This is a genomic window from Deltaproteobacteria bacterium (assembly GCA_030690165.1).
Lineage (GTDB): Bacteria > Desulfobacterota > GWC2-55-46 > UBA9637 > UBA9637 > JACRNJ01.
The window spans coordinates 1-41,614 of the sequence record JAUYHF010000019.1; the positions used below are offsets into that span (position 1 = coordinate 1).

40 protein-coding genes and 1 pseudogene are annotated in these 41,614 nt (G+C 44.1%); 30 read left to right on the forward strand and 11 right to left on the reverse strand.

The genetic code is table 11. The features are described from left to right. Positions 1-288: 288 nt before the first annotated feature. Genes Q8P28_04395 through hemW form a run of 14 tightly spaced genes read left to right on the forward strand, consistent with a single transcriptional unit; the run spans position 289 to position 10,941 of the window. Complete coding sequence (locus tag Q8P28_04395) at positions 289-1,710, forward strand: phosphoglucomutase/phosphomannomutase family protein (protein ID MDP2682036.1); 1,422 nt, start codon at positions 289-291, stop codon at positions 1,708-1,710. Then, on the forward strand, positions 1,707-2,333 hold the full coding sequence (locus tag Q8P28_04400) for an MBL fold metallo-hydrolase (GenBank protein MDP2682037.1): 627 nt from the start codon (positions 1,707-1,709) through the stop codon (positions 2,331-2,333). Before Q8P28_04395 ends, Q8P28_04400 begins: the two co-directional genes overlap by 4 nt. Positions 2,334-2,353: 20 nt before the next feature. After that, positions 2,354-2,833: a Na+/H+ antiporter subunit E gene (locus Q8P28_04405; GenBank protein ID MDP2682038.1), complete on the forward strand. Its 480-nt coding sequence runs from the start codon at positions 2,354-2,356 to the stop codon at positions 2,831-2,833. After that, complete coding sequence (locus Q8P28_04410; GenBank protein MDP2682039.1) at positions 2,834-3,139, forward strand: monovalent cation/H+ antiporter complex subunit F; 306 nt, start codon at positions 2,834-2,836, stop codon at positions 3,137-3,139. Next, positions 3,140-3,469 carry a monovalent cation/H(+) antiporter subunit G gene (gene mnhG, locus Q8P28_04415; protein ID MDP2682040.1) on the forward strand — a complete coding sequence of 110 codons (330 nt, stop codon included), beginning with the start codon at positions 3,140-3,142 and terminating at the stop codon, positions 3,467-3,469. Next, positions 3,466-3,711, forward strand: coding sequence for a DUF4040 domain-containing protein (locus tag Q8P28_04420; GenBank protein MDP2682041.1), 246 nt, complete (start codon positions 3,466-3,468; stop codon positions 3,709-3,711). Before mnhG ends, Q8P28_04420 begins: the two co-directional genes overlap by 4 nt. After that, the gene (locus Q8P28_04425) at positions 3,708-3,977 is read left to right on the forward strand and encodes a hypothetical protein (protein ID MDP2682042.1); all 270 of its coding nucleotides are present in this window, start codon (positions 3,708-3,710) and stop codon (positions 3,975-3,977) included. Before Q8P28_04420 ends, Q8P28_04425 begins: the two co-directional genes overlap by 4 nt. Continuing rightward, a complete protein-coding gene (locus tag Q8P28_04430) occupies positions 3,974-4,429 on the forward strand; it encodes a Na(+)/H(+) antiporter subunit B (protein MDP2682043.1) in 456 nt (151 codons plus the stop codon). The genes Q8P28_04425 and Q8P28_04430 overlap by 4 nt, the downstream gene beginning before the upstream one ends. Further along, positions 4,429-4,824 (forward strand): cation:proton antiporter subunit C, encoded by a 396-nt coding sequence (locus Q8P28_04435; protein MDP2682044.1) that lies wholly within the window; start codon positions 4,429-4,431, stop codon positions 4,822-4,824. The genes Q8P28_04430 and Q8P28_04435 overlap by 1 nt, the downstream gene beginning before the upstream one ends. Continuing rightward, positions 4,821-6,335 (forward strand): monovalent cation/H+ antiporter subunit D family protein, encoded by a 1,515-nt coding sequence (locus Q8P28_04440; protein MDP2682045.1) that lies wholly within the window; start codon positions 4,821-4,823, stop codon positions 6,333-6,335. The genes Q8P28_04435 and Q8P28_04440 overlap by 4 nt, the downstream gene beginning before the upstream one ends. A 2-nt stretch (positions 6,336-6,337) precedes the next feature. Beyond that, on the forward strand, positions 6,338-7,807 hold the full coding sequence (locus tag Q8P28_04445) for a monovalent cation/H+ antiporter subunit D family protein (protein MDP2682046.1): 1,470 nt from the start codon (positions 6,338-6,340) through the stop codon (positions 7,805-7,807). Next, positions 7,807-8,058, forward strand: a complete 252-nt coding sequence (locus Q8P28_04450) for a hypothetical protein (protein ID MDP2682047.1) — start codon at positions 7,807-7,809, stop codon at positions 8,056-8,058. Before Q8P28_04445 ends, Q8P28_04450 begins: the two co-directional genes overlap by 1 nt. Further along, on the forward strand, positions 8,051-9,736 hold the full coding sequence (locus Q8P28_04455) for a Na(+)/H(+) antiporter subunit D (protein ID MDP2682048.1): 1,686 nt from the start codon (positions 8,051-8,053) through the stop codon (positions 9,734-9,736). The genes Q8P28_04450 and Q8P28_04455 overlap by 8 nt, the downstream gene beginning before the upstream one ends. A gap of 35 nt (positions 9,737-9,771) precedes the next feature. Then, positions 9,772-10,941, forward strand: a complete 1,170-nt coding sequence (hemW, locus tag Q8P28_04460) for a radical SAM family heme chaperone HemW (GenBank protein MDP2682049.1) — start codon at positions 9,772-9,774, stop codon at positions 10,939-10,941. 6 nt (positions 10,942-10,947) lie between these two features. On the opposite strand, the gene Q8P28_04465 is transcribed toward hemW, so the two are convergent. Continuing rightward, positions 10,948-11,982 carry a cytochrome c biogenesis protein ResB gene (locus Q8P28_04465; GenBank protein ID MDP2682050.1) on the reverse strand — a complete coding sequence of 345 codons (1,035 nt, stop codon included), beginning with the start codon at positions 11,980-11,982 and terminating at the stop codon, positions 10,948-10,950. A 159-nt stretch (positions 11,983-12,141) separates the two neighbouring features. On the opposite strand from Q8P28_04465, the gene Q8P28_04470 reads away from it, so the two are divergent. Next, positions 12,142-13,029, forward strand: coding sequence for an MBL fold metallo-hydrolase (locus Q8P28_04470; protein MDP2682051.1), 888 nt, complete (start codon positions 12,142-12,144; stop codon positions 13,027-13,029). 8 nt (positions 13,030-13,037) lie between these two features. Beyond that, entirely contained in the window at positions 13,038-13,463 is a 426-nt protein-coding gene (locus tag Q8P28_04475) for an archease (GenBank protein MDP2682052.1), read from the forward strand. Positions 13,464-13,594: 131 nt separating this feature from the next. Here the strand turns inward: Q8P28_04475 and Q8P28_04480 are convergent, their stop codons facing one another. After that, positions 13,595-14,149 (reverse strand): hypothetical protein, encoded by a 555-nt coding sequence (locus tag Q8P28_04480; protein MDP2682053.1) that lies wholly within the window; start codon positions 14,147-14,149, stop codon positions 13,595-13,597. A 372-nt stretch (positions 14,150-14,521) separates the two neighbouring features. Here Q8P28_04480 and Q8P28_04485 point away from each other — a divergent pair, with 372 nt between their 5' ends. Continuing rightward, complete coding sequence (locus tag Q8P28_04485) at positions 14,522-15,703, forward strand: AAA family ATPase (protein ID MDP2682054.1); 1,182 nt, start codon at positions 14,522-14,524, stop codon at positions 15,701-15,703. Between the two features lie 79 nt (positions 15,704-15,782). Then, a complete protein-coding gene (locus tag Q8P28_04490) occupies positions 15,783-17,261 on the forward strand; it encodes an RtcB family protein (protein ID MDP2682055.1) in 1,479 nt (492 codons plus the stop codon). Here the strand turns inward: Q8P28_04490 and Q8P28_04495 are convergent. Continuing rightward, the gene (locus Q8P28_04495) at positions 17,258-17,434 is read right to left on the reverse strand and encodes a hypothetical protein (protein ID MDP2682056.1); all 177 of its coding nucleotides are present in this window, start codon (positions 17,432-17,434) and stop codon (positions 17,258-17,260) included. The genes Q8P28_04490 and Q8P28_04495 overlap by 4 nt on opposite strands. Before the next feature lie 274 nt (positions 17,435-17,708). On the opposite strand from Q8P28_04495, the gene Q8P28_04500 reads away from it, so the two are divergent. The 3 genes from Q8P28_04500 to Q8P28_04510 all read left to right on the forward strand — a co-directional run bounded on the left by Q8P28_04500 (position 17,709) and on the right by Q8P28_04510 (position 21,794). Next, positions 17,709-19,007 carry an ISNCY family transposase gene (locus Q8P28_04500; protein MDP2682057.1) on the forward strand — a complete coding sequence of 433 codons (1,299 nt, stop codon included), beginning with the start codon at positions 17,709-17,711 and terminating at the stop codon, positions 19,005-19,007. A gap of 132 nt (positions 19,008-19,139) precedes the next feature. Continuing rightward, complete coding sequence (locus Q8P28_04505; GenBank protein ID MDP2682058.1) at positions 19,140-20,180, forward strand: efflux RND transporter periplasmic adaptor subunit; 1,041 nt, start codon at positions 19,140-19,142, stop codon at positions 20,178-20,180. Positions 20,181-20,195: 15 nt separating this feature from the next. Continuing rightward, the gene (locus Q8P28_04510) at positions 20,196-21,794 is read left to right on the forward strand and encodes a DEAD/DEAH box helicase (GenBank protein MDP2682059.1); all 1,599 of its coding nucleotides are present in this window, start codon (positions 20,196-20,198) and stop codon (positions 21,792-21,794) included. A 240-nt stretch (positions 21,795-22,034) separates the two neighbouring features. Here Q8P28_04510 and Q8P28_04515 read toward each other — a convergent pair whose 3' ends face one another. Continuing rightward, positions 22,035-24,365 (reverse strand): hypothetical protein, encoded by a 2,331-nt coding sequence (locus tag Q8P28_04515; GenBank protein MDP2682060.1) that lies wholly within the window; start codon positions 24,363-24,365, stop codon positions 22,035-22,037. 402 nt (positions 24,366-24,767) lie between these two features. Between Q8P28_04515 and Q8P28_04520 the strand changes: the two genes are divergently transcribed. Next, positions 24,768-25,127, forward strand: a complete 360-nt coding sequence (locus Q8P28_04520; GenBank protein ID MDP2682061.1) for a helix-turn-helix transcriptional regulator — start codon at positions 24,768-24,770, stop codon at positions 25,125-25,127. Between the two features lie 170 nt (positions 25,128-25,297). Here Q8P28_04520 and Q8P28_04525 read toward each other — a convergent pair whose 3' ends face one another. Beyond that, the gene (locus tag Q8P28_04525; protein ID MDP2682062.1) at positions 25,298-25,672 is read right to left on the reverse strand and encodes a DUF86 domain-containing protein; all 375 of its coding nucleotides are present in this window, start codon (positions 25,670-25,672) and stop codon (positions 25,298-25,300) included. Beyond that, positions 25,665-25,955 carry a nucleotidyltransferase domain-containing protein gene (locus Q8P28_04530; protein MDP2682063.1) on the reverse strand — a complete coding sequence of 97 codons (291 nt, stop codon included), beginning with the start codon at positions 25,953-25,955 and terminating at the stop codon, positions 25,665-25,667. The genes Q8P28_04525 and Q8P28_04530 overlap by 8 nt, the downstream gene beginning before the upstream one ends. 257 nt (positions 25,956-26,212) lie before the next feature. Here Q8P28_04530 and mfd point away from each other — a divergent pair, with 257 nt between their 5' ends. The 4 genes from mfd (at position 26,213) to pdxA (ending at position 32,872) form a co-directional block, all read left to right on the forward strand. Next, complete coding sequence (gene mfd, locus Q8P28_04535) at positions 26,213-29,782, forward strand: transcription-repair coupling factor (protein MDP2682064.1); 3,570 nt, start codon at positions 26,213-26,215, stop codon at positions 29,780-29,782. An 18-nt stretch (positions 29,783-29,800) separates the two neighbouring features. Continuing rightward, positions 29,801-30,838, forward strand: a complete 1,038-nt coding sequence (locus Q8P28_04540; protein MDP2682065.1) for a peptidylprolyl isomerase — start codon at positions 29,801-29,803, stop codon at positions 30,836-30,838. Beyond that, on the forward strand, positions 30,835-31,818 hold the full coding sequence (locus Q8P28_04545) for a peptidylprolyl isomerase (protein MDP2682066.1): 984 nt from the start codon (positions 30,835-30,837) through the stop codon (positions 31,816-31,818). The genes Q8P28_04540 and Q8P28_04545 overlap by 4 nt, the downstream gene beginning before the upstream one ends. Before the next feature lie 100 nt (positions 31,819-31,918). Next, a complete protein-coding gene (gene pdxA, locus Q8P28_04550) occupies positions 31,919-32,872 on the forward strand; it encodes a 4-hydroxythreonine-4-phosphate dehydrogenase PdxA (GenBank protein MDP2682067.1) in 954 nt (317 codons plus the stop codon). On the opposite strand, the gene Q8P28_04555 is transcribed toward pdxA, so the two are convergent. Next, positions 32,855-34,459: a formate--tetrahydrofolate ligase gene (locus Q8P28_04555; protein MDP2682068.1), complete on the reverse strand. Its 1,605-nt coding sequence runs from the start codon at positions 34,457-34,459 to the stop codon at positions 32,855-32,857. The two genes, pdxA and Q8P28_04555, sit on opposite strands and share 18 nt — an antisense overlap. A gap of 131 nt (positions 34,460-34,590) precedes the next feature. On the opposite strand from Q8P28_04555, the gene Q8P28_04560 reads away from it, so the two are divergent. From Q8P28_04560 to uvrB, 4 genes are read left to right on the forward strand one after another with little or no spacing between them, the layout of a single operon-like run. Further along, positions 34,591-35,067 carry a universal stress protein gene (locus Q8P28_04560; protein ID MDP2682069.1) on the forward strand — a complete coding sequence of 159 codons (477 nt, stop codon included), beginning with the start codon at positions 34,591-34,593 and terminating at the stop codon, positions 35,065-35,067. Next, positions 35,067-35,333: a Sec-independent protein translocase protein TatB gene (gene tatB, locus Q8P28_04565; GenBank protein ID MDP2682070.1), complete on the forward strand. Its 267-nt coding sequence runs from the start codon at positions 35,067-35,069 to the stop codon at positions 35,331-35,333. The genes Q8P28_04560 and tatB overlap by 1 nt, the downstream gene beginning before the upstream one ends. 2 nt (positions 35,334-35,335) lie before the next feature. Next, complete coding sequence (tatC, locus tag Q8P28_04570) at positions 35,336-36,058, forward strand: twin-arginine translocase subunit TatC (GenBank protein MDP2682071.1); 723 nt, start codon at positions 35,336-35,338, stop codon at positions 36,056-36,058. 3 nt (positions 36,059-36,061) lie between these two features. Next, on the forward strand, positions 36,062-38,056 hold the full coding sequence (uvrB, locus tag Q8P28_04575; protein MDP2682072.1) for an excinuclease ABC subunit UvrB: 1,995 nt from the start codon (positions 36,062-36,064) through the stop codon (positions 38,054-38,056). 165 nt (positions 38,057-38,221) lie between these two features. On the opposite strand, the gene Q8P28_04580 is transcribed toward uvrB, so the two are convergent. The 4 genes and pseudogenes from Q8P28_04580 to Q8P28_04595 form a co-directional block, all read right to left on the reverse strand. After that, positions 38,222-38,473 carry a type II toxin-antitoxin system MqsA family antitoxin gene (locus tag Q8P28_04580; GenBank protein ID MDP2682073.1) on the reverse strand — a complete coding sequence of 84 codons (252 nt, stop codon included), beginning with the start codon at positions 38,471-38,473 and terminating at the stop codon, positions 38,222-38,224. Positions 38,474-38,648: 175 nt separating this feature from the next. Beyond that, a complete protein-coding gene (gene gatA / locus Q8P28_04585; GenBank protein MDP2682074.1) occupies positions 38,649-40,130 on the reverse strand; it encodes an Asp-tRNA(Asn)/Glu-tRNA(Gln) amidotransferase subunit GatA in 1,482 nt (493 codons plus the stop codon). Between the two features lie 12 nt (positions 40,131-40,142). Further along, on the reverse strand, positions 40,143-40,430 hold the full coding sequence (gene gatC / locus Q8P28_04590; GenBank protein MDP2682075.1) for an Asp-tRNA(Asn)/Glu-tRNA(Gln) amidotransferase subunit GatC: 288 nt from the start codon (positions 40,428-40,430) through the stop codon (positions 40,143-40,145). 211 nt (positions 40,431-40,641) lie between these two features. Then, positions 40,642-41,481: pseudogene (locus Q8P28_04595) on the reverse strand (hypothetical protein). Positions 41,482-41,614: the final 133 nt, after the last annotated feature.

Consider the following 41,614-nt stretch of genomic DNA (forward strand, 5'->3'; position numbering starts at 1 on the left):
ACTGATAGACGGGATAAAGGTATTTATCAACAAAGGTTGGGTCATAACATACCCCAGTCAGGATCAATCATATTTCCATATTGTAGCTGAAGCAACAACAATGGAGAAGGCCAAAGACCTTGTAAGAGAATACAGGGAAAAGATAATGGGATGGCAGAAGTAGAGCGACATTCTGCGAATGTCGAATTGCAAATTGAAGATTGTAAATTGTAAAATGCAAAATTGAATGGAACTTTAAATTTACAATTTGCACTTTCCAATCTTCATTTTACAATGGAGCAAAGCGACATGAGCAGCATAAAATTCGGCACGTCAGGCTGGCGCGGCATTATCGCAGAGGATTTTACTTATGAGGCCGTAAGGATCGTAACCCAGTCCATTGCAGATTACCTCAAAGCGTATCATGAGGACAAAAAAGGGATAGTGGTCGGCTATGACGCCCGCTTTATGGGCGATAGGTTTGCATCAGAGGTTGTAAGAATTCTTGCAGGAAACAACATCAAATCTTTCCTGGCAATAGGGCCGACGCCCACGCCTGCTATCTCATTTGAGATAATACGGAGAAAGGCCGGCGGCGGCATAAATATTACAGCCAGCCACAATCCGCCAGAGTATAACGGCCTGAAATTTTCCTCTCCTTCCGGCGGGCCGGCGCTCCCTGCTGTAACAAGGGAGATAGAACAGAAAGCAAATGAGATGCTTTTGGAGGTTGCCTATTCAGAACTTTCCATGGCTGATGCAAGGCAAAAAAACATTTTGGAAGAGATAGCGCCGTTCTATTTTTACGCAGAAGGGCTCAGGCAAAAGATAGATATGGCTGTTATAAAGAAGGCGCAGCTTGAGATCGGGGTTGACCTTATGTATGGCGCAGGCCGTGGTTATTTAGACAGGATTCTGGAAGACGCAGGCTGCAACATCACAGCATTTCACAACCACACCGACCCTTCATTTGGAGGCAGGCCGCCTGATCCGAGCGAGGGAAATCTTGCAACACTGATAAAAGCGGTTAAAGAAAATGGCTGCGACCTCGGTCTTGCGCTTGACGGCGATGCAGACAGGTTTGGAATAATAGACAGGGACGGCGCATTCATTGAGCCGAATTATATCCTTGCCATGCTTTTTGATTATATGATAAGGATAAAAGGCTTAAGCGGCGGTGTTGCAAGAAGCGTTGCCACAAGCCATCTGTCAGACGCTGTTGCAAGACATTACAATATGCCGGTCTATGAGACGCCGGTTGGTTTCAAATATATCGGCGAGCTTATCACAACAGGGAAGATTTTAATCGGAGGGGAAGAGAGCGCCGGAATTTCCATAAGGGGGCATGTCCCGGAAAAGGACGGGATACTAACCTGTCTCCTTGTAACAGAAATGGTTGCAAGGGAGGGTAAAAGCCTGAAGGAGCTGTTGAATGATTTGTATAAAAGGGTAGGCAGGCTTGTTAGCAAAAGGGAGAATGTCAGGCTTGACAATGTTTCAAGAAAAGGCATGTCTCATATGTTAAATACATCCCCAAAGACGATTGCAGGCCTTTCTGTCAAGGATGCAAAGGATATTGGAGGGGTTAAATTCCTGCTGGAGCATGGATGCTGGCTCCTTATAAGAGAATCAGGGACAGAGCCTGTTGTGCGTCTGTATGGCGAGGCAAGGGATGAGGATGAATTGGAAAGGATTATGAAGGCCGGAAGGGAAATGGCGCTGGGAAAATGATATTAAAAACCCTTGTAGCAGGCACGTTAGAGACAAATTGCTATATCCTTGGGGATAAAAAGAGTAGAGAGGCAATATGCATAGACCCCGGCGGCAATGTGGATGAAATAATGGGAGAGGTTCGGAAGGAAAAACTTTCCCTTAAGTATATAATCAATACCCACGGCCACTTTGATCATGTTGGAGGAAATGGCCTTTTAAAAAAGGCCACAGGCGCAAAACTTGCCATCCATAAAAAAGATGCTTCTCTTCTTAAAAACGCAGCATCGCAAGCCGCTGCCTTTGGCATGGATCTTGTTTCTTCGCCTCCCCCGGATATGTTTCTAAAAGACGGCGATAAGATTATAGCAGGCGCTCTGACGGTTGCCGTTATACACACCCCCGGCCACACAGAAGGGGGCATATCTTTATTTTTAAATCAAGAGAAAATATTATTCACTGGCGATACAATCTTCGCCGGTTCAATCGGCAGGACAGACCTTCCAGGCGGCTCTTATAAAGGATTAATGGCCTCTATAAAAGACAAAATCCTTCCTCTTGGGGATGATGTCCAGCTCTTTCCCGGTCATGGCCCTGAGACAACTATTGGCAGGGAAAAGAGGTTTAATCAGTTTTTGGCATAAGAGTTAACGTATAGCGGAAGATGAAATACATTATCGCCTTTTTTATACTTTTTTTGAACTGGGTTATATGGTCAGGCATGTTTGATGCCTTTCACCTTTCCCTTGGTGTTATTTCCTGCCTTCTCGTAATCTATATGTCCCATGACATCCTGTTTACCCATGACGAGTTATCTTACAGGCATATAAGAGAGGTTATCAGGTTTATTAAATATATCCCCTGGCTTTTATACCAGATTGTCTTGTCCAATATCTATGTGGCCCGCTTGGTTATGAACCCTAATATGCCCATAGACCCTCAAGTCATAAGATTCAAGACTAAATTAAAAAAGAATATCTCTGTGGCAACCTTTGCCAACTCTATCACCCTTACACCCGGCACCATTACAGCCGATATTAAAGAGGGGGAATTTTGTGTTCATTGTATAAGCAGAAAGGTTGCAGATGACCTTCTTACAGGTGAGATGGAAAATAAGGTGGCATATATCTTTATGGAGGATTAGATGGGAAATTTCTTTCTGGCGATAGCGCTGATATTAGGCTTTTTGACCCTGCTGTGTCTTTATCGCGGGGTATTCGGCCCAACGGTACTGGATAGAATAATCAGCATCAGTGTTATCGGCACAAAGACAACGATTATTCTTGCCCTTATAGGTTTAATCTATGGAAGGATGGATATGTTTGTGGATATTTCGATTGCATACGCATTATTAAATTTCATCGCTACACTGGCTTCTGCAAAATTCTTACTCACAAGAAAGAGTATTGTGCCAGGCGCAAAATTCTTTAAGGAGAGGGGGGTTAAATAGATGCTGACTATCCTTGCCGTAATTTTTATTGCAACAGGAGTTTTCTTCTTTACTATTGCAAGCATCGGTCTTCTCCGATTCCCTGATTTTTACTGCAGGATGCATGCAACAGGAAAGGGCGATACACTGGGCGCTTTTCTATCACTTACAGGTCTTGCGATTTATAATCTGAACAATGGATTTTCACTGACGGTGATACTGTTGAGCATAAAGATAATGTTTATTGCGTTATTTATTTTTATAGCCAACCCTACTGCAACCCATGCCATAACCAAGGCAGGGTTTGAGTGTAACATTGAGCCATGGACAAGGAAAGGAGCAGATAAATGATCTGGCAATTGGACATCATATTACTCCTTCTGGTTATTATATGTGCTATAGGCGCTATAAATGTGAAGGACCTTTTGAGTTCAGCTATCCTTTTGGGCGCATATAGCTTTCTCATGTGCCTTATCTGGGCAGAGATGGGTGCGGTGGATGTTGCCTTTACAGAGGCTGCTGTCGGCGCAGGCATCAGCGCTGCGTTCTTTATCGGTGCAATATATCAGACTACGAGGAGGACAAAGGATTGAGGATTTTCGCCTTTATTGCGGTCATTATAACAGGCGCATTGTTGATTTACGCTACGGTGGACATGCCCAACTGGGGCGACCCAAATTCACCGGCAAATATCCATGTATCGCCACGGTATATCAAAAAGACTATTGAAGAGACAGCAACGCCAAACGCAGTAACCTCCGTGCTTGGTGATTACAGGGGCTATGATACCCTCGGTGAGACTACAGTTATATTTACTGCAGGGATTATCTGCATACTTCTCCTGAGGAGGCATAAATGATAGGCAGACTTGAGAATGTTATCATTCAGACCGTTTGCAGGCTTTTTATTCCGCCGATTCAACTCTTTGCCCTTTATGTTATTGCCCATGGACATTACAGCCCTGGCGGAGGTTTCCAGGGAGGCTGCATCCTGGGGGCAAGTTTTATCCTGATGGTAATAGCTTACGACATAAAAGAGGCAAAGCGGATGATGTCTGAAAAGGTCAATACTATATTAAGCAGTCTCGGTGTGATCATATATTCAGGGATTGGCGTCGTATGTCTGATACTCAGTGCAAACTATCTTGATTATGGAATCCTTAATAAAATTATGCCTGTAACTATTGCAGAGGCAAGGGCATTGGGGATATTTGGAGTTGAGGTCGGAGTAGGGATAACGGTAATGGCTGTCATGGTCTCAATCTTCCTCAACCTCGCCTCTGGCGGTGAACATGAGGAGGCAGAGGAATAATGGAATTTATTATCGGCAAGTTTAATTACTGGGTTTATATAATCCTTATGATGATAGGCTTTTATGCCATGATAGCAAAGAACAATCTGGTGAAAAAACTTGTGGGTATGAATATCTTTCAGACGGCGATTATACTCTTTTTCATCTCTATCGGCTCGAAAAAAGGAGTCACAATACCGATTATTCAAGAGGGCGCTGGGGATGCCGTGAACCAGGCGGTGAACAGCGCCCGGTATATGAATCCCCTGCCCCATGTGCTTATGCTTACCGCCATAGTCGTTATGGTGAGCACCTTCGGAGTAGCGATGGCGCTGATAATAATGATATTCAGAAGATATAAGACACTGGAAGAGGATGAGATACTGGAATCCCTGAGGTCCGGAGAGGAGAAATGACCGCGCAGGCCCCGATCTTAATCATAATAATTCCCCTTATAGCCTCGTTTTTAAATGTCATAATCGGGTTATGGAGGAAAAGGCTCTGCTACCCGCTCGTTATTATAACCCTGAGTCTCTCTGTTATTTTATCTATTTCGATATTGAATACAGTCATTACTCAAGGCGTCATCCATTACAGGCTCGGAGGCTGGGAGCCGCCCTGGGGGATAGAATATGTGATAGACCATCTTAACGCCTTTATACTGATTATCGTATCATTTATCAGCTTCACTATAGCTATATATTCAAAGAGAAACGTTGAACAGGAATTCCCTGAAAAGGCTGTCTACTTTTATACAATATACCTCCTCCTTGTAACAGGACTTTTAGGGATAACGATAACAGGCGATGTATTCAATCTCTATGTTTTTCTGGAAATCACATCCCTTGCTGGCTATGCCCTCATCGCAATAGGAAGGGATAAGGCTCCGCTTGCGAGTTTTAATTACCTGATAATGGGGACTATCGGCGCTTGCTTCTATCTGCTGGGGGTAGGCTACCTTTACATAGCCACAGGTTCACTTAACATGGCTGACCTCGGAAGGCTGCTACCCGACCTTTACCACTCCAAGGTGGTGCTGGTAGCCTTTGCCTTCTTTGCAGTGGGGGTTGCTATAAAGATGGCGCTATTCCCGCTCCATGTATGGCTTCCGGATGCTTATACCTATGCGCCATCAACAGTGAGCGCCTTTGCTGCATCCACGATGACCAAGGTAGGTGTTTATGTGATGATAAGGATTATGTTCACTGTATTTGAGCCGCGATTCTCCATAGTGATGCTTCCATCAACTGAGATATTAGGCTGGGCAGCCTCCGGCGCCATGATATTCGGCTGTATATTAGCCATAGCACAAACGGATGTGAAGAGGATGCTCTCCTATATCCTTATCGCCGAGGTGGGCTATATAGTGATCGGTGTGAGCGTAGCAAATCGCATGGGTTTTACAGGGGCGCTCCTCCATATCCTTTTTGATGCCTTTACGATGGCCTGCCTCTTTATGGCGGCAGGGGCAGTGATGCACAAGACAGGGGAAACCAGCATCCACGGCTTCAGGCACCTGCACAGAAGAATGCCCCTTACCATGGCGGCCTTCAGCATTGCTGCCCTATCAGCCGTGGGGGTGCCGCCCTTCGCAGGGTTCTTCAGCAAATGGTATCTGGTCCTGGGTGCGATAGATGCCGGGAAATGGATATTTGCCGGGTTCCTTCTGCTCAGCAGTTTGCTGATTGCAATAGCATTTTTCAGGATTATACAGAATGTATATTTCCCACCGTATGAAATCCTCATTGCGGGGAGCGAGATTGCTTTGCCTTCGGCTCGCAATGATAATATCACACTCAGGGATGAAGCCCCTGTAAGTATGCTTCTTCCCATATTCATAATGGCCGCCGGGATACTTATATTGGGATTCTTTAGCGGGAAGATTGTCTCGGCTGTAATTCAGTTTACTGTCCCGGGGGGCTTTTAAGTATGGAGGCCATAAGTTCCATAAAACCCCTGCTGGTCGTCATAGTCTCTTTGATTGCAGCCTTTCTTATCCTCCTTACAGGGGAAAGGGCAAGAAACCTCAGAGAATCATGGACAATCCTTGCCTCAGTGGTTAAATTCGCCATTGTTTTCTCCATGGTTTCACCCATCCTTGAAGGTAAGGTAATAGAGTATACCGTCATTTCCATCTTGCCGGGTCTCTCACTGCAATTCAGGGTGGATGCCCTGGGAATATTATTCGCCCTGACAGCGTCATTCCTCTGGATAATTACATCCTTTTATTCCATCGGATATATGAGGTCATTGAATGAGCATGCACAGACGAGATATTTCGCATGTTTTGCCATAGCGCTGTCTGCAACAATGGGTGTTGCCTTTTCCGCGAACCTCTTTACCACATTCATCTTCTATGAGATTATCACACTCTCCACATATCCCCTTGTTGCCCACAAAGAGACATCCGAGGCCATTAAGGGGGCGAGGAGATACCTTGCCTATTTACTCGGCACATCCATAGCATTTCTGTTATTAGCCATATTTCTTACATATAATGCTGCTGGAACGTTAGATTTTTCCAATCAGGGGATACTTGCAGGGAAGGGTTCTAATGCCCTGTTGACTGTTATATTTATCCTGTTCATGGCCGGGATTGCAAAGGCAGCGATGATGCCCCTTCACTCGTGGCTGCCTGCGGCAATGGTGGCGCCAACGCCAGTGAGCGCACTGCTGCATGCAGTGGCAGTGGTAAAAGTAGGGGTCTTTACAGTCATAAGGGTAGCGCTCTATATATTTGGAATTGATCTTCTTAGCCGGCTCGGTCTCGGTACAGCCCTCGCATATTTCGCCTCTTTCACAATTATAGCGGCCTCAATTATTGCCCTCAGACAGGATAACCTTAAGCTCAGGCTCGCGTACTCCACTATCAGCCAGCTCTCTTATATTATTCTCGGTGTTGCCTTATTAACGCCGAGCAGCATGGTCGGCGGCATTATCCATATAACCAATCATGCCTTTTCAAAGATTACGCTCTTTTTCTGCGCAGGGTCCATCTACTGCGCCGCGCATAAGACAAAAATCAGCGAACTTTCCGGACTTGGTAAAAAAATGCCGTGGACAATGACCGCGTTTTTTATAGCATCCCTCAGTATGATAGCCGTGCCGCCTGCGGGTGGTTTTATAAGCAAGTGGTATCTTGCCCTTGGGTCAATTGAGGCCAAAGAAATACCTATCCTTGCTGTGATAATCGTAAGTTCAATACTCAACGCCGCATACTTTTTGCCGATTACATACAAGGCATTCTTTGAGAAACAGGATGATGCCCATCATGAAGAGATAAAAGAAATACCAATGGTGGCAATACCTCTTATGATAACAGCAATTATCTCTATTCTCATAGGCATCTATCCTGATTATTTCCTGACCTTGGCAAAGGAGGTTGTAAGATTAAGATGATGATAAAGAGGATTGTGGATTATCTCGGTAATCCTGACAATGCAGGAAGGCTGAAGAAACTTCTTTATATCACACTTGCGGTGATTGTGGCGGCGGATTTTCTGGTTCCGCGGGAGCATGCGGCTTTTTTCTGGGACGATATACCCGGCTGGAGCGCTGTTTACGGTTTTATCTCCTGCGTGCTTATCATCGTTGTTTCGAAGTTTCTTGGCCATCGCGGTCTTATGAAGAAAGAGGATTACTATGACTAACTGGTTTCATCCGTCCGTATTATTTATCTTCGGCGCATTTTTAATACCGCTCTTTAAGGGGAAAGCGCGGCAGACATATCTTATTTTGATTCCGGCGCTGGCCCTTATCGATATTGCCTCCATGTCCCAAGGCACATACTGGACTTATAACTTCCTTGGCAATGAAATCATATTCGGCAAGGTTGACAAGCTCAGCCTCATATTTGCCTATGTCTTTACCATCGCAGCCTTTATCAGCATTGTCTATGCGCTCCATATTGACGACTACGGCCAGCATATAGCCGCCTTCCTCTATGTCGGCAGCTCCATCGGCGTAACCTTTGCCGGTGATTACCTCACCCTTTTTATATTCTGGGAGATTATGGCCTTTGCCTCTGTTTATCTGGTCTTTGCCCAGAGAGGCAAGGCGAGTGTTGACGCAGGTTTCAGATACATTCTTGTCCATATTGCAGGCGGCGCATTTCTGCTTGGCGGGATAGTCCTCCATTCTATAGCTACAGGCTCCATACTTTTCGGGCCGCTTGAGAAAGACGGCAGCCTGGCATTTTATCTAATACTTATCGGGTTTATATTAAACGCCGCTGTGCCGCCGCTTAATGCATGGCTGACAGACGCCTATCCCGAAGCCACAGTAACAGGCGCAGTGTTCATGTCCGCGTTTACCACCAAAACTGCGGTGTATGTTCTGGTGCGGGCATTTCCGGGGACAGAGCTTTTAGTTGTGCTGGGCGTTGTTATGGCGCTCTACGGTGTTGTGTATGCGGTTTTGGAGAATGATTGCAGAAGACTTCTGGCTTATCATATTGTCAGTCAGGTCGGCTACATGGTTGCGGGTGTTGGGATGGGCACAGAGATGGCCCTGAACGGTTCGGTATCCCACGCATTTGCCCATATCATCTACAAAGGGCTTCTTTTCATGGGTGCGGGCGCTGTTCTATACATGACAGGCATACGCAAACTCACGGAGCTCGGCGGGCTATATAAGACCATGCCCATAACATTTGTCCTCTATATGGTGGGCGGATTTGCCATCTCTGCCTTTCCTCTTTTCAGCGGTTTTGTGAGCAAGTCCATGATAGTTGCAGCTGCGCAGCACGACCACAGGGCTGCTGTAACCCTGCTCCTGACGCTGGCGTCTTCAGGGACATTCATATCTCTTGGTTTGAAACTTCCGTATTATATGTTCTTTGGAAAGGATTCAGGCATAAGGGTCAAGGAGCCGCCGCTTAATATGCTCATTGCAATGGGGATTGCGGCATTCCTTTGTATAGCAATAGGCGTATTTCCAGGACAGCTTTATTCCATTCTCCCGCATCCGGTCCACTTTGAGCCATATACGCCGGATCATATAACCGGCGCCCTCAGTATACTTATGTTCACGGCGCTGGGCTTTTTTATGTTACTTAAAAAACTTAAACCCGAACCTGCCATCAGTATTGATACAGACTGGTTCTATAGAAAGGGTGCAAAGGCCTTTATGTGGTTTATAAACAATCCGGCAGCAAAGATAGGGGCAGAGATCAACAGGGCAGCCTTTGATATTATTCCATCATCCCTGAATGAGATCAGCAGGGGCGTTTATGATGAGGACATTCAGAGGAGGCCCATAGGCATCTGGGTACTCCTCTCATTTATTTTAATATTCTTCTATGCCTTAATCTATATGATATTTATATGAGCCTTGCCCTGTAGTCAACCTGCAACCTTGTTTTTATGGATAATACCATCAGCATATATATTCACATCCCCTTCTGTGTAAAGAAGTGTCCGTATTGTGATTTTAATTCTGTTGCAACCGCTGATATTCCTGATGATGCCTATATAAATGCCTTAAACAGGGAATTATTCTTTCACATTAAAGAGAGACCGGTTTTATCAAAGAAAACCCTTGAGACTATTTATATCGGCGGTGGCACACCTTCCCTTATTTCTCCCCATAATATAAAGAGGCTTTTAAGCAGTATAAAACAGGCCTTTGCAGAATCAAATCCGGAGGAGATTACTATTGAGATAAACCCAGGGACTATTGCAAAGAACAGTCTTGCTGCCTTCAGGGATGCAGGCATAAACCGGTTGAGTATCGGCATTCAATCATTTAATGATAAGACGCTCAAAACCCTTGGCAGGATTCATTCTGCCGATAACTCGCTTAAGTGTTATGAATATGCAAGAGCAGCAGGTTTTGATAATATCGGGATAGATCTCATATTTGGCGCGCCTGGGCAATCTACAGAAGAGTGGGAAGGAGATTTAAAAACAGCCATTGCTTTAAGGCCGGAGCATATATCCGCCTATAACCTTACAGTTGAAAAAGGCACACTGTTTTTTGAACTTCAGAAAAACGGGGGGCTTGTCCTGCCGTCTGAAGAAGGACAGGTTTTAATGTATGAACTTGCCATAGATAGTTTAAAAGAGGCAGGCTATAATCATTATGAGATTTCCAATTTTTCATTAACGGGTTTTGAATCCAGACACAACATGAGATACTGGTCGTGTATGGATTATATCGGGCTGGGGGCAGGCGCTCATTCATATATTTCATCTCCTGATTGGGGTGTCAGATGGTGGAATGAATCAGATCCTGATGCATACATGCAGCAGATAAAAAAGGCGACTGCCGAGCAGGGGCAGGCAATTGCAGGAAAAGAAAGATTAACAAAGAAAGAGGCGCTGGAGGAAGGGATATTCTTAGGGCTGCGGAAGACATCAGGGATAAATATGAACTGGTTTGCGGCGCGATTTAATACGCCGCTAAAGAACCTGTGCCATCAAAAAATAGCCGAACTCAAAACCTGTGGGTTGATTTATGAAGATGGAAGCATCATAAGGCTGACCCGTAAAGGTCTTACCCTGTCCAACGAGGTGTTTGCAGAATTGATTTGAAAATTTCTAATTTTCTATCCGCCGCACAAGCTCTGCCCTCTCTCCCCGTAAGAATAGCAAAAGCGCCATGCCTATTACAAGCACAGCAGAGCCTGCTATTATAAATCCAATCCCCGGGTCTTTATTTATATTAAGAGCTACATACGGCGTGTTTATATAGTTAGCAAGCTCTATGGTATGACCATCAAGTTTTATACTGCTGCCAACACCGGATAATGGAAGCCATGCGGTCTTGCCGCTTATGGATATAATCTCCTGATATGGATTTCTATATTCTTCAGAATGGGAATATGGATTCCCCTTTTCATCCATCGCAAAATCAGGGAGAATATTGCCGAGTTTGAACATCGCCCCTTCTTTTGTCCTAAATGCCCCGCCAAATTTCATTCTAAAATCTTCACCGTCCACTTTAAGGATAAGCCCCGTAGGCGCCTCGCCCTGGTCAGCATGGTAAAAGGCAATGCCTCTATAGATTAACGGGCCATTTATCCGGATATTGTACTTCAGAATTTCTTTTCCATCTTTAAGCAAGGCAACCTTTGTTTTTAAATCTTCCAAACCGGCCCTCCGCGATGTCTTCATCTCTATGTCGTCAAAACGGAGAAAAAGCTCCGGCCGGGAAGGAACCTCTATGGTTTGCCCCTGAAATACGAAATTCCCAGGGCTTCTGAAACCGTATATGCTTCCAACAAGATGTCCAAGGAGCGCTATCAGAAAACCGATATGCACAATCTGCGGGAAGAATGACTGCCACGGTCTTTTATCTTTTAATATGGAATAGAGCTTATCCAAAGTGCAGACTGTGGTATTTATGGCAAATATGGTTGTAAGGAAAACTAGTATAAAAATCCACAAACTTATATTGAGGCGCGCTATTCCTATGGAAAAGAGCCACGGAAATAGTATTGCCTGATCCAGCGCCTGAAAGATTGCGGGATTTTTCATGGATACAATAGAACCCCATGCAGCATCAATAACAATAATGCCTGCCAGGATTATGGTAAGTTCAGTGGATGCAAAAAAACGCCAGATAGATTTCATTGTCCCCTCGTCATACACTTGTCCCTGCGAGCTCCAAGCAAGGATATAACCTTTTTGTAGCATATAGCACATTTGCAGCTTGTTTGTCTAATAACTTGAGATAGTGCAAAAGGGCTGATTGTCTGATATGATGCACCGGTAAGCAAAGGGGGTTTGAAGGTGCTCAATCAATTTAGACTGGCAATTTTCTTTGTCTTGCTTCTCATAAATCCAGCCAATGCCGCTCTACCAGAGTTGGTAAAATTGGCAGATGATGTTTACGGCTTTATAGGAAAAGAAGGCGCTACAAATTCCGGGTTTATTGTAACCAATGAAGGTGTTGTTGTGATTGATACGCAAGGGTCAAAAGACCTGGCAATCCTTTTAAAAAAGAAGATGCAGGAAATCACAGACAAGTCTGTTATCTATGTAATAAACACCCACTATCATGGAGACCATACATTCGGAAATCAATATTTTAAAGAGGCAAAGGAAATTATAAGCCACGAGAATACAAAGAAAAATCTTATAGAAAAGGACAGTCAGCATAGGGAGCAGTTTAAGAAATTATTTGGCGAGAACGCTCTTGAAGGTTTTGAACTAACACTTCCCACAAAAACATTTAAGGATACCCTCACCCTGCGGGTAGGCGGCAAAACCCTGGAACTTGCATATCTTGGCAGGGGGCATACAGACGGCGACATTATTGTTTACCTTCCAATAGAGCGCATTATGTTTGGTGGAGATTTACTTTATAAGGACAGGCTCCCCTGGCTTGGGGATGCCTATGCAAGCGAGTGGATAGAGACACTTGATAAACTTAAGCATTTTGATGCAGTGATACATGTCCCCGGCCATGGTGATATTGGGAATATTGCCATGCTGCAAAACATTCAGCAGTATCTTATGGATTTACAGCTTGAGGTAAAGAAATATATTGAAATGGGAAAGACACTGGATGAGATGAAAAAGGCAATAAACCTGCCGAAATATGAAAACTGGATTAAATATAAAGAATGGCTTCCTTTGAATGCGGAAAAGGTTTACAAGGAATTTACAGGGAAGTAAAAAATTTTATGTCATATACATATCTTGACCACGAGGCTGATGTAGGAATCAGAGCGGTTGGGACTACACTTGAAGAGGCATTTCAAGATGGCGCAAAGGCAATGCTAAATTATATGTGGGATATATCAACGATTGAGGAAAGGCAAAATGTTTCAATAGAGTGCGAGGCAAGGGATATACCTGAGCTGTTTGTAGAGGCCTTGAATGAAATACTTTTTAAGCAGGATGTTAACGGTCTTGCAATCAGCAGATTTAAGGTAGAAGAGATAAAAAAGGCGGATGAGAGATATAAACTTAAAGGAACTGCATTCGGCGAACCATTAAACCTTGAGAAGCATACTGTAAAAACAGAGGTCAAGGCAGCAACTTATGCAGGGCTTCGCTATGAGGAAAAAGAAGGTCGGCATATCGTGCAGTGTATTTTAGATGTGTGAAGTTAATGGCCTGTTGCCCAAATTCCATTCGACCGCATAGAAACTTTTCTGGTTCATGATATATCCCCTATGATGCCTAACGCCACGCATCACCGTGCCGCGTAGTTTACGGCTACAGTGTATGCAGTGAGTTAGGCGATTCCACTTGTTTCGGTCGGATCAATCCTATCCTTCCCCCTAGTGGCGGACAGTTCTTTGATCAACTCGGACGGTTTTTGGATCCGAATCAAAGGGCATATTTTCCCAAGGGTAGTTTTCCGGCTCAGAATCCCGCCATCACAAGTGAGAAACCGCTGGTAGCCATTGTGCACAGCATACATCAGGTGCTTTGCATCGTCGTCTTTCAGTCCGGAGGCAAGCAGATCCGAGTACAATTTATCATTGACAATATCTGTAACCAGCGGGTTCGTGATGCAGCCACCATATTGATCAGTCTGCGTGTGAAACCCAAGTACCTTGTGATCGTCCTCCACCTCGGCGACTTCCGAAAGGCCAGTCTTGAGCTTAGCGCGATGATTAGACGGCGCGCGTTCCATTTCCCGCAGTGATTGGCACGAGGTTCCAAGGTCAAGGTTAACTGAACGTTTGGCCTCCAAGAGTTGATCTATTGCTTCGAGTTCGGCTTTGTCCATGTCCCGTCTCGAAATCGCCGAAGCGACATTGTTGTCTAAATAGACCTTTAACATCTATAGACCCCTTGCTCCGCCTACCAATTAATTATACAGTTTCCCGACTTTATCAGAATCTATCTGTCATTTCAAATAAATTACAAAATCAAATTTGATATGACCATCCAATTTCACTATAGTTAAATTAGAAGATAATAGAACGAGAGCCATCTATGTCCGAAAAAACATTATCCATTGAAATAAAAAAGCTCACCCCGTATCTCTTCTGTTGATTCAAGTTTGAAGATTGAACCGGAATTTTTAGGTCTGTTTTGTTCCAGAAAGGTATCTTTGCTAAACAGTATTAAGCGCTTGACTTTATCTTACGATTGTGAGTATATTTACTCAATACTTTGAGTAAATTGTAAGAGGGGCTGTGTCCCGCATATCATGTATAAAAGAAAAGTAAACAAAAGGCTTCTATCCAGACTTATGGAGCAACGGCGGTTTATACAGGCGCTTGCAGGTCCGCGGCAGGTGGGAAAGACCACATCCGTGCTTCAGGTAATGGAAGACCTTCGCATACCTTTCCATTACGCATCTGCTGACAGGCCGACATTACAGGGTCCGGTATGGATAGAGCAGCAATGGGAACTCGGACGTCTTAAACTTGGCAAGAAAGGCGCTGTGCTTGTTATTGACGAGGTGCAGAAGATTCCAGGCTGGCCGGAGGTTGTCAAAGGATTATGGGATGACGATACGCGGCATAAAAGGCCGCTCCGCGTGGTATTGCTCGGCTCTTCCCCGCTTTTAATCCAGACCGGATTGACCGAAAGCCTTGCAGGGCGATTCGAGATACTTCCGGCAACCCACTGGTCTTACGATGAATGCCGCGCCGCATTCGGATGGGATTTGCATACATATATCTATTATGGCGGATACCCAGGCGCTGCCCCATTGATAAGCGACAGAAGCCGGTGGGCAAGATACATATCCGATTCCCTGATAGAGACTACGATCTCAAGGGATATATTGCTCATGACCCGCGTGGATAAGCCAGCCCTTCTGCGGCGCATGTTCCAGTTGGGATGCAGTTATTCAGGGCAAATACTTTCTTACCAGAAGATGCTCGGGCAATTGCAGGACGCCGGCAATACCACGACCTTGGCGCATTATCTTGAGCTTCTCGCAGGGGCAGGACTGGTTACCGGGCTGAACAAATATTCAGGGCAGGTTGTCCGTCAGAGGGGGTCGAGCCCCAAACTGCATGTAATGAATATGGCATTGATGACTGCTCAACAGGGGCTTTCATTGGAAGAGGCGCAGAGAGACAGAAATTATTGGGGGAGGCTCATGGAGTCGGCGGTAGGGGCTTACCTCGTAAACAGCGCCATAGAGCAAGGCTTTAATGTATATTACTGGCGCGATCGGGGGTACGAAGTAGATTTCATACTATGCAAAGGCAAAAAAATAACGGCCATAGAGGTAAAAAGCAGCCGCAGCAAAGGAGTATTCCCTGGAATGGAGGCGTTTGGAAAGACGGTCAGGCATTGTAAAAAGCTGCTGGTCGGAGAGGATGGGCTGGCCTTTGAGGAGTTTTTCCGAACAGAGCCTGTTAGGTTTCTTGATTAGGGCGCAGGTCAAATAATGAAGAGCCGCGATACAATATTGGGGGAAAGCATAAAGGATGATATTCTAAGGAGAGCCATCTATGTCCGAAAAACCATTATCCGTTGAAATAAAAAAGATAACCCCGTATCTATGGGAGATACCGAAAAAAGGGGATATGCTTGTCCCGGGCAGGATTTACGGGGATGAAGAGACAATACAGAGTTTACTAAAAGATGTTGAGGAAAAAAAGGGAGGCGGATTCACGCCTGCAATTGTGCAGGTCTTGAATGTTGCAATGCTTCCCGGAATCCAAAAGGCATCCATTGCGATGGCGGATATTCATCCGGGTTACGGTTTTGCCATCGGCGGCGTTGGCGCATTTGACCTTGACGAGGGTGTGATAAGCGTTGCCGGCGTGGGGTTTGATATAAACTGCGGTGTGAGGGTTTTGGCAACGTCCCTTGATAAAGAGGATGTTGAGGCAAAAAAGGAACAGCTTGCAAACCAGCTTTTCCGGGATGTGCCGGCAGGCCTCGGCTCTACCGGGGATATCAGATTGACCGCAGGCGAGATAGATGAGGTTTTGACAAAGGGCGCTGAGTTTGCGGTAAAAAAGGGATATGGTTTTCCTGAGGATTTGGAATACATTGAAGAAAACGGCAAGGTAAAAAATGCTGACCCTGATAATGTGAGCAAAAAGGCGAAGGATAGGCAGTTTAAGCAGGTCGGCACACTCGGCTCAGGCAATCACTATCTGGAGGTGCAGTGGGTTGAAGAGATTTATGACATCAGGGCAGCCGATGCCTATGGCCTCCGCAAAAATCAGATACTCATCGCAATCCATTGCGGAAGCCGCGCATTGGGGCATCAGATAGGCACGGATTATTTGCAGACGCTTTCAGAGGCGAGCAGAAAATATAATATTCCCATCAGGGAAAGAGAACTTGTATGCGCGCCGTTCAAGAGTCCCGAAGGCCAGAGATATTTTACCGCAGTGAACTGCGGCATAAATGGCGCTTTTGCCAACAGGCAGGTCATAGGCCATCTTACAAGACAGGCTGTCCAGCATGTATTTGGCATAGACATGCGGGATATAAAACTTCTGTATGATGTTGGGCATAATACTGTGAAGCTTGAGACCCATGAGGTTGATGGTAAGATGAAGAAACTCCTTGTCCATAGGAAAGGGGCGACGCGGGCGTTTGCTGCTGGTAGAGATGAGGTTCCAATAGCATATAGAGATGTCGGTCAGCCGCTCCTTGTAGGTGGGACAATGGGCACAGCATCATATATATTATGCGGCACCCAAAAAGGCATGGAAGATTGCTTTGGCAGCGCGGTTCACGGCGCAGGCAGGGCGATGTCAAGAGAAAAGGCTAAGAGACGGTGGCGCGGAGAGGAACTTATACATGAGTTAGCTCAAAAAGGCATATTAATAAAATCAAGGAGCAAGTCCGGAGTTGCCGAAGAGGCGCCTGGCGCATATAAGGATGTTGACAGGGTTGTAAATATAGTTCACAGCGCCGGGGTGAATAAAAAGGTGGCAAGGGTAAGGCCGCTTATATGTGTAAAAGGCTAAAAATCTTCCTGCAGATACAATTCTTCTGTATCCTTTGTTTTTCGCAATTTTAAGGGGGTCTGGCAATAAGGGCAATATATCTCTGACCCTATCTTTTCATCCCCTGAAATAGGGACATCTGCATCGCATATGGGGCAGGTCAGATAATGTTTAACCTCACCTTTGAGAGCCATAAGTTTCCTCCTGTTAATGGTCTATTTGCAGGCACGGTTTTAATCCGCATAGACGGACTATTTTGCCTGTCTGCGCAGACAGGCACGAATAAATTCGCGCCTAAGATGATTAGTCTAACAGTCTTTTCAGACAGATTCCACAAAATATTTGTGCTTGTAATCCCAAAGTGATAATGTCCTATTCTGCCAAAGTAGAAATGTCCACTGATTAAAGCCTTCAGGGGCAGGCTCTAATTCAGAGATGCTAAACTGTCCTTATTTTAAGGAGGGCAGAATGGCAGGAAAGGACATACTCATGGTAAGTCAGGAGGAGAGGAAGCGATTACATCTTATCCACAAAGTGATTGAGGGGGCGATAAAACAAGTTGAGGCAGCCGAGGTTATCCATTTAAGCTATCGGCACACCAACAGGATAGTAAACAAAGTAAGAAGAGAAGGAGACAAGGCTATAGTCCATAAATCCCGTGGCAAGCCATCAAACAGGAGATTACCTGAAAAGGTAAAAAATAAGATAGTCAAGCTTTACCGAGATAAGTATAAAGGCTTTGGAGCAACCCTTTTTTCCGAGAAGATATTTGAAGAACACAGGATTAAAATAAGCGATGAGACCCTGCGTATATGGCTCATAGAGTCCGGAGACATAAAGAAAACCCGCAAAGGAAGAGCCCACAGAAAATGGCGGGAGAGAAAGAATCATTTCGGCGAGATGGTGCAGATGGACGGCAGTCACCATGACTGGTTTGAAGGCAGAGGTGATAAATCCGTTCTTATGGGGTATATAGACGATGCAGCAGGAGAAGCCTTTGGCAGATTCTATGAATATGAAGGAACCATACCGGCGATGGACAGCTTCAAGCGCTATACTTTAAAATATGGTCTGCCTATGAGCATATACCTTGATAAGCACTCTACCTACAAATCAACAGGCAAGCCCACCATAGAAGACGAATTAAACAATACCGGGCCTTTAAGCCAATTTGAAAGAGCAATGAAAGAGCTTGGAGTAAAAGTAATACATGCAAACTCACCCCAGGCCAAAGGACGGATAGAGAGGCTGTTTAAGACATTACAGGACAGGCTTGTGAAAGAGATGCGGCTTCTCAATATAAAGACCATAGAAGAGGCAAATAAGTTTTTACAAGAATACCTGCTCCGATACAACAAGAGATTTGCCGTAAAACCCCAAAGAGATGAGAATCTGCATAGAGAAATACCCGAAGATTTAAACATGGATAAAATCCTGCGCATAAAGACAGAGAGGGCATTAAGAAACGACTTTACCGTAGGGCACAACAAGAAACTCTATCAGATAGAAGATAAGACAAGAGCCAAAAAGGTAACAGTAGAAGAAAAGATAGACGGCACGATGGCAATAACATACAAAGGAGCCTCTTTAAGATTTAAAGAGATAACCCAAAGACCTGAAAGACAAAAGGAAGCCTTTCCGGTATCCCATCCCAAAAGGAAATACATTCCTCCTATGGATCATCCATGGAGGAGATTGAACTACAGTAAACATGCTGACAGATATAAAGATATAAACAAAAAAGAATTGAGGGAGGCTGATACATAAAACAGGACATTTCTATTTTGGTAAGAATAGGACATTTCTATTTTGGCTTTACACAAAATATTTGTGCTTTGACTGCCGGCGCTATTTCTGTTACATTTATACAATTATAAATCTACATGGCAGGCAACTAAAGTGAAAAAAGCTATCTCTATTATCTCCATACTTTTCATTATTACCCTTGGGCTGTCTACATATCTTAAGCTTAAAAAACCGGAAAAACCTTCTGGCTGTATTGAAACCACAGGGATTGTAGAAGCTACCGAGGTAGGGCTCGGCCCAAAGATTGCCGGCAGAATAGATTGGCTCTGCTGCAAAGAGGGAGATGCTGTAAAGGCCGGTGAACTTGCCGTAAGATTAGATGATAAGGAATTAAAAGCAAGGGTTCTTCAAGGCAGGAAATCGCTTAAAGCAGAAGAGGCATCCCTTAATATAAGCGAGGCAAATTTAGAAAATGCAAGGCTTGAGATAGATGCTGTCAGGGCAGAAGTCCAGACAGCAGAGGCGGAGGTTGCAAGAACTAATGCGCTGGCAGAAGACGCAAAAAAGTCCCTGCAGAGGGCCTCCGGGCTTTTTAAGGATGGTTTAATATCAGAAAGGGAAATGGACGCGGCAAAGACAAATTATGACGCAAATAACGCCCAATTGGATTCTGTAAGGGCGCGAAAGAGGGCGGCGGATGTAAAACTCAAAATCTCTTTATCCAGCATCAGGACATCCGAGGCGCAGGTGTCTTCTGCAAGGGCAAAGGTGGAGGAATCGCAGGCTGCGCTGAATGTATTGGAGGCTCAGCTCAAGGATACAGAGATAATCTCGCCCATAGACGGCGTTGTTGCATATAAGGCATTTGAAACAGGAGAGGTAGTTAATGCCGGCTCGCCTGTCTATATCATCCACGACCTCAAAAACATCTGGGCAAGGGTTGATATTGAAGAGACAAAAATAGGTGATATAAGGCTCGGTAATACAGCAAAGATAACAGCATCGGCCATGCCGGATAAGGAATTTAGCGGAGAGATCATTGAAATAGGCAGAGAAGGCGAATTCGCCACACAGAGAGATGTAACAAGAGGCAGGTCTGACATAAGGACATTCAGGGTGAAGATAGGCATAAGTAAACCTGATGGATTGTTAAAATCAGGAATGACAGTAAGGGCGCGGATATTTTGCAGATAAAAAATGGAGGTTAAAATGGAAAAGAAGGAAGATGTTAAATTTAGTGAATTAGGCTTAAGCAAGGAACTGCTTCAGGCTGTAGTAAGCATGGGGTTTGAGGAGCCGACGCCAATACAGCGTAGGACAATACCCATAGTTTTAAAAGGCAAAGATGTTATTGGCCAGGCCCAGACAGGGACAGGAAAGACTGCTGCCTACGGCATACCAATTGCAGAAAAGTTAGAGCCGCACAACTTTATGGTGCAGGCAATAATCCTTACTCCAACAAGGGAGCTTGCCATTCAGGTCGCTGAAGAGATGAACAAGATTGGCAGGTTTAAGAAGATTCAGGCTGTTCCCATTTATGGAGGCCAGTCCATAGAAAGACAGATAAGGGCGTTAAAAAAAGGGGTTCAGGTTGTAGTTGGCACGCCCGGCAGGGTTATTGACCACATAGAGAGAAAGACGTTGCGGCTTAATTATGTAAAGATAGTTGTGCTTGATGAGGCGGATGAGATGCTGGATATGGGATTTGTTGATGATATTACCACAATACTTAAAACAACCCCAAAGGAGAGGCAGACCCTCCTTTTTTCAGCTACAATGCCGGATCCGATACTTAAAATAGCAAACCGCTATATGCAGAGTCCTGAGAGGGTGACTATTGCAACGAACATAATTACTGCGCCTAAGATAAACCAGATATTTTATGAGGTGAGGCAGTCTGAAAAGACTGACGCCCTGTGCAGGCTCATAGATGCAGAGGATTCAGACCTCTTTCTTGTGTTCTGCCATACAAAAAGGGAGGTTGATGATGTTGCGGCAGATTTAAAGCTCAGAGGGTATGAGGCAGAGGCAATACACGGCGACTTTAGCCAGTCCCAGAGAGAGGCTGTGATGAAAAAGTTCCGTGAAGGCAGGATAGATGTGCTGGTTGCAACCGATGTGGCTGCAAGAGGCCTTGATATAAGTAAGATTACGCATGTTATTAATTACAGCATCCCGCAGAACCCTGAATCCTATGTGCACAGAATAGGAAGGACAGGCAGGGCAGGAAGGGAAGGCATCGCCATAACATTTGTCACCCCAAGGGAAGACAGGCAGCTCAGGCTTATACAGCAAGTCGCAAAGACAAAAATAACAAGAGGAAAGCTGCCGTCTGTTCAGGAGATTCAGGAGGCAAGGGCTCTTCGCCTGAAAGAAAAGATTCAGGAATTCATTGATGATAAGCGCTTTGACAAATATCTTAAAATGGTTGAAATACTTTCAGACGGTCTTCAGCCAATAGAGGTTGCAGCAGCGCTTTTAAAATTCCAGCTTGAAGGGTTTGGTACAGCAACGGAGACAGTAAGAGGGGGTGGGGCTGTATCCTTTGATGAAACAGGCGCCCCTCCTGGCATGGCAAGGCTTTTTATAACTGTTGGCAAAGAGCAGAAGATAAGGCCTGGGGATTTAGTCAAACTCATTGCAGAAAAGACAGGACTTAGCGGTAATACCGTCGGCAATATCAAAATTATGGAAAAGTTCACCTTTCTTGAGGTGCCGAAGGATTCGGCTGAAAAGGTAATAGATGCTTTGCAAAAGAGTATGATAGGGGGGAGGAAGGTTAATGCGGCGCCGGCAAGACCGAGGTAATTTACAAATCTGACCACATTTTTCTCTCCTTTGCTTACAGGAGATAAGGAATTTAAGAAGCTGAAGGTGAAGTTAAGGTTGAATGGGTGTGAGAAAAAGAAATGGGGTAAGCGTTCCTGAGCAATTCTCAACTCCAAAAAGCTACGGAATTGGTGAGATAGTACAACTAATTTAGTGAGCATGAACAAGTGTCCCCTTACCCATACCGCTCTCTTTTTTTCTCAAGGATGAAAAACATGTTTATGGCACGTCTGCGCTGGCAGGGTCAGGAGGACGGTAACCATCTCGCTCTACATCTACGCCCATTTCCTTATTGCAGGAACCAACGCTAACTATATGACAGCTAAGAAAACAGGTTCTCGTTCTGGTAGCAGTTACATACCTCCACCTCGGTTTTGCATTACCGGATACAGGACGAAGGTCGGGAGAAAAATTTAAAAGTCGTAAAGGGAAGCCGACAGGCGGTGTGGGAGCAGCGGTGCCCGGGTCAAAATCGTATAGGACACCATCAATAAGATATTCAGCATTCGGCGCCTGTACATTGCTATGAATATTAAAATGGCAATTCTTGCAGGTGGCCCGTGTTTTGTCTATTCTGTTTACAAGATGAAGCTCGTGCAAATTATCTTTTCCATCAATGTTGTCCCAAAAGTTAGTATAGGCCGTGCCGGTGTTCAAAAGTAATGACTGATTATGACAGCGGAAACACAGATTAAAATTTGAGGCAGAGAAGCTTGTTGGTCCATTAACATCATTGAAAAAAAATGCCCGACGAATGCTCGGATAGGTTGAACCATGGGGACCTTTTACTGTTGTACCAAGCGCCGGCGCCGCTCTATCAGTAGTTCTGAGGGCGGATTGTGTTATTGGGCCTACTATTGTTTCAAATGCGTTGTTATTGTGGCAGTCAGTGCAGTTAATAGTCAGGCCGCCGAGTTGGGCAACCGCATCGCCAGGCGGGGAGGCGCCACAATTTAGACCAAATGCAGCCTCGAGTTGCTTACAAAGCCTCCATGATCGGTTTCTTCCCGGCCCTGCCACAGGATGAAAGGAATTGTTAGTCGTCTGGAATTCTAATTTCTTATTGCTGCAAGGCATTCGGCCCTGAGCGCAGGCGCAGGTGCTATTACAAACGCAACTCGGAGTTGCGCCGCCGCAATTGCCCGTTACTATCTGGTTGGTGCCGTTGCCTACGGCTGTAATAACGCTATCCCCATGACACTTGAAACAGAGCTCATAGATGAACGGCTGATACGGTTGCGCTAGCGCACCAGTGGTCTTCTCGGCACTCGTGCACGCAGGATCATTAGTAGAACTTACAGGGTCGCATATTATGCCGTTGATAGTAATATATCTCATCCCCTTTAACCTGCCCCCAGCGTCCCAGGTACCGGGGGTATTATCGCCCTTTTTTACTGCATGGGGATTGTGGCAATCGTAACATTCCACATGTTTTTCGGTAATAGGACGACCCGCTTCTGCTGGTGGTTGTGGTGATAAGGTAACAGGGATAGACTCTCTTACCGTATGACGGCCTGATAGGGCAGGATCATCAATAGGATGACCGCTGCCGGGAGCTATATGCCTTTTATTTATCTCTTCCTTGATCTTCTTTGATGAGGGGCCGTTTGTGCTATGACACGCCTCACAGAGGTTTTCCTCCCATGCAATAAGCTGTCTCGGTATCATGTAATCAACCATGACGGAAGGGTTGCACCCGGCCGGTATATTCGGATTCAGGGAAGTGCAGGCAATTTGATTAACGGCAGGGACACCACCGGTGCCGTCCGGAGTGATAGTATAGGTAGTATTAGTATCGTATGGAGCTGCAACTGTTCCCTTTATTCCGTGCGGGGTATGGCAGTTAAGGCAGCTTCCCCTGTTCCCGGTTGGGAGGTTCAGTCTGGTGCTTCTCGGCCATATTAGTTTAGGCGTGGTTGCACTGGTTTCGGTTGTCCCAGGCCAGTAAAATGAGCCGGTGCCGTCGCCTAACGTCGGATCAAAATGGGTGGATAACTTAAACACGTCTTTGCCCTGATAGAAACTCCACCTGCCCATATGAAGCGGGCTGGTTGAGTTGTTTATCTTTTCCATGTTTTCATGGCAGTACCAGCAAAGTTCGGAGTTTGCCCTAGGCGTTGCGGAGTTATAATCTCCCTTAAAGAGAAGATAGGGACTTGGACCTCCTATACCTGATATATCAGAAGAGGCATTTGGGTGCGGCTCGCCTCCGCCAAAGCTTGCCATAGGTTCATGGCAGTGGAGACATTCGCCGGAGCCGTATGTGCCTGCCTCGGCGGGGTTGCCGCCGGGGTTGGCGGTATTGTAAGAGCCTGCGCCAGGAAGGGTATTGCAAGGGTCGCTATTGCCGTAGTCTGCCCCCAATCCCCTGTTCACGCCTCCTGCACAGGGTGTAAGACCATCTGTTGTGCCGCCGCCGTGTTTGCTGTAGATAAATGCGCCGCCTGTGGCAAAGGCGTCCGGGATTATTTTTAAACCGGACCAGGGATAAATATAGGCTGTTATGGCAAATACCAAAGATACAGCGGAAAGGAGTAAAAATCTTTTCATGTTCACAATACCCCCTTTTACGTAAAGTTAAGAGTCAACAGTCAAAAGCTAAATCAGATAAACCTGCCGCATCTTGCCCATCAGTCCGCCTGATATGGCTCTAATCCTAACAAAATTATATTTGTCAAGATAAAGAGGAGTAGGGAGATGATGCGTGACGCTTCCCACATTTTTTAAAAACCATTTGTTTCAATAGATATAATTTTATGTCCGAAACAACCTTTAACCTGTTAGTTTTAAAAAGCGAGATTATTTTGCCCAGCTCATAATGATACTTTTCCAGCAATCTCAAATTGCTCTCCTTTTACTACTTATAGTATTTATTGTCAAGAGTAATAATACTTATAGTCTTTAGTATTTTGGCGTTTTAACACTTATAATTAAAATAGAGGCTTTAAACCTATGAAGGATATACTGAAAGAATTCGGCAGAAGGGTTAGAGATATACGAAAGGAACATGGATTATCTCAGGAGGAGTTGGCTGAAAAGGCTGACCTTCACTTTACATATATTGGTGGTATTGAAAGGGGTGAACGAAATCTATCTTTAAAAAATATAAAGAGGATTGCCGATGCATTGAAAATAGATATAAGAGAACTTTTTACTGTGGAAGAAACGGGCATTGAAGGCAAAACTATAATTGGTGATATTAACAGGATTCTGGCTGATAAAAATGTTTCAGCGCTACGGTTAGTAAAACTATTGATAGAAGATGTTGACAAGTGGTTGAAGGAAGTAAAAATTAGGAATAGCGACTACTAAAAAGAAAGATTTGCACATTATCTGCTCATTAGTAATACAAATGCATTAAATAATCTGGCATGATGATGCGTGAGGCTATAAACAGGCTTTTAAAAGAAACCGATGAAGAAAAATTAGGCTGGTTGTAAAAATCCTGCGGGCTGTGGCGAGGTAATGGGTTCTTATCTAAATCATTTCTGCAAGTCATTCAAAATCTTATCTACAACCTTTTTCATCTCAGGGATATGTTCAGAACATACGACAAACACGGTTTCTGCATCGATGTCAAAATAGTGGTGGGTTATAATATCTCTCATACCTTTTGCCTTCTTCCAGTCCATTTCAGGATAATTGGTAAGAAATCTTGAGTCCGTCAATTTGTCTACCTGTTTAAGGGCTTCTCCGATGTTAATGAGTTGCATACAGATGCTGTCCAGCTTCTCAAAACCTTCATCATCTTTTATGAAATCATTGCTTGACCCAATGACTTTAAATCTTTTTGTGATCTGTTCTATAGACCATGCTATGTTGCGAAATATCTCAACGATAAGCTCCTTATCATACATAGATGACATCTCTCTCAATCCGCTGTTTCAGAAACTTGTTCATCTTGTCTCTGAGCCTTACAATGTCAACATTGCTTCTAAATGCCTCCTCAATAGCCTGTTTAATGCCTATCAAATTAAAAAGGTCGGGTTTTTTCACTTCAACAACAATATCTATATCACTTCCTTCGCGGGTTTCTCCTCTGGCGTAACTGCCGAACAGACCGATTTTTGTTACCCCGAAGTTTTGCTCAAATTCAGCCTTATGCTCAAAAATAAACCTTATTATCTCGTCTCTGTTCATTCCGTCTCCTGACAGTGAATATATTCAAGATTTTCAGCTATCCGTTTATTGATGTCAAGTAGTTTTTGCGGGCTGTGGCGAGGTGAAGTAAAAATAATTGACATAGTATCTATGATAGATGTATCCTTTTTATAGAAAAAGGAGGCAGTGAATATGAAGGCTACTCTTAAGTTCAAAAGCCTTGACGATTTCTTGAAGGAGCATAATCCTCGTGTATGAAGTTTATTGTGCGTTTTTCAGCGTGAAGTAAAGTAGTTGTGTCTGTTTCTTTACAAGATAACACCTTTTACAAAACTTTAGAGGCTATATCAACTCTTAAGTCAGGGCAGAGGTTTGTGCTTTCCGGCCTTTTGGGTTCGTCAAAGGCCTTTTTTATTGCCTCTCTGGTGGGTAAGGGCGTAATGCCTTACGCCCCTACTACTAACTCCGAACCCAGAACTGTTCTCATCATTACACCAACTCAGGAAGAGGCGGAGAATTTTACAAAAGATATAAACTTCTTCCTCGGAAAAAAGACAGCCTTTTTCTATCCTTCATGGGAGATTTTGCCATTTGAGAGCCAATCTCCGCATCCGGATATAATCGCCGCAAGAATAGATATTCTCCACAAACTTGCCCACGGACATCACAATATAATTGTCACAACGCCTTCAGCCATTATGCAAAGGGTTATACCAAAGGGCGTCTTAATATCTTCTGTTCAAAGGTTTGAAGTTGGAATGGAAGTGAACAGGGACGAGATATTGCAAAGGCTTTTACAAATTGGTTACTCAAGGACAGGCTTAGTTGAAGAAAAAGGAGAGATGAGGGTTGCCGGCGGGATTTTAGATATTTTCCCTCCGTCATATTCCGCTCCTGTCAGGATTGAATTTTTTGGAGATGAAATTGAGAGTATCAGGACATTTGAAAGCGCAACCCAGAGGTCAAAAGAAGATTTGAAAGAGGCTGTAATCCTGCCTGCAAAAGAGATTATCTTTTCAAAAAATGTAAATGAGATGGCGCTGGATAAGCTCAGAAAAAGGGCTGATGAACTGGAGCTTCCAAAGGATGTAAGAGAGTCTATTTCTGACAGAATACGGGATGGGCTGGTCTTTGCCGGTATTGATTTTCTTTCGCCTCTTTTTTACGGAAGACTTGACACGCTGTTTGATTATCTTCCTAAAGATTGCCTGCTCTTTCTCAACAACCTAAATGAGATAGAGGAGGCCGGGAGAGGGTTTGAAAATGAGGTGTCGGATGGGAGAATAAAGATTGAAGAGAAAAGGCAGTTTTTTGTAAAGCCGGAAGAGTTTTATATGGATGTAATGGAGTTTAAGTCTGGATTTGAAAAAATGGGCACGGTTGTAATGGAGGCGTCAATTCCCCCCAGCCCCCATTTGATAGACAAGGGGGTTACAAATTCGTGTGAATTTTCTACACAGTCCAATCTTGACATAAGACAGGACATTGCAACCCCCCTCCCTACCCTCCCCCGCACGGGGGGAGGGGAAGGGGTGGGGGTTCTTAAGCCATTAGTCGATAAGATGAAAGACTGGCATGACCTTGGGTGGAGCGTATTTATTGTCTGCCATACGACAGGGCAAGCGGAGAGGTTGAAGGAGTTACTGGAGGGGTATAATCTGATTGTGGATTGCAGATTGCAGATTGCAGATTTAAAATCCCAGATCCCAGATCCCACATCCCACATCCCAATAATCATCGGCGATTTAAGTTCCGGCTTTCGTTTCCCATCCATAAAATTAGCCGTCATAACAGAAGAGGAAATCTTCGGACAAAAGGTAAAAAGACGGCCGCCGCCTTCCCATAAAATAGACGCCTTCCTTACCCAATTGCAGGATTTAAATATCGGAGACTTTATTGTTCATACCATTCACGGAATCGGTATTTATCAGGGGCTTAAGAGGCTTAAGATAGAGGATATAGAAAATGATTTTCTCCTTCTGGAGTATCAGGGGGGAGATAAATTATACCTGCCTGTCCAGAGACTGCATCTTGTGGGCAAATACCGCGGTGTAGAAGGCAAAAAACCGGAAATAGATAAGCTTGGCTCTACAAGGTGGGAGAAGACCAAAGGCAGGGTAAAGAAGATTGCAGAGGAGATGGCAAAGGGATTGCTGGAGCTATATGCGGCAAGAAAGGTTGTTGAAGGGTTTTCTTTTTCAGGAGGGGACAGGCTTTTTTCAGAGTTTGAGGCGTCTTTTGAATATGACGAAACCCCGGACCAGCTAAGCGCCATTGAGGATGTGCTAAAGGATATGGAAGAGCCCAGGCCAATGGACAGGCTTATCTGCGGCGATGTCGGATATGGAAAGACCGAGGTTGCTATGAGGGCTGCATTCAAGGCTGTTCTGGATAACAGGCAGGTGGCAGTGCTTGTGCCTACCACATTACTTGCGCAACAACACTATCTTACCTTCAAAAACAGATTTGCCGCATACCCTGTGACTATAGAGGTATTGAGCCGCTTTAGAAGCCCTAAGGAGCAGAAATATATTTTAAAAAAGCTTGCCAATGGCGAGGTGGATATAATCATCGGCACTCACAGGCTTTTGCAAAAGGATGTTGTAGTGAAGGATTTGGGGCTCATTATTGTTGACGAGGAGCACAGATTTGGCGTGAGCCACAAGGAGAGACTAAAGCAGATGAAAAGGCAGGTGGATGTCCTGACATTGACCGCAACACCAATCCCAAGAACCCTCCATATGTCTCTTGCAGGCATAAGGGATTTGAGCATAATAAATACGCCGCCTGAAGACAGGCTTGCCATAAAAACCTTGGTTGCAAGATTTGATGATGAACTGATAAGGAATGCTGTAAGAAGGGAACTTGCCAGAGGCGGCCAGGTATTTTTTGTCCACAACAGGGTAGAGAGTATAGCGGCAATGGCTGATTATCTCAAAAGGCTTGTCCCTGAGGCGAGGGTTGCGGTTGCCCACGGCCAGATGAAGGAAAAGGGGCTTGAGAAGGTAATGGCAGACTTTATAAATAAAGGATACGACATTCTGCTTTCCACATCCATTATAGAATCAGGACTTGATATACCGTCTGCGAATACAATTCTCATAAACAGGGCTGACAGGTTCGGCCTTGCGGAAATTTATCAATTGCGCGGAAGGGTTGGCAGAAGCAGCCATAAGGCATATGCCTATCTTCTGACGCCGCCTGAATTGATATTGGCAGGGGATGCAAAGAAAAGACTGAAGGTGCTTCAGGAACTCTCTGACCTCGGCGCCGGTTTCAGGCTTGCCGCACATGATCTGGAGATAAGGGGCGCCGGGGAACTCCTCGGAGCCAAACAATCAGGCCAGATTGCAGAGGTTGGTTTTGAGATGTATACGCAGCTTCTGGAAGATGCCATAAAAGAGCTAAAAGGCGAAAATATAGAAAAAGAGATTGAGCCTGAGATAAATCTCAGGGTGTCTGCATATATCCCTGAAAATTATATCCCTGATGAGAGGCAGAGGCTCTTTATCTATAAAAGGATTGCCACAGCGGCATCTGAGGACGGGATATCTGCGCTAAAAGAGGAACTTATAGATAGGTTTGGGGATATACCTGAGCTGCTGAATAACTTATTCAGAATTGCGGGTTTGAAATTGCTGTTAAAAAAACTTAAGATAACCGAGCTTTCTCAAAAAGGGGACTACCTTTATATAACATTCTCCAATGATACTGCTGTGTCGCCGCAAAAGCTGCTTCAACTTGTAAAAAAGAATCCAAAAAGGTTCAAACTTACGCCGGACTCAAAATTCATTGTTCTTATAGAAAAAGGGAAGGAAATCTGGGAGGAGGCAAGATATATATTGCAACAGATGATAACAGGGTGATAGTATTTTAAAATTATTATGAAAATGAGGGAACAGGTGGAAAAGGTAAAAAATAAAAGAAAAGAGGCAGCTGCATATTTCAGCCTGCATCAGTTTTGCAATCAGAAACTTGCGACTGCCTGTTTGCTGCTCGCTCTTTGCTGCCTGCTGTTTATTGCGGGTTGTAAGAGACAGGAAGAGGAAAAGGCAAAGGCCGTTTCTCCAACTGATGTGGCGATAAGGATAGGTGACAGGGAGATTAGCCATGGAGAATTTCAGGATACATTCAAAAGATTATTTCTTGAAGGAGAAGAGGCTGCCGAGGTTAAAAATGAGGAGCTAAAAAATCTCAAAATAGACCTTGTTAATCAGCTTGTTGAAGAGGAATTGATTCTGGAAGAGGCAAAGAGGCTGGCAATAGATGTTAAGGATAATGATGTTTTTAAAGAGATGGAAGAAATAAAAAAAGAATACGATGGAGACACATTTGAATCAACCATCATGAATAAATATGGAAGCATAAATAAATGGAAGGAAGAGATTAGAAAGAAGTTATTGATTAAAAAGGTTATAGATAAAATTATTACTCCCATGATTATCGTTAAAGAGGGCGAGGCCCAAAGATACTATAAAGAACATATAACAGATTATAATAGGAAAGAACAGGCAAGGGCCAGGATGATTGTGGTAAAGACAGAAGAAGAGGCAAACAGTGTGAGGGAAAGGTTGAAAAGAGGGGAAGGATTTGCAAGGATTGCGCAGGAGGTTTCATTAAGCCCTGAAGGTAAGAGGGGTGGAGACCTCGGTTTTTTTGGCAAAGGAGATATGCCAAAAGAATTTGAGGATGTGGTTTTCTCTTTGCCGCCCGGCAAAATAAGCGATGTGATAAAAACTGTATACGGCTATCATATTTTCAGGGTTGAAGAAAAAAGGGGCGCAATGGATCTAAAATTTTCAGAGGTAAAAGACCAGATAATGAATAAGTTAAAGAGAGAAAAGAGCGACATGGAATTTCAAACATGGATGAGGGAATTAAAGCAAAAGACAAGGATAGAGGTGAAGGAGGAACTATTGTGAAAACAATTGCAGATTGCAGATTGCAGATTGCAAATTTTAAATCTCAAGCCTGCTTACTGTTTACTGCATACTGCTTACTGCTTACTCCAGTCCATGCCGAGATTGCAGACAGGATAGTGGCTGTGGTGAATGACAGCGCTATTACCTTATCTGAACTGAATATTGCCACTGCCGGACTTGGAGATATAAAGGGAGATGACAAAGAGAAAAGAAAAAAGATTATTGAAACAAAAAGCAAGGTGTTAGACCAGCTTATTGAGAAAAAACTGGTTGAACAGGCGGCAAATAAAGCAGGCATTACTGTTAGTGAAAAAGAGATAGACAATACAATTGAAGATGTGAAGAGGCAAAACAACATAGGTCAGGAAGATCTATTAAGCGCGCTCGCAAAAAATGGCCTTACATTTAAGGAATACCGCGGGCAGCTTAAAGACCAGATCAGGCAGGTAAAATTTATAAATAAAGAATTCCGGACAAATGTAAAGGTCTCTGATGAGGATGTAGTATCGTATTACAAACAAAATCAGGATAAATTTTCGGGCCCGGCGGTGTACAGAATCAGGATAATATCATTTCTCTTAAGCGGGCAAGACAAAGGAAAAGACGCGGAGAAAAAGGCAAAAGATATCCTTGCCATGGCCCAAAAAGGCGCAGATTTTGCAAAACTGGCTTTGGCCTATTCGGATGGGCCGAACGTCAAAGATGGCGGAGACCTTGGCTATATCAGTCCGGGCGAAATGGATGCGGCAGTGGAAAAAGCCGCAGGCGGATTAAATATCGGCGAAATAAGCGATGTAATAAAGACCCCCGCAGGGTTTCACATAATACAACTTATAGACAGGCGAAAGGCAGAGCCAAAACCTATTGCAGCGGTTCTTGACGAGATTAAAAATATTATCTTCCAAAAGATTATAGATGAAAGATACAAACTCTGGCTGGAAGAGATTATGAAAAAGGCATATATAGAGGTGAGACTATAGAAACAGGTTGAGGTTAAGATTTAGGTTGAGAATATGTTAGTTCTAAATTGCATTGCTGCCTTAACCTTAACCTTAACCTTAGCCTTAACCTTTTCCCCGTATGAAGCCAACCATAGCAATTACCATGGGCGACCCGACCGGGGTTGGACCCGAGGTTGTCTTAAAGGCCCTTGCGGATAAAAAGGTTAGGCGGCTTTGCAATCCTGTGATTCTGGGCGATGAGGCGGTCCTCAGATTTATAAGCGCAAAATGCAAATTGCAAAATGCAAATTGCAAAATAATAAACCTCTCGAATCTCAATTCTAAGAAACTAAAACCCGGAAGACCTGATAATGCCTGTGCAAAAGCCATGATGAAATATATAGAAGAGGCTGTGCGCATGGCAATGAGCGGCGCTGCAGATGCAATTGTTACGGGTCCTATAAGCAAAGAGGCTATAAATAAGGCAGGATATGATTTTCACGGCCACACAGAATTCCTTGCGCATCTTACAAAAACAAAAGACTTCTGCATGATGCTTGCAGGTAAAAGCCTTAAGGTTATTCTTGTAACCATCCACGAATCCATAAAGAATGTTCCGCAGCTTTTGACAAAAGAAAATGTTTTCAAGACCATAAAGATAACAGACGATTCATTTAAAAAATATTTTGGCTTTCAAAGGCCGAGGATTGCAGTAGCTGCCCTTAATCCCCATGCGGGTGAAGGAGGTCTTTTTGGAGACGAAGAAAAATGGATTATAATCCCTGCCGTGAAGAAGGCAAGGCAGATGGGTGTAAATGCTTCAGGCCCCTTGCCGCCGGATACGCTTTTTTACAGGGCTGTAAGGAATAAAGAATTTGACGGCATTGTCTGTATGTATCATGACCAAGGGCTTATTCCGCTGAAACTTTTACATTTTGAAGATGGCGTCAATATTACCCTTGGCCTGCCCATTATCCGCACATCCGTTGACCACGGGACAGCCTATGATATTGCATGGAAAGGTATAGCAAACCCGGCAAGTATGATGGCTGCTATAAAGATGGCGGTGGAGATGTCAAGGAATAAATTTTAAATTCCCTTCGTCATCCAGATAAATCCTTTCTGCTATGGGGTGTTCGGGGAAGCCGGGCATGAGGAGGATTTTACCGCAGAGCGCTGCAAGAAAGCCTGCGCCGACCGCAGGCATGACCCTTTGAACAGTAATATCGAAGCCGTTCGGCCTCCCGGTGAGCGAGGGATTGTCAGATAACGAATGCGGCGTCTTTGCAATGCAGACCGGAAGGTTTTTATAGCCAATATCTTCCAAAACCTTTATATCTCCTTCTGCCTCTTTTGAGAATACTGCCTTGTCCGCGCCATACATCTCTTTTGCAATGGTGATAATTTTTTCTTTTACAGACATATCCAGCGGATAAAGATAATGGAATTTATTTTTATGCCTGCATAGCTCTATTATTTTTTCTGCAATATCAATTCCGCCCTTGCCGCCTTTATTTCTTACATCTGTCACAAAGGCAGGTATGTCTTTATTTTCAAGTAGGTTGATTATCTCATTCAATTCCTCATCTGTATCTTTTTCATAGCGGTTGATTGCCACAAGCAATGGGATACCGAATTTCCGGATATTCTCAATATGCCTCTCCAGATTTTTAAAACCATGCAGCCGCAGGGCATTTAACGTTGCCACAATAACAGCAAGAGATGGATGCAGGCTGCCGACCCGGCATTTTATATCAAAGAATTTCTCTGCCCCAAGTTCTGTTCCAAACCCTGCCTCTGTTATTACATAGTCTGCAAATCTTAATGCTGTCTTTGTTGCGATAAGGCTGCTGCAACCGAGAGAAACATTTCCAAAAGGTCCGCCGTGAACAAATACAGGTGCTCCTTCTACAGATTGGACAATATTGGGATGGATGGCATTTCTTAAAAGCGCTGTTACTGCGCCCTGGATTTTCAGATCTTTCACAAATAGAGGGCGGCTGTTGCTATCAAAGGCCACAAGGATATTTTCAACCCGCTGCTTTAAATCCATGAGATTTTGGCTCAGGCAGAGGATTGACATTATCTCGGATGCGGCAGAGATATGGAATTCATCAATTCTCTCAATTTTGCCTTCAAACCCAACTTTTACCTTTCTCAGCGCCCTGTCGTTTATATCCGAAACCCGTTTCCATAATATCCGATCTGGATTTATTTTTAGCTTATTTCCGTGATAGAGATGATTATCTATGATAGAGGAGATTAGATTGTGCGCTGAAACCACTGCATGGTCGTCGCCTGTGAAATGCATGGTAATGTCTTCAACAGGCAAGACCTGCGACTGCCCGCTTCCCGTTGCGCCGCCCTTGGCGCCGAAAAAAGGGCCGAGGCTCGGCTGTCTTATGCAGGCGATGACCTTTTTGCTCAATAATCTTAAAGACTGCGCAAGGCCGATAGTTATGGTTGTCTTTCCCTCGCCGGCAGGGGTAGGGCTCATTGAAGTAACAAGAATCAGTTTGCCGTCTTTTTCCCGGGCCGGGTCTTTAAGCAGGGCCGAATTTATTTTGGCAATATAACGACCATAGGATATGATATGCCTTGACGGGATACGCAGTCTGCCGGCAATATCCTCAATATGCTTTAACTTTACAGAAATGGCAATTTCTATATCTGTCTTCATTTTATCTTTGGTAGCACAGGTGTAAACATGTGTCAACATCTTACTCGTTGCATAAGTTGCATAAGATTATTATATTGAAACACAACTGTTTATTCTGTAAGATAAATAAAAATGGCTTATAGGGGGCTGTCATGCAAAAACAAGAGATTAAAAAAATATTATTCCCAACAGATTTTTCAGTTGCATCTGACTATGCGTTGTCTTATGCTGTATCCATGGCAAAACGGTTCAAGGCAGAGATCTTTCTCATTCATGTTGTTGACACAAGCTATGATATATCAGGTTTTTATATACCGCATATATCCGTAGAAAAACTCATACAGGAAATGGAAAGCTCAGCAGAAGCGCAGTTGAAAAAGGTCGGCGGTAAAATATCCCGCAGCGTAAAGGCATATAAATCTGCTGTAAAAAGCGGCATCCCGTATAAAGAGATAATCAAATTTGCCAAAAACAAAGGCATAGATATGATAATAATGGGAACCCACGGCAAGTCAGGCACAGACCACTTTTTCTTCGGCAGCACAACCGAGAGGGTTATGAAACAGGCTGACTGTCCTGTCTTAACAATCCGTCCCCCGAAGGATATGCTTTTAAAGGGGAGGGAATAATGTTCGGCATAGGGCTTCCAGAGCTTATTGTTATTCTTGTCATAGCCCTGATTGTCATAGGGCCTAAAAAACTCCCTGAGATTGCAAAGGCCGTTGGCAAGGCATTTGCTGAATTCAAAAGGGCGACTGAAGATATAAAAAATAGCGTAAAAGATGACATTGAGAAAACGACCGGTTCACTTACCGAATTGTCTAAAGAAGTAAAAGCCCCGATAAATCAACGACCGCAAACACCCCCCGCAGAAGAAAAAAAGAAGGATACATAAAGATGCAGCAAGAATACAAGATGCCGTTTACATCCCATCTGGTGGAACTTAGAAAGAGGCTTATTGTAAGCGTTGTAGCTGTGGCAATAGGTTTTGCTGTCTCATACAACTATTCTAAAGAGCTCTTTATGATACTTGCCAAACCGCTCCCTCCGAACACATCTTTTGCCTTCACGAGGCTGATAGAACCGTTCTTTACATACCTCAAGGTATCTTTACTCACAGGCATATTTCTGGCAAGCCCTGTTTTAATATACGAAATCTGGTTGTTTATCGCGCCTGGGCTTCATGAAAATGAGAGGAAGTGGGTTTTGCCAATCGTCTTTTCCTCAACGGCCTTATTTATAGGCGGCGTGCTGTTCGGCTATTTTCTGGTGCTGCCGTTCGGTTATAGTTATTTTTTAAGCTTTTCATCAGATACGATAAAGCCCATGCTGTCAATGGATGGATATTTCTCGTTCACGACAAAGTTTCTCCTGGCATTCGGGCTTGTATTTGAGATGCCGCTCTTTATACTGTTCTTGTCTCTGCTGGGCATTGTAAACGCAAAAATGCTCTCCGCCTACAGAAAATATGCGGTAATTGCCATATTTATTATAGCCGCTTTTTTAACGCCCACGCCTGATGCGTTCAGCCAGATACTAATGGCCGCGCCTATGCTTGTGTTCTATGAGGCAGGGATAATATTGGCAAGGATATTCGAAAGAAAAAGGGGCTCGCAATGACACATGGAGCAATTTACACTCACAACCCAATTCATCCCAAAGGGCGACCAGCCGAAGGCGATTAAACAGCTTGTTGACGGCCTCAAAAATGGCATCAGGCATCAGGCGCTTCTCGGTGTTACAGGCTCAGGCAAGACATTTACCATAGCCAATGTCATAGCAGAGATAAATAAGCCCACGCTTGTGCTTGCGCCTAACAAGACACTTGCTGCGCAGCTCTTTGCAGAATTTAAAGAACTTTTTCCTGAAAATGCGGTTGGGTATTTTGTATCTTATTATGATTACTACCAGCCTGAGGCATACATCCCCACGACAGATACTTATATAGAAAAGGACTCGTCTATAAACGACGAGATAGACAAACTCCGCCATTCTGCAACCCATGCGCTGCTTACCAGAAATGATGTGATAATCGTTGCATCCGTATCGTGCATCTACGGCATAGGCTCTCCTAAAGATTACGGCAGTATGCATCTATACGCAGAAAAAGGCATGGATACCCAGAGGGACGAGGTTTTAAAGAGGCTTGTGGAGATGCAGTATCAGAGGAATGACTATGACTTTTACAGGGGCACATTCAGGGTAAGGGGAGATGTGGTTGAGATATTCCCTGCATACGAGGCTGAGACCGCTGTGCGGCTTGAGTTCTTCGGGGATACCATAGAGGCCATATCAGAGATAGACCCAATGCGGGGAAGGATTCTAAGAAAGGCAAACAAGACACTTATTCATCCTGCAAGCCATTATGTGACAACAAGAGATAATCTGAAAAGGGCGATGGACAGCATAAGGGAGGAGTTGCGGGAGAGACTAACACTGCTGAAGGCTGAGAACAAGCTACTTGAGGCGCAGAGGCTTGAGCAGAGGACTATGTTTGACCTTGAGATGCTTGAGGAGATGGGATACTGCTCAGGCATAGAGAATTATTCAAGGCATCTCTCAGGAAGACTTCCGGGCGAGCCGCCGTATACATTGATAGACTATTTTCCTGAGGAGTTTCTTTTGATAATTGACGAGAGCCATATATCAATACCTCAGATTGGCGGCATGTATCACGGCGACAGGTCTCGCAAGGAGACATTGGTAGGGTACGGATTCCGCATGCCGTCTGCGCTTGACAACAGGCCCCTTAAATTTGACGAATTTGAAAAGAGGGTAAATCAGGCGATATATGTCTCTGCAACGCCTGCTAAATATGAGATGGAGAAGGCAAAGGGCGCTGTTGTGGAGCAGATTATAAGGCCCACAGGCCTCATGGATCCTGACATAGAGGTTAGGCCTGCAAAGGCGCAGGTGGACGACCTGCTTGAAGAGATAAGAAAGAGGGTTGAGAAAAAAGAACGTGTGCTTGTAACAACCCTGACAAAGAGGATGTCAGAGGATTTGACAAGATATTATGCTGACCTTGGTGTTAGGGTTAAATACCTGCATTCAGATATTGAGACCCTTGAAAGGGTTGAGATTTTAAGGGCATTAAGACTCGGCGAATTTGACTGCCTCATAGGAATAAATCTTTTGCGTGAAGGGCTTGACCTGCCGGAGGTTTCGCTGGTTGCCATCCTGGATGCTGACAAGGAAGGCTTTCTGCGCTCTGAGAGGTCTCTCATCCAGACCTGCGGCAGGGCTGCAAGGAATGTGAACGGCTGTGTCATTATGTATGCGGATAGAATAACAGGCTCAATGCAAATAGCCATTGACGAGACAATCCGCAGACGGAAGCTCCAGGCTGAATATAATAAGAAAAACGGCATTACCCCTGAGACCATAAAGAGCGCAATCAAAGATGTCCTTAGTTCTGTGTATGAGGCGGATTACTATACTGTGCCTGTTGCGGCAGAAAAGGAAGCTGAATATATCCCGCCCCACGAGCTGCCTAATTTGATAAAGGCCTTGCGCAAAGAGATGCAGGAGGCTGCAAAAGAAATGGATTTTGAAAAGGCAGCAGAACTCAGGGACAGGATAAAGGAACTTGAGGCGCTGGAGGTAAGGATTGGATAGATGGGAGGGTTAATTCAGCTTCGGCCTTTTCTTATGCCAATCTGTTGCCTGCTCAACTGAAAAAGCGTCCTGTGCACTCGTTCACTCCAATGACATGTCTTTATCAATATTATACTGCACCTATATAATTTACGGGTTTGTTATACCGATAAATCAAGAAAGTTTTTACACCATCACACCTTCTGAAAATACTTCCACAGGAACGGTAATGGTTTTATCCCACTGCTCCCTTGTCCGAATACTATGCTCAATCTTTTTAGCTACTTCGGCAGTCAAATATTTTTCTCCGCACTGTTGGCAAACACCTGCCGGGACATTTTGGAAAATATACAACTTTTCCTTATACCGATAGTCTAATTCAACCCTTTCTTCTTTTACTTCCCCGCCGCAATGTGAACAATCGCCATATTTGTGCATAAATATCACCTCCTTATACCCTTGTTCTTTCGTCTACCCATTTTGGTTGTTTTGGCAAATAGACTGTTATTATTCTAATCCATATACCTTTCCTTTTCAGCGTGGTAACTGATTTCATATTCTCCGTGCTTTACTTTTTCCCTGATTTTTCTAATATCCATTTAATTAACTGCCATTAAATCTTCGGCCTTTTCTTATGCCAATCTGTTGCCTGTTCGTAGGCATAGGCTGTTTTTAAGACAGTCTCTTCATCAAGGGGCTTCCCCAGTATCTGAAGTCCTATCGGCAGATTGTCCTTTGTAAATCCGCATGGAAGAGAAAGCCCGGGTATTCCGGCAAGGTTGCATGAGATGGTGAAAATATCAGAAAGATACATGGTGAGCGGGTCTGCGGTCTTTTCGCCAATCTTAAACGCAGGGGTCGGCGTAGTGGGTGTTAGAATAACGTCGCATTTTTTAAATGCCTCTTCAAAGTCTCTTTTTATAAGCGTCCTCACCTGTGACGCCTTTTTGTAATATGCGTCATAGTAGCCTGCCGAGAGGGAATAAGCGCCGAGCATAATCCTTCTTTTTACCTCTGACCCAAAGCCCTCATCCCTTGTTTTGCAATACATATCCATTAGGTTTTTGCTGTCCTTTGCCCTGGAGCCGTATTTAACGCCGTCATATCTTGCAAGGTTAGAACTCGCCTCTGCTGTTGCGACAAGGTAGTAAACTGCAATGGCATAGTCTGTGTGAGGCAGGTTGACATCTACAACTGAGGCGCCTTGTTTTTTTAAGACCTCTATAGCCTCCTTCACAGCCTTTTCCACATCGTTGTCCAGACCTTTAATAAAATACTCCTTTGGGATGCCTATTTTTAAACCTTTCACATCCTTTGTTAATACCTTTGTATAATCAGGCACAGGCGCATCAATTGATGTTGAATCCTGCGGATCATAGCCTGCCATTGCATTGAGCATTATTGCGCAATCTTTTATATCTTTTGTCAATGGGCCTGCCTGATCAAGGGATGACGCAAATGCAATCATGCCGTATCTTGAAATCCTGCCATAAGTCGGCTTCAAACCTACAATGCCGCAGCAGGACGCAGGCTGGCGGATAGAGCCGCCTGTGTCTGTGCCGATGGACCCTGCACATTCGCCTGCAGAAACGCTTGCCGCAGAGCCGCCGCTTGAGCCGCCCGGTACCCTTTCAGTATCCCACGGATTTTTTGTGACAAAGAAGGCAGAATTTTCAGTGGATGAGCCCATGGCAAATTCATCCATGTTGTTTTTACCAAGGATTACTGCGCCTGCTTCCTTCAATTTCTTTATGACAGTGGCATCATAAGGCGGGACAAAATTATTTAGTATCTTTGATGCGCAGGTGGTTAATATTCCTTTTGTGCAGAAGATATCTTTAACTGAAATCGGCACACCTGTAAGAGGAGTTATGTCTTTGCCCGACCCACCCTTTGGGTGGGTGCACCGAATTCTTTTATCAGCCTCCATTGCCTGTTTCATGGCGTCTTCTTTTGTGACTGTGATGTACGCCTTTATCTTTCCGTCAACCGCGTCAATCCTTTTTAGAAATGCCTCTGTCAGCTCTAAAGAGGTTGTCTCCTTCTTCTTTAATTTTTCATGCAGTTCGTGGATAGTTAAGTTGTACAGTTCCAAGATTATCTCCTTTTATTCTATGATCCTCGGCACCTTAAAACATCCCTTTGCCTTTTCAGGGGCGTTGCTTAATACATCTCCCTGTGATAAAGACGGCTTTATCACATCTGTTCTGAATATACCCGCTGGAGACACTGCGCAAGTTGTTGGCTCCACATTTTTTGTATCCAATGTGCTAAGTTTTTCCACATAGGCAAATATCTTCCCCATCTGTTCAGTATACAGTTTGGTTTCATCTTCAGAAAGGGCAAGCCGCGCCAGCGTCGCCACATGCTCAACATCCTTTTTGGTAATTGCCATAATACCTCCAATTTGTTTAAGTAGAGTTATCATAAGACATGGTTATATTCAAGCCATTTTACATTTAATGTTGTTCGTAAAAGGTAAAGAGGAAAAGCCGTATAGAAAATGACCGGGCTGGCAATATAATGGCTGTGGGAGGCGGCGACAGGCAGGAATAAAGACAAAAATAGCAAAAAACAAGACCCTCAACCTGCTCCAAAAGTGTTGGCTATTTCACCACAAAGATTACATCAGTCAATGCAGTAAAAGTTTGCGGTTTTCCTTTGTAATTAAATGTAACTTTCAAATTCTCTAATTTCTTGCTCTTGAAGTTGTCCAGATATTTCATAATCGTTGGTTTCAAAAGGTCAAGGTTTCTTTTCAGTTTCCAAGAACTATTAAAGTCATCTGTGTCAACAAGCACAAGGAACAAACGATTTTCAGAACCGAAACGCATCTCGCCTTGATTTTCGTAAAGCCACTTTGCAAGAGTTGTTGGACTGTCCTGAACCTCTTTGAGAATTTGAAGTTTCTCGTTTTTCAAAGTAGCCAAAACTGAATTACAGAAATCGTCATTTTTGTCTTTCATCTTTTCAACGATTTCATAATAAACGTCTGCGTCTTTAGCTTTTTTGTCAACTCCGATTTTCGCTTCTGCTGCTTTGTTTTTCAGAAAGGTTAATTCAACAGGCATACCTTTTTCTTTACGCTTGAACTTGATATATTCAGCAGGGAGGTAAGTTACTTTCAAATCAAAGGGAATGTTATTGATGAAGAAGTCAACGCTTTTGATTTGTCCGACTGTCGGTAAAACTAATGAATTAGATTTAAAAATATGTTCAATCAAGATGCTGCTCCAGTGATTATACCAACTGTTCAAAACGTATCCCTGAACTGCAATATTTATTTCTGTTTCAAATTTTGAAATGAGAGTGTCGTAAGATTTGTGAACCTTCACATAACGGCTCACTAAATACTTGTCTAAAGAGTTCTGATAATCGCCTCCCCAGTCAAAGTTTTTTAGTTTGTAGAGTTCAGAAACTAACTGCTCAGTGTCAAGTGTTTGCACCTCCCCCGAAATAGTGGACACACCAAAGGGTTAGGTTATAGTAGAATCATATAACCTAAGGAGGTGTGAAATGCAAGAAAGGAAAGTGAACAGGAAATACGATAAGCAGTTTAAGGAAGAAGCAGTAAGACTT

Bases quoted from the DNA above. Each gene is read 5' to 3' on its own strand.
- Q8P28_04510 (MDP2682059.1), top strand. From the start codon at position 20,196: ATGGAAAAGAAGGAAGATGTTAAATTTAGTGAATTAGGCTTAAGCAAG.
- Q8P28_04540 (MDP2682065.1), top strand. From the start codon at position 29,801: ATGAAAATGAGGGAACAGGTGGAAAAGGTAAAAAATAAAAGAAAAGAG.
- Q8P28_04465 (MDP2682050.1), bottom strand. From the start codon at position 11,982: ATGAAATCTATCTGGCGTTTTTTTGCATCCACTGAACTTACCATAATC.
- Q8P28_04450 (MDP2682047.1), top strand. From the start codon at position 7,807: ATGATAAAGAGGATTGTGGATTATCTCGGTAATCCTGACAATGCAGGA.
- Q8P28_04430 (MDP2682043.1), top strand. From the start codon at position 3,974: ATGATAGGCAGACTTGAGAATGTTATCATTCAGACCGTTTGCAGGCTT.
- Q8P28_04525 (MDP2682062.1), bottom strand. From the start codon at position 25,672: ATGTATGATAAGGAGCTTATCGTTGAGATATTTCGCAACATAGCATGG.
- Q8P28_04555 (MDP2682068.1), bottom strand. From the start codon at position 34,459: ATGAAGACAGATATAGAAATTGCCATTTCTGTAAAGTTAAAGCATATT.
- uvrB (MDP2682072.1), top strand. From the start codon at position 36,062: ATGGAGCAATTTACACTCACAACCCAATTCATCCCAAAGGGCGACCAG.
- Q8P28_04515 (MDP2682060.1), bottom strand. From the start codon at position 24,365: ATGAAAAGATTTTTACTCCTTTCCGCTGTATCTTTGGTATTTGCCATA.
- Q8P28_04530 (MDP2682063.1), bottom strand. From the start codon at position 25,955: ATGAACAGAGACGAGATAATAAGGTTTATTTTTGAGCATAAGGCTGAA.
- Q8P28_04410 (MDP2682039.1), top strand. From the start codon at position 2,834: ATGGGAAATTTCTTTCTGGCGATAGCGCTGATATTAGGCTTTTTGACC.
- hemW (MDP2682049.1), top strand. From the start codon at position 9,772: ATGGATAATACCATCAGCATATATATTCACATCCCCTTCTGTGTAAAG.
- Q8P28_04435 (MDP2682044.1), top strand. From the start codon at position 4,429: ATGGAATTTATTATCGGCAAGTTTAATTACTGGGTTTATATAATCCTT.
- Q8P28_04400 (MDP2682037.1), top strand. From the start codon at position 1,707: ATGATATTAAAAACCCTTGTAGCAGGCACGTTAGAGACAAATTGCTAT.
- Q8P28_04495 (MDP2682056.1), bottom strand. From the start codon at position 17,434: ATGGCTCTCAAAGGTGAGGTTAAACATTATCTGACCTGCCCCATATGC.
- Q8P28_04500 (MDP2682057.1), top strand. From the start codon at position 17,709: ATGGCAGGAAAGGACATACTCATGGTAAGTCAGGAGGAGAGGAAGCGA.
- Q8P28_04580 (MDP2682073.1), bottom strand. From the start codon at position 38,473: ATGCACAAATATGGCGATTGTTCACATTGCGGCGGGGAAGTAAAAGAA.
- tatB (MDP2682070.1), top strand. From the start codon at position 35,067: ATGTTCGGCATAGGGCTTCCAGAGCTTATTGTTATTCTTGTCATAGCC.
- gatC (MDP2682075.1), bottom strand. From the start codon at position 40,430: ATGGCAATTACCAAAAAGGATGTTGAGCATGTGGCGACGCTGGCGCGG.
- pdxA (MDP2682067.1), top strand. From the start codon at position 31,919: ATGAAGCCAACCATAGCAATTACCATGGGCGACCCGACCGGGGTTGGA.
- Q8P28_04455 (MDP2682048.1), top strand. From the start codon at position 8,051: ATGACTAACTGGTTTCATCCGTCCGTATTATTTATCTTCGGCGCATTT.
- Q8P28_04520 (MDP2682061.1), top strand. From the start codon at position 24,768: ATGAAGGATATACTGAAAGAATTCGGCAGAAGGGTTAGAGATATACGA.
- Q8P28_04485 (MDP2682054.1), top strand. From the start codon at position 14,522: ATGTATAAAAGAAAAGTAAACAAAAGGCTTCTATCCAGACTTATGGAG.
- Q8P28_04440 (MDP2682045.1), top strand. From the start codon at position 4,821: ATGACCGCGCAGGCCCCGATCTTAATCATAATAATTCCCCTTATAGCC.
- Q8P28_04420 (MDP2682041.1), top strand. From the start codon at position 3,466: ATGATCTGGCAATTGGACATCATATTACTCCTTCTGGTTATTATATGT.
- mnhG (MDP2682040.1), top strand. From the start codon at position 3,140: ATGCTGACTATCCTTGCCGTAATTTTTATTGCAACAGGAGTTTTCTTC.
- tatC (MDP2682071.1), top strand. From the start codon at position 35,336: ATGCAGCAAGAATACAAGATGCCGTTTACATCCCATCTGGTGGAACTT.
- Q8P28_04490 (MDP2682055.1), top strand. From the start codon at position 15,783: ATGTCCGAAAAACCATTATCCGTTGAAATAAAAAAGATAACCCCGTAT.
- Q8P28_04445 (MDP2682046.1), top strand. From the start codon at position 6,338: ATGGAGGCCATAAGTTCCATAAAACCCCTGCTGGTCGTCATAGTCTCT.
- Q8P28_04475 (MDP2682052.1), top strand. From the start codon at position 13,038: ATGTCATATACATATCTTGACCACGAGGCTGATGTAGGAATCAGAGCG.
- Q8P28_04560 (MDP2682069.1), top strand. From the start codon at position 34,591: ATGCAAAAACAAGAGATTAAAAAAATATTATTCCCAACAGATTTTTCA.
- Q8P28_04480 (MDP2682053.1), bottom strand. From the start codon at position 14,149: ATGTTAAAGGTCTATTTAGACAACAATGTCGCTTCGGCGATTTCGAGA.
- Q8P28_04395 (MDP2682036.1), top strand. From the start codon at position 289: ATGAGCAGCATAAAATTCGGCACGTCAGGCTGGCGCGGCATTATCGCA.
- Q8P28_04405 (MDP2682038.1), top strand. From the start codon at position 2,354: ATGAAATACATTATCGCCTTTTTTATACTTTTTTTGAACTGGGTTATA.